This window comes from Streptomyces sp. ISL-94 (assembly GCF_018614075.1).
GTDB lineage: Bacteria > Actinomycetota > Actinomycetes > Streptomycetales > Streptomycetaceae > Streptomyces.
Window position 1 is genome coordinate 1 of the sequence record NZ_JAGGOZ010000053.1, and the last position, 56633, is coordinate 56633.

General features: G+C 70.3%; 51 protein-coding genes and 7 pseudogenes (1 of these 58 running past the window's edge). 31 read left to right on the plus strand and 27 right to left on the minus strand.

Going from position 1 to position 56633, the window contains the following annotated elements; translation table 11 throughout:
* Positions 1-15: 15 nt before the first annotated feature.
* Complete coding sequence (locus J7E94_RS17855) at positions 16-714, minus strand: restriction endonuclease (RefSeq protein ID WP_308345230.1); 699 nt, start codon at positions 712-714, stop codon at positions 16-18.
* A gap of 951 nt (positions 715-1665) precedes the next feature.
* Here J7E94_RS17855 and J7E94_RS17860 point away from each other — a divergent pair.
* Genes J7E94_RS17860 through J7E94_RS17880 form a run of 5 tightly spaced genes read left to right on the plus strand, consistent with a single transcriptional unit; the run spans position 1666 to position 5897 of the window.
* A complete protein-coding gene (locus tag J7E94_RS17860) occupies positions 1666-3141 on the plus strand; it encodes a sensor histidine kinase KdpD (protein ID WP_251056837.1) in 1476 nt (491 codons plus the stop codon).
* A 24-nt stretch (positions 3142-3165) separates the two neighbouring features.
* A complete protein-coding gene (locus J7E94_RS17865) occupies positions 3166-3552 on the plus strand; it encodes a roadblock/LC7 domain-containing protein (protein ID WP_374224460.1) in 387 nt (128 codons plus the stop codon).
* Entirely contained in the window at positions 3549-3908 is a 360-nt protein-coding gene (locus J7E94_RS17870; protein ID WP_215016513.1) for a DUF742 domain-containing protein, read from the plus strand. The genes J7E94_RS17865 and J7E94_RS17870 overlap by 4 nt, the downstream gene beginning before the upstream one ends.
* Positions 3889-4509 carry an ATP/GTP-binding protein gene (locus tag J7E94_RS17875; protein WP_215016515.1) on the plus strand — a complete coding sequence of 207 codons (621 nt, stop codon included), beginning with the start codon at positions 3889-3891 and terminating at the stop codon, positions 4507-4509. Before J7E94_RS17870 ends, J7E94_RS17875 begins: the two co-directional genes overlap by 20 nt.
* Positions 4506-5897, plus strand: coding sequence for a cytochrome P450 (locus tag J7E94_RS17880; RefSeq protein ID WP_308345233.1), 1392 nt, complete (start codon positions 4506-4508; stop codon positions 5895-5897). The genes J7E94_RS17875 and J7E94_RS17880 overlap by 4 nt, the downstream gene beginning before the upstream one ends.
* 54 nt (positions 5898-5951) lie before the next feature.
* Here the strand turns inward: J7E94_RS17880 and J7E94_RS17885 are convergent, their stop codons facing one another.
* The 5 genes from J7E94_RS17885 to J7E94_RS17905 all read right to left on the minus strand — a co-directional run bounded on the left by J7E94_RS17885 (position 5952) and on the right by J7E94_RS17905 (position 11096).
* A complete protein-coding gene (locus tag J7E94_RS17885) occupies positions 5952-7049 on the minus strand; it encodes a hypothetical protein (RefSeq protein ID WP_251056827.1) in 1098 nt (365 codons plus the stop codon).
* Positions 7046-7963 (minus strand): cyclopropane-fatty-acyl-phospholipid synthase family protein, encoded by a 918-nt coding sequence (locus tag J7E94_RS17890; protein WP_215016517.1) that lies wholly within the window; start codon positions 7961-7963, stop codon positions 7046-7048. Before J7E94_RS17890 ends, J7E94_RS17885 begins: the two co-directional genes overlap by 4 nt.
* Before the next feature lie 494 nt (positions 7964-8457).
* Positions 8458-9132: an MFS transporter gene (locus J7E94_RS17895; protein ID WP_215016619.1), complete on the minus strand. Its 675-nt coding sequence runs from the start codon at positions 9130-9132 to the stop codon at positions 8458-8460.
* An 89-nt stretch (positions 9133-9221) separates the two neighbouring features.
* Positions 9222-10718, minus strand: a complete 1497-nt coding sequence (locus tag J7E94_RS17900) for a UDP-N-acetylmuramoyl-L-alanyl-D-glutamate--2,6-diaminopimelate ligase (RefSeq protein WP_215016519.1) — start codon at positions 10716-10718, stop codon at positions 9222-9224.
* Positions 10719-10940: 222 nt separating this feature from the next.
* Entirely contained in the window at positions 10941-11096 is a 156-nt protein-coding gene (locus tag J7E94_RS17905) for a hypothetical protein (protein WP_215016521.1), read from the minus strand.
* Between the two features lie 542 nt (positions 11097-11638).
* Here J7E94_RS17905 and J7E94_RS17910 point away from each other — a divergent pair.
* The 4 genes from J7E94_RS17910 to J7E94_RS17925 all read left to right on the plus strand — a co-directional run bounded on the left by J7E94_RS17910 (position 11639) and on the right by J7E94_RS17925 (position 15462).
* On the plus strand, positions 11639-12232 hold the full coding sequence (locus tag J7E94_RS17910; protein ID WP_308345236.1) for an alpha/beta hydrolase: 594 nt from the start codon (positions 11639-11641) through the stop codon (positions 12230-12232).
* Positions 12233-12506: 274 nt separating this feature from the next.
* Positions 12507-12689 carry a hypothetical protein gene (locus J7E94_RS17915; protein WP_215016523.1) on the plus strand — a complete coding sequence of 61 codons (183 nt, stop codon included), beginning with the start codon at positions 12507-12509 and terminating at the stop codon, positions 12687-12689.
* Positions 12690-12895: 206 nt separating this feature from the next.
* On the plus strand, positions 12896-13321 hold the full coding sequence (locus J7E94_RS17920) for a hypothetical protein (protein WP_215016525.1): 426 nt from the start codon (positions 12896-12898) through the stop codon (positions 13319-13321).
* 5 nt (positions 13322-13326) lie between these two features.
* Positions 13327-15462: a SpoIIE family protein phosphatase gene (locus J7E94_RS17925; RefSeq protein WP_215016527.1), complete on the plus strand. Its 2136-nt coding sequence runs from the start codon at positions 13327-13329 to the stop codon at positions 15460-15462.
* A gap of 176 nt (positions 15463-15638) precedes the next feature.
* Here the strand turns inward: J7E94_RS17925 and J7E94_RS34640 are convergent.
* Together J7E94_RS34640 and J7E94_RS17930 are read right to left on the minus strand one after the other, a co-directional pair.
* A pseudogene (locus J7E94_RS34640) lies at positions 15639-15812 on the minus strand (short-chain dehydrogenase/reductase); the annotation flags it as partial.
* 65 nt (positions 15813-15877) lie between these two features.
* The gene (locus J7E94_RS17930) at positions 15878-17104 is read right to left on the minus strand and encodes a sugar MFS transporter (RefSeq protein WP_251056829.1); all 1227 of its coding nucleotides are present in this window, start codon (positions 17102-17104) and stop codon (positions 15878-15880) included.
* Positions 17105-17275: 171 nt separating this feature from the next.
* Between J7E94_RS17930 and J7E94_RS17935 the strand changes: the two genes are divergently transcribed.
* Positions 17276-18043 carry a DeoR/GlpR family DNA-binding transcription regulator gene (locus J7E94_RS17935; RefSeq protein ID WP_215016531.1) on the plus strand — a complete coding sequence of 256 codons (768 nt, stop codon included), beginning with the start codon at positions 17276-17278 and terminating at the stop codon, positions 18041-18043.
* A 196-nt stretch (positions 18044-18239) separates the two neighbouring features.
* Positions 18240-18401: a hypothetical protein gene (locus J7E94_RS17940; protein ID WP_215016533.1), complete on the plus strand. Its 162-nt coding sequence runs from the start codon at positions 18240-18242 to the stop codon at positions 18399-18401.
* Positions 18402-18453: 52 nt separating this feature from the next.
* On the opposite strand, the gene J7E94_RS17945 is transcribed toward J7E94_RS17940, so the two are convergent.
* The 3 genes and pseudogenes from J7E94_RS17945 to J7E94_RS35955 all read right to left on the minus strand — a co-directional run.
* Positions 18454-18603 carry a hypothetical protein gene (locus J7E94_RS17945; RefSeq protein ID WP_215016535.1) on the minus strand — a complete coding sequence of 50 codons (150 nt, stop codon included), beginning with the start codon at positions 18601-18603 and terminating at the stop codon, positions 18454-18456.
* 362 nt (positions 18604-18965) lie between these two features.
* Complete coding sequence (locus tag J7E94_RS17950) at positions 18966-19424, minus strand: TIGR03618 family F420-dependent PPOX class oxidoreductase (protein WP_215016537.1); 459 nt, start codon at positions 19422-19424, stop codon at positions 18966-18968.
* A 225-nt stretch (positions 19425-19649) separates the two neighbouring features.
* A pseudogene (locus tag J7E94_RS35955) lies at positions 19650-19946 on the minus strand (alpha/beta hydrolase); the annotation flags it as partial.
* Between the two features lie 126 nt (positions 19947-20072).
* On the opposite strand from J7E94_RS35955, the gene J7E94_RS35735 reads away from it, so the two are divergent.
* Entirely contained in the window at positions 20073-20378 is a 306-nt protein-coding gene (locus J7E94_RS35735; RefSeq protein WP_374224461.1) for an ArsR/SmtB family transcription factor, read from the plus strand.
* 221 nt (positions 20379-20599) lie between these two features.
* Positions 20600-20953, plus strand: coding sequence for a VOC family protein (locus J7E94_RS17960; protein ID WP_215016539.1), 354 nt, complete (start codon positions 20600-20602; stop codon positions 20951-20953).
* Here the strand turns inward: J7E94_RS17960 and narI are convergent.
* The 4 genes from narI to J7E94_RS17980 are packed head-to-tail and all read right to left on the minus strand — an operon-like array spanning position 20947 to position 27561.
* The gene (gene narI, locus J7E94_RS34655) at positions 20947-21621 is read right to left on the minus strand and encodes a respiratory nitrate reductase subunit gamma (protein ID WP_308345242.1); all 675 of its coding nucleotides are present in this window, start codon (positions 21619-21621) and stop codon (positions 20947-20949) included. The two genes, J7E94_RS17960 and narI, sit on opposite strands and share 7 nt — an antisense overlap.
* A complete protein-coding gene (gene narJ, locus J7E94_RS17970) occupies positions 21618-22259 on the minus strand; it encodes a nitrate reductase molybdenum cofactor assembly chaperone (RefSeq protein ID WP_215016541.1) in 642 nt (213 codons plus the stop codon). The genes narI and narJ overlap by 4 nt, the downstream gene beginning before the upstream one ends.
* The gene (gene narH, locus J7E94_RS17975; RefSeq protein ID WP_215016543.1) at positions 22256-23887 is read right to left on the minus strand and encodes a nitrate reductase subunit beta; all 1632 of its coding nucleotides are present in this window, start codon (positions 23885-23887) and stop codon (positions 22256-22258) included. Before narH ends, narJ begins: the two co-directional genes overlap by 4 nt.
* On the minus strand, positions 23887-27561 hold the full coding sequence (locus J7E94_RS17980; RefSeq protein WP_215016545.1) for a nitrate reductase subunit alpha: 3675 nt from the start codon (positions 27559-27561) through the stop codon (positions 23887-23889). The genes narH and J7E94_RS17980 overlap by 1 nt, the downstream gene beginning before the upstream one ends.
* A gap of 226 nt (positions 27562-27787) precedes the next feature.
* Here J7E94_RS17980 and J7E94_RS17985 point away from each other — a divergent pair.
* Both J7E94_RS17985 and J7E94_RS34660 read left to right on the plus strand, forming a co-directional pair.
* Positions 27788-28181 (plus strand): annotated as a pseudogene (locus tag J7E94_RS17985) (transposase); the annotation flags it as partial.
* A 239-nt stretch (positions 28182-28420) separates the two neighbouring features.
* Positions 28421-28768 (plus strand): DUF402 domain-containing protein, encoded by a 348-nt coding sequence (locus J7E94_RS34660; RefSeq protein WP_251056830.1) that lies wholly within the window; start codon positions 28421-28423, stop codon positions 28766-28768.
* A gap of 144 nt (positions 28769-28912) precedes the next feature.
* Here J7E94_RS34660 and J7E94_RS17995 read toward each other — a convergent pair whose 3' ends face one another.
* Positions 28913-29662: a ZIP family metal transporter gene (locus J7E94_RS17995; RefSeq protein WP_215016547.1), complete on the minus strand. Its 750-nt coding sequence runs from the start codon at positions 29660-29662 to the stop codon at positions 28913-28915.
* 389 nt (positions 29663-30051) lie between these two features.
* Between J7E94_RS17995 and J7E94_RS18000 the strand changes: the two genes are divergently transcribed.
* A complete protein-coding gene (locus J7E94_RS18000; RefSeq protein ID WP_215016549.1) occupies positions 30052-31548 on the plus strand; it encodes an IMP dehydrogenase in 1497 nt (498 codons plus the stop codon).
* Between the two features lie 133 nt (positions 31549-31681).
* On the opposite strand, the pseudogene J7E94_RS34665 reads toward J7E94_RS18000, so the two are convergent.
* Positions 31682-31891 (minus strand): annotated as a pseudogene (locus J7E94_RS34665) (EamA family transporter); the annotation flags it as partial.
* A 3-nt stretch (positions 31892-31894) separates the two neighbouring features.
* Between J7E94_RS34665 and J7E94_RS18005 the strand changes: the two are divergent.
* The 9 genes and pseudogenes from J7E94_RS18005 (at position 31895) to J7E94_RS18045 (ending at position 40952) form a co-directional block, all read left to right on the plus strand.
* Positions 31895-32759: pseudogene (locus J7E94_RS18005) on the plus strand (LysR family transcriptional regulator).
* Positions 32760-33130: 371 nt separating this feature from the next.
* Positions 33131-33874, plus strand: a complete 744-nt coding sequence (locus J7E94_RS18010) for a TnsA-like heteromeric transposase endonuclease subunit (protein WP_308345244.1) — start codon at positions 33131-33133, stop codon at positions 33872-33874.
* Entirely contained in the window at positions 33871-36168 is a 2298-nt protein-coding gene (locus J7E94_RS18015; RefSeq protein WP_215016553.1) for a DDE-type integrase/transposase/recombinase, read from the plus strand. The genes J7E94_RS18010 and J7E94_RS18015 overlap by 4 nt, the downstream gene beginning before the upstream one ends.
* The gene (locus tag J7E94_RS18020) at positions 36143-37417 is read left to right on the plus strand and encodes an AAA family ATPase (RefSeq protein WP_215016555.1); all 1275 of its coding nucleotides are present in this window, start codon (positions 36143-36145) and stop codon (positions 37415-37417) included. The genes J7E94_RS18015 and J7E94_RS18020 overlap by 26 nt, the downstream gene beginning before the upstream one ends.
* Entirely contained in the window at positions 37410-38069 is a 660-nt protein-coding gene (locus J7E94_RS18025) for a TniQ family protein (RefSeq protein ID WP_215016557.1), read from the plus strand. The genes J7E94_RS18020 and J7E94_RS18025 overlap by 8 nt, the downstream gene beginning before the upstream one ends.
* A 32-nt stretch (positions 38070-38101) precedes the next feature.
* Positions 38102-39208: a hypothetical protein gene (locus J7E94_RS18030; RefSeq protein ID WP_215016559.1), complete on the plus strand. Its 1107-nt coding sequence runs from the start codon at positions 38102-38104 to the stop codon at positions 39206-39208.
* A 752-nt stretch (positions 39209-39960) separates the two neighbouring features.
* Positions 39961-40368 (plus strand): four-helix bundle copper-binding protein, encoded by a 408-nt coding sequence (locus tag J7E94_RS18035; RefSeq protein ID WP_215016561.1) that lies wholly within the window; start codon positions 39961-39963, stop codon positions 40366-40368.
* Positions 40343-40687, plus strand: coding sequence for a hypothetical protein (locus J7E94_RS18040; protein WP_215016563.1), 345 nt, complete (start codon positions 40343-40345; stop codon positions 40685-40687). Before J7E94_RS18035 ends, J7E94_RS18040 begins: the two co-directional genes overlap by 26 nt.
* Positions 40688-40724: 37 nt before the next feature.
* Entirely contained in the window at positions 40725-40952 is a 228-nt protein-coding gene (locus J7E94_RS18045; RefSeq protein WP_215016565.1) for an alpha/beta hydrolase, read from the plus strand.
* A gap of 15 nt (positions 40953-40967) precedes the next feature.
* Here the strand turns inward: J7E94_RS18045 and J7E94_RS18050 are convergent, their stop codons facing one another.
* From J7E94_RS18050 to J7E94_RS18060, 3 genes are all read right to left on the minus strand, one after another.
* Positions 40968-41399, minus strand: coding sequence for a cupin domain-containing protein (locus tag J7E94_RS18050; RefSeq protein WP_215016567.1), 432 nt, complete (start codon positions 41397-41399; stop codon positions 40968-40970).
* A 320-nt stretch (positions 41400-41719) separates the two neighbouring features.
* Positions 41720-42262, minus strand: coding sequence for a DUF4232 domain-containing protein (locus tag J7E94_RS18055; protein WP_215016569.1), 543 nt, complete (start codon positions 42260-42262; stop codon positions 41720-41722).
* Positions 42263-42748: 486 nt separating this feature from the next.
* Positions 42749-43111, minus strand: a complete 363-nt coding sequence (locus J7E94_RS18060) for a DUF1330 domain-containing protein (RefSeq protein ID WP_215016571.1) — start codon at positions 43109-43111, stop codon at positions 42749-42751.
* A 365-nt stretch (positions 43112-43476) separates the two neighbouring features.
* On the opposite strand from J7E94_RS18060, the gene J7E94_RS18065 reads away from it, so the two are divergent.
* Entirely contained in the window at positions 43477-43692 is a 216-nt protein-coding gene (locus J7E94_RS18065; protein ID WP_215016573.1) for a hypothetical protein, read from the plus strand.
* Positions 43693-43947: 255 nt separating this feature from the next.
* On the opposite strand, the pseudogene J7E94_RS18070 reads toward J7E94_RS18065, so the two are convergent.
* The 3 genes and pseudogenes from J7E94_RS18070 to J7E94_RS18080 form a co-directional block, all read right to left on the minus strand.
* Positions 43948-45649 (minus strand): annotated as a pseudogene (locus J7E94_RS18070) (glycerol-3-phosphate dehydrogenase/oxidase).
* A gap of 117 nt (positions 45650-45766) precedes the next feature.
* A complete protein-coding gene (glpK, locus tag J7E94_RS18075; protein WP_215016574.1) occupies positions 45767-47284 on the minus strand; it encodes a glycerol kinase GlpK in 1518 nt (505 codons plus the stop codon).
* A 75-nt stretch (positions 47285-47359) separates the two neighbouring features.
* Positions 47360-48208: an MIP/aquaporin family protein gene (locus J7E94_RS18080; protein WP_215016576.1), complete on the minus strand. Its 849-nt coding sequence runs from the start codon at positions 48206-48208 to the stop codon at positions 47360-47362.
* Between the two features lie 246 nt (positions 48209-48454).
* Between J7E94_RS18080 and dhaK the strand changes: the two genes are divergently transcribed.
* The gene (gene dhaK / locus J7E94_RS18085; protein WP_215016578.1) at positions 48455-49459 is read left to right on the plus strand and encodes a dihydroxyacetone kinase subunit DhaK; all 1005 of its coding nucleotides are present in this window, start codon (positions 48455-48457) and stop codon (positions 49457-49459) included.
* 312 nt (positions 49460-49771) lie between these two features.
* On the plus strand, positions 49772-50236 hold the full coding sequence (locus tag J7E94_RS34670; protein WP_308345257.1) for a DUF2625 family protein: 465 nt from the start codon (positions 49772-49774) through the stop codon (positions 50234-50236).
* Positions 50237-50280: 44 nt separating this feature from the next.
* On the opposite strand, the pseudogene J7E94_RS34675 reads toward J7E94_RS34670, so the two are convergent.
* Positions 50281-50862 (minus strand): annotated as a pseudogene (locus tag J7E94_RS34675) (MFS transporter); the annotation flags it as partial.
* Between the two features lie 46 nt (positions 50863-50908).
* Positions 50909-51526, minus strand: coding sequence for an Hsp20/alpha crystallin family protein (locus J7E94_RS18095; RefSeq protein WP_215016582.1), 618 nt, complete (start codon positions 51524-51526; stop codon positions 50909-50911).
* A gap of 418 nt (positions 51527-51944) precedes the next feature.
* Between J7E94_RS18095 and J7E94_RS18100 the strand changes: the two genes are divergently transcribed.
* Positions 51945-52370 (plus strand): DoxX family protein, encoded by a 426-nt coding sequence (locus J7E94_RS18100; RefSeq protein WP_215016584.1) that lies wholly within the window; start codon positions 51945-51947, stop codon positions 52368-52370.
* An 883-nt stretch (positions 52371-53253) separates the two neighbouring features.
* Entirely contained in the window at positions 53254-53592 is a 339-nt protein-coding gene (locus tag J7E94_RS18105) for a MerR family transcriptional regulator (RefSeq protein WP_215016586.1), read from the plus strand.
* A gap of 173 nt (positions 53593-53765) precedes the next feature.
* Here J7E94_RS18105 and J7E94_RS18110 read toward each other — a convergent pair whose 3' ends face one another.
* Positions 53766-53975, minus strand: a complete 210-nt coding sequence (locus tag J7E94_RS18110; protein WP_215016588.1) for a hypothetical protein — start codon at positions 53973-53975, stop codon at positions 53766-53768.
* A gap of 508 nt (positions 53976-54483) precedes the next feature.
* Here J7E94_RS18110 and J7E94_RS18115 point away from each other — a divergent pair.
* Positions 54484-55914: a sulfatase-like hydrolase/transferase gene (locus tag J7E94_RS18115; RefSeq protein ID WP_308345252.1), complete on the plus strand. Its 1431-nt coding sequence runs from the start codon at positions 54484-54486 to the stop codon at positions 55912-55914.
* A gap of 426 nt (positions 55915-56340) precedes the next feature.
* Here J7E94_RS18115 and J7E94_RS18120 read toward each other — a convergent pair whose 3' ends face one another.
* On the minus strand, positions 56341-56633 hold the final stretch of the coding sequence (locus J7E94_RS18120; protein ID WP_215016592.1) for a LysR family transcriptional regulator. The gene runs 595 nt beyond the window's last position; the window shows 293 of its 888 coding nt (coding positions 596-888); the start codon falls outside the window, past its right edge — the gene reads right to left on this strand; it ends in the stop codon at positions 56341-56343.

A 56633-nucleotide genomic window follows, 5' to 3' on the forward strand; every position in this document is an offset into this window, starting at 1 on the left:
TTCAGGCGCAGCACACTAGGCGCCGGCGCCCGTCACCCCTTCCGCCCCTGCCTCCGCACGCGCCGGTGCGGCGGCCTCCCACGGAGGCGGCGTCCGCGACTCCGTCCACGCTGCGAGGGCGTCGCCGTCGACGCAGGCGATGCCGCAGGCGGCGGCGTACTCCGCGGCCGGAGCGGTGAAGGCGCTGGTGGTCACGACGACGGCCACATCGGCCTCGTGGACGGCGAAACAAGTGCCGCCGAAGCGTTGGAGGTCCTGCGAACCGACCCGGTTGCCCTCGCCGTAGTGCTTGCACTGGATGACCACGCGCAGGCCCTCCGCCGTCGTGGCGATCACATCGGCCCCCAAATCTCCCGCTCCGCCCACCACTTCCACCTGGGGGCAGCCGTCCCGGGCGCACAACGCCGCGACCGTGTGCTCGAAGCCGTCGGCGTCCACCGCCGTATGGTCCAGGGCGTCGGAGCTCACCTCGGGCAGGCCGGCCGCCACCGGCACGGCCTGCGGCCCGGCCGTCGGCGGAGAGCAGCGGGACGGCGCGCCAAGCCCCACCGGCCCGCCCGGCCCGCGCGAGCCCGGTCCACGCGCGGGGGAGCGGCGTGGGCCGGGTGCCACACTCCACCGCGCCAGCGCCACCCCGGCAGCGAGGACGGCGGTCGTGACGATCGGCATCACCGGTATGCCGCCGCCCGCGACCGCGGCCGTCCTGACGAACACGGCCAACCCACCCAGGCAGATCCCCACCAGCCCCACCGCCAACACGACGTCACGCCCCACCGACGCCGCGCCGTCGCCTCCCTCGCGCCGTCGCCGTCGCCCTCGCGACACCGTCATCCAGGCCCCCTCCTCACCCTTCACGAGGCTCGCCCCCTCGGCGCGGCGCCCCTCACCACCCGAAACGACTGATCACCGCCCAGGCGGTGGCGGACCCGGGACGTCTCCCCTCGTCTGAACTGGATCTCCGGATCCAAACGGGCCCGGCACACCGGAACTTCCCCGGCCGCGCCGAGTCCGGTCCCGGCCACGCCCGGCACATCATGGGGCCTGTCGTGGCAACCAGATCCTCATGATGCGAGAGGGCGTCCGGCCGCGCTCTCGCATCATGAGGATCTGGCCGTTGCGGCAGCGGCGGCTGGGCAGTCCAAGTTCCCCCGCCTGCAAGCCGATTACCTTCGAGGGTGTTCGGATGATCATTCTGCTGCCCGGGGAGAGCCGTGCTCTCGTCGGACCGTGGCCCCCTCTGCACGGGCCGGGGCGGCAACCGGCCGTGCGCCCGTGGGGCGAACGTATCCATCCGGACGCCGCCATGCGGCATAGCGCATTTGTGTCCGGGACGCCATTTCCGAACGAGAGAGATGCGGCCGGAACTGATCGGAACGTCAGTGCGATTCCCTCGCGGTGAACGGCCCCACAGATCGTCGACCTCCCCCTACACCGCCGCTCGCGGCGGACGGGCTCCCGGCGGTGCCGTTATGCGGCACTTTCAATGGCGCATAACGGTTCCCCCGGTCCGATGAACTCCAACGAAAGTACACATGCGGGCAGTTGGCCGTCGTTATGCTCCCGCCCACCGGTCAGAAGATCCCCCTTTTCGATAGTTCGAGGACGCCGATGGAGCAAAAAGACATTCCCCCCGAAACCGCCCGCCTGGAGGAGGGGACAAGCGTGATGCTGCCCGCGATCGCGGTCGTGTCCATCGCCTGCCTGCTCGGAGCGCTTGCTTCCTCCTCGGGACCGGTCGGCTCCGTCCTGATCGCCGTCGGCGCCGCGTGCACCGCCGCGGTGGTCGTCGAAGCGCGACGGCGGGGTCGCGCGCTCGCCGCCCGGCGTGCCGAGGTCGCGGCTCTCCAGCACGCCCTGTCCCGGCAGGAAGCCGAAGCGGTCCGCCTGTCCGCGGTGGTGTTGCCCGAGGCCATCGAGCGACTGCGCAAGGGCGAGGTGGCCGAGGAGGTGTTGACCTCCCTGGGAGGCCGTGGCGGACAGGGCAACCGCTGGGGTGACGACTCGGCTCTGACCCCGCGTTTCAGAGCCGCCCTGCAGGCCGTGCTGGCCCACGTCATCGACGCGGTCGACAACGAGGAGAGCCTTCGCGACTCGGCGCAGCGGGCCTTCGTGAACATCGCCCGCCGCGTGCAGGCGATCGTCCATCAACAAGCCCATGAGATGCGCGAGATGGAGGACCGGCACGGCCGCAACCCGGACGTGTTCGGCGACCTCCTGCGGCTGGACCACGGCACCGCCCTGATCGGCAGGCTCGCCGACTCCATCTCGGTCCTCGGCGGTGCGCGCCCCGGCCGCCAGTGGAGCAGGGCCGTCCCCCTGTACAGCGTGATGCGCGGCGCGATGTCGAGGATCATCGACTACCAGCGGGTGGAGCTTCACTCGGTCTCCGAGGTCGCCGTCGTCGGCCCGATCGTGGAGCCGCTGATCCACACGCTGGCGGAGCTGCTGGACAACGCCACCCGGTACTCGCCGCCGCACACCCGGGTGCATCTCACGGCCGCCGAGGTGCAGTCGGGCATCGCCGTCGAGATCGAGGACGGCGGCCTGAGCATGAGCGAGGAAGCCCGCGGACGTGCCGAGAAGATGTTCGCCCGGGCGCAGTCCGGCATCGACCTCAACGACCTGGGCGAGACGCCGAGGCTGGGCCTGGCGGTGGTCGGCCGGCTGGCGCAGGCTTACGGGTTCCAGGTGTCCCTGCGCTCTTCCGCGTACGGCGGCGTCCGGGCTGTGGTCATCGTGCCGCAGCACCTGATCACCACGGCGTCCTCGGCGACCGGTCTCGCCCACGGCATCGGTTCCTCCTCGGGGCCCAGGGCCGTGGTCGCCGCACGGCGCGAGCACCCCCTCGACCGCTCGTCGGCCCCCGTGTCCGCGCCCCGGCCGGTACCGGCCCCGGCGCACCGGCCGGAGCCCGTCACCAGCGGGCCGGTCACCGCACGTACCGCCACCGGCCTGCCGCAGCGACGCCGCAAGGACCGGGCCACCACCTCCGACGCCCGGCCTGCCGCGGGGCCGCAGTCGGCAGACGACTGCGGCCCCGGAATGTGGCTGGAGGCGTTCCACAGCGGACTGTCCGGCGCGCCCGGCCACGATGCGCAGGGCGCCCAGGACGCGTCGGGTACAGCGACCAAAGGGGCGTAAGCAATGATGACTCAGCGAAGCAGTATGGACTGGATGCTCAAGGACCTGGCCGCCGGAGTGCCGCAGACGCGGCACGTGATCGTACTGTCCGCGGACGGGCTCTGCGTGGCGCAGTACGGAGCCGAGACCGACACGGCCGACCGCCTGGCCGCCGCCTGTGCGGGCCTGCAGAGCCTCGCTGGAGCGGTGGCCGCGGAACTGCCCCACTCGGAGGGCAGAATGCGCCTGGTCGTGATCGAGATGGACGGCGGGTTCTTCTACCTGATGGCCGCCGGCGACGGCTCCTATCTCGCGGTCCTCGCCGACGAGGGCGTCGATGCGGGCCTGATGGGGGCGCAGATGCGCAACCTGGTGACCCGAATGGGGGAGCACCTGAGCAGCCCGCCCCGACATGACGGGCATCCCGCGTGAATGAGCCGCCCACAAGCTGGGAGGACAGCAGTCCAGAACGGCTCTACGTCATCACCGGCGGACGCAGCGGACCCTCCACCGCCGTCCACCTGGACCTTGTGACCCTGGTCGTGGCCAAGGCGCCCGCCCGGCCCGAGATGCAGCCCGAGCAGGCGGCCATCCTGCGGATGTGCCAGTCACCGCTGTCGGTGGCCGAGATCGCCGCGTACGTCGGCCTGCCCGTCAGCGTCGTCACCGTGCTGGTCGGAGACCTGATGGCCGGGCAGCGCGTGCAGGTCCGTCCGCCCGTTCCCGCCGCGCAGCTACCCGACCTTGCTCTGATCGAGGCAGTGATCGATGGACTTCAGAAGCTCTGAGGCGCCCGCCGGGCCCCGCGACGCGGACGTACTCCCGCAGACGGCCGCGGCCGCCGTGAAGGTCGTCATCGTCGGCGGTTTCGGCGTGGGCAAGACGACGATGGTCGGTGCGGTCAGCGAGATCAAGCCGCTGACGACCGAGGAGACGATGACCAGGGCCGGCGTCGGCGTCGACGACACCCGGGGCGTGGCCCGCAAGATCACCACCACGGTGGCCATGGACTTCGGCCGCATCAGCGTCAACGACGAACTGGTGCTGTACCTGTTCGGAACACCCGGCCAGGAGCGCTTCTGGTTCCTGTGGCGCGGCCTCTTCGAGGGCGCGCTCGGAGCGGTCGTACTCCTCGACACCCGTCGGCTGGAGATCAGCTTCGATGTCATCGGACGGCTGGAGGAGCGGGGCGTCCCCTTCGTCGTGGCCGTCAACTCCTTCCCCGACGCGCCCGAGCATCCGCTGGAGGACCTGCGCCAAGCCCTCGATCTGCCCCCCACCGTCCCGATCCTCGTCTGCGATGCCAGACGACGGGACTCGTCCCGCGACGTCCTGCTGACCCTCATGCGCTACCTGCACTCCCAGGCAGCCACCCAGGAGGCAATGTGAGTACCCCTCCCACCCCACCGCCCGAGTGCCCCGCCCACGCGGCGGCAACGGCGGGCGGCTTGTACCGTCTCCACGGAACGGAGGCCCAAGCCGACCCCCTTGCGCTGTACGAGAAGCTGCGGGCCGAGTACGGGCCGGTGGCCCCCGTGCTGGTGAGCGGGGACCTCCCCGCATGGCTGGTCCTCGGCCACCGGGAGAACCTGGACGTGGCGCGCACGCCGTCGCGCTTCGCCCGCGACCCCCGGGGCTGGCGCGACATGAGAGAAGGCCGCGTACCGGCGGACACCCCGCTGGGCCCCATGGTTTCGTGGGTGCCAGTGTGCAATTTCACCGACGGGCCCGTCCACGAGCGGCTGCGCGCAGCCGTAGTGGAGTCCCTGGAGCGCTTCGACAAGCGCGGCATCCGCCGCTACGTGACCCGCTTCGCCAACCAGCTCGTCGACCAGATCGCAGGCGAGGGGTACGCCGACCTGGTGTCCGCCTTCTCCGACCAGCTCCCCATGCTGGTCATGACGCAGCTCATCGGGGCACCCGACGAACACGGACCCCGGCTGGTCAACGCAGCACGCGACATGCTCCAGGGAACCGAGACGGCCCTCCAGAGCGACCGCTACGTCACCGCGACGCTGGAACAGCTGGTCGTGGAGCGCAAAACCAAGCCCGCCCGCGACCTTGCCTCCTGGCTGATCGAGCACCCTGCGAACCTGAGCGACACCGAAGTACTGATGCACCTGCGCGTCGTGCTGATCGCGGCCTACGAGACCACCGCCAACCTGATCGCCAACACGCTGCGGACCGTACTGACCGACCCGCGCTTCCGGGCCAGCCTCTCCGGAGGCCACATGACCCTGCCCGACGCCCTGGAGCAGGTCCTGTGGGACGATCCGCCGATCAACACGATCATCGGGCGCTGGGCCACCGGAGACACCCTCCTCGGCGGCCAGCAGGTGAAGGCCGGCGACATGATCCTGCTCGGTCTGGCCGCGGGCAACGCCGACCCGCAGATCCGGCCGGACCCCCACGCCTCCGTCCACGGCAACCGCTCCCACCTGGCCTTCAGCAGCGGGCCGCACGAGTGCCCGGGCCAGGACATCGGCCGGGCCATCGCGGACACCGGCATCGAGGTGCTGCTGGACCGGCTGCCCGATCTCCAGCTGGCCGTCGACGCGAGCGAGCTCCAGTGGCGTGGCACTCTCATGTCACGCCACCTCCTGTCCCTGCCGGTACGGTTCGCCCCGCGCTCCGTGGCGAACGCGCAACCCCAGTCCGAGCAGCCGACCGGGCACCCCGCGCACGCGCTGATCCCGCCGCAGCCGACGGCAGCGCCCGCGGTCGCCGGCCACCGCCGCCGCGTCAGCTGGTGGCGCCGGCTGCTCGGCCGCCGCTGAGCCGGCCCTTCGAGCCAGGGGCCCGGCCGCACCGGCCGGGCCCCAGGCCATCGCTCAACCGCGTACCCGCTGCCACCAGGATGCGAGAGCCGGAATCTCCGGCGGCTCGATGCCGGCGACGCTGGGGGCATCGGCGAACCGGACCTCGAACCGGGCCTCCGCGAGGGGTAGTTCGTACCGGTTGCGCGGACTCGCGTACCGGGGTGCCCGGGTCTGCCACGCGATCGAGCCGGCCACGTAGTGGCAGAGCGCCGCCAGGTGGCGGCGCAGTTCCTCGTCCGCGCCGTCCTCCACCTGCGCCCGCAGCCGGGTGAACAGAACCATCACCCGGTCACGCAGCGCCACGGCGAGCGGCACCGCCTCGGCGGGGGAACAGTTCTCGTGATGGGCGAGGACATTGATGAGGTTCACCTCGCGCGGCTCCAGGTGGTCGTCCTTGTCGTAGGAGAACAGGTCGTTGTCCGCGCTGACGATGAAACCCGCTGCATCCGTCAACGCTGTGAGGGTGGGGGAGTGGAGCACGTCCGGCGGCAGCCGGTCCGCGCGTGCGACATCAGACCAGGTCAGTGAGAACCGCGTACCGTTCGCCAGCGGCCCCATGGCGACGAAGTCGTTCAGCCCCGGCATGATCCCCGCTTCGGCCTGGGCAGCCCGCCAGGCCGCCCCGAGCAGCCAGTCCCGTGTCCCCTCGACGAACCTGCGGAGCTCGTGCGGGGTGAGCATGGCCTGGGTGCGGCGCACCAGGTCCACCAGAGCGCGGGTCATGGGCCCGTCGGGCAGTACGCCGGCCCCGGGGTCCTCGATGGTCCGCAGCAGTCGTACCCCGTGTTCGACGACGGCCCCCGTCCCCACCTCGTCGGAACCCGAATCCTGCCAGTCGTCCACGGCGTTGGCCCAGTAGTTCCACTCGGTGAACAACAGGAGGGCATCCACATCTCCGTCGGGGATGATGCGGCAGGAGAAGTCGGCGCTGTGGGTGGCGAGACCCCACGCGCGCTCGACCGGATCGGGGTACAGGCCGAAGGCGTCCAGCCACTCGACGGCCCGGGCCTCCACCTGCTTCGCCTCGGGATGGACGAGGTCGCGCTCCAGGGGGCAGTAGAAGGACGGCAGGCGCGCACCAAGGAGCGAGGGGCGTGGCGACGCGGTCATCGGCCGCCACCGATCCGGAAGCGCAGCAGCCGCGTCTCCACCGCGTGGTCACGCCAGAGCCGGAAGAACCTGCTGTGCGCGATCGTCGACTGCTCGAGCCGCTCGCGGGTCCAGGCGCCGGGTTTGACACCGGCGCCCGCTCGGAGCCGGTCGAGTTCGGCGGTGTTCCATGCCATGGACTGCACCCAGAACTCGGTCACCGAGTCCGTCACGTCCTCGTCCTGCACCAGCTCGAAGCCGGCCGCCTCCGCCGCGGCCAAGTATTCCCCGCGCCGTCCCAACCGGGTTCTGTAGTAGTCGTCCATGAACTCACGCCATTCGGAGCGGCCCACGAAATGCTCCTGGATCCCGAACCATCCGCCGGGCTCCAGCGCCTTGGCGACGACCTCGAAGAGACGGGTCCGGTCGGTGTAGCCGCTGCTCTCGTTGGCGTAGACGGCGTCGTACGCACGGGTCTCGTCCAGGTCGTGCACATCCGCGAGCAAGGGCTTCACCCGGCCCCTGACTCCTGCGTGTCCGGCGAAGTGCCGCACGATCGGGACGTGTTCCTCTGCCACGGTGAGGCTGGTGACCGACGCCCCGAGTTGCTGTGCCCAGTACAGCGACGTGCCGCCCAGACCACAGCCGATGTCCAGCAGCCGCCGGGGAGGCGCCTCGTACGCGCCCCACGAACGGGCCGCGTGCTCGACTATCCGCTCCTGCGCGTCGAACAGGCGCCGTTTCAGGATGCTTTGGGAGACGGTGGTGTCGGGGGGGCCGTCGGAGTACAGCCCCACGTGGAAGTGCACGCGGGGTCCCGGGCCGTACTTCTGGAGGATCTCCTGGGTCTTGCGGCTGTAGTAGAGCCGGACCGGATCGTCCGCGGCTCGGCCCTGGCCGCTGCCTAAGGACGATACGAAGGGTGTAGTGCGCATGGGGCGTCCGCCCTTTCGTGGGTAGGGCTGGCCTCCGGGACACACTGGCGCCGCTCTCACCGCGTCCCGACCGGTCCACTGTTGAAGCATGGATCATCGTGGCACTTCGCGGGTCCTACGTCAGCCCACTGGAGCAGTACGGAGCAGCATCGGTTCACATACCCCCCGAGCTGTTGTGGGCGGCTGCGGCTGAAGCCGGTGGTGCCCGAGTTCCACGTCCCGCCTCTCGAGCCGGGCAACGCGATCAGCAGGTTCCGGATGAACACCTCGGCAGGGTCCGGGCAGCGTCGTTGCCGACCCGGGCTGGTGGACGGCTCGCAGGTATGCGGGTCGGAGTGCATTGGAGCGCCTTGGTGGTTGTCGCCCACTGCATCCGGCTGTGGCCCGGAAGCCGCGGTGGAGTCATCGCGACGGGATGCAGGCGTCCGGCGGATCCGCCGCTTCGGCAGCGCGAACCAGATGGGCCTCAGGGTGCGTTCGCGGGCGTCTGGCCTTCAGTGGGAAGTGCCGGTGGCTTCGCCGTGGCCCTGGGGGGGCGGACCAGGAAGAGCAACGCGACTGCGGCCAAGGCGAGGGCGACAAGCATGATGGAGGCCATCGGCAGGGAGCTGTTCTCGCCGGAGAGGCCGACCAGCGGGGAGGCGATCGCGCCGCCGTCCCATGGCGCGGAACGTACCGGACGGCCCGCCCTTGTGGCGGCGCTCCGGCGGAAGGGACTCGGGCACTTTGGCGAGTACGCCCAGCAGCAGGACGCCGATAAGGCAGAGCACCGCGAAGACGGCCCGCCAGGTGGAGGCGGCCAGGATCGCGCCGCCGAGGACGGGTGCGGCGACGGGGGCCACGCCGACGATCTGGGCGAGCACCGCGAAGTAGCGGGGAATGTCCGGCCCGTGGAACAGGTCGGTTATCACGGCGCGGGCGAGGACCACGCCGACGGCCCCGGCCACGCCCTGCAGGAAGCGCGCGGCGATCAGCACGTTGACGTGGGGCGCCATGGCGCAGGCCAGCGTGAAGAAGATGTACCCGGCGGATCCGCCGATCAGCAGTCGGCGCCGGCCGAGCCTGCCACATCGGGCCCGTCCGCGCAGGGCTGTTGGCGCACCCCGTGACGACGGGCCGACGAGCGCGGGTCCCCGCGTCCGGGGCCCCGCTTCCCCCTCACGGGGCAGTGAGGAAACCCGCCGGCACGGCGGCCTCCACCCTCTCGGATCCGTGTCCTGCGCCCATCAGGGAGGCCCGGAGGGCAGAGATTCCGAGTTTACGGGAGCTGGCGGGAGGCCAGGTCGCGGACGGTTGCCATGTCGCTGAAGGGGAGCAGGTCCTCGCCCACGATCTGGTGCGGTTCGCTGCCCTTTCCGGCGATCAGGACGATGTCTTCGGGCTGAGCCGCGGACAGTGCGAGGGCGATGGCCCGGCGGCGGTCGGCGGAGCGTTCGTACGGTGTGCCGGTGGCCTCGATGCCGGGGACGATCTGGTCCAGGATCGCCTCGGGATTTTCGGTGCGCGGGTTGTCCGAGGTCAGGACGCACAGGTCGGAGTGGGTGCCGGCGATGCGGCCCATTTCGGCGCGCTTGGTGGTGTCGCGGTCCCCGCCGCAGCCGAAGACGGTGATGACCCGGCCCCGGGCGAAGCCGCGGATGGCCGTGAGGACCTTGTCGAGGGAGTCGGGCGAGTGCGCGTAGTCCACGATCACGGACGTGCCGGCGGGGGTCACGAAGCGCTCGAACCGGCCCGGTACGGGCGGCATCTGGGCGAGCGCGGCGACCAGTCCGTCCAGGTCGTGCCCCAGTACGCGGCAGGCCGCGACGGCCGCCAGCGCGTTGGACACGGAGAAGCGGCCCGGGACGGGGATCGCCGCCGGGTACGCCAGGCCGGCGTGGTGCAGCGTGAACCGTGTGCCCGAGGCGTCCGCGATCAGGTCCGTGGCCCGGAAGTCCGCCTCCTCGTCGAGGCCGTAGGTTGTCACCGCGCCCGGCATCATCGCGCGGATGCCGGCTCCCACGGCGTCGTCCACGTTGACCACCGCGTGCCGGCACAGTCCCTGGAACAGCCGGAGTTTGGCGTCCGTGTAGTGGGCCATCGTGCCGTGGTCGTCCAGGTGGTCCTGGGTGAGGTTGGTGAAGACGCCGACGTCGACGAAGGTGCTGTCCATGCGGTACGTCTGCAGGGCCATCGAGGTGGCCTCCAGCACCACGCTGCCGGTGCCCTGGTCCCGCATGCGGCCCAGGAGGTACTGCAGGTCGGGCGATTCCGGTGTGGTCAGCACCGAGGGCGGCATCGGGATCACCTCGTCGCCGATCCGGCTGCCCGCCGTACCGATCACGCCCACCGAGGCGCCCTCGGAGATTCTCAGCAGCGACTCGACCATGTAGGAGATGGAGGTTTTCCCGTTGGTCCCGGTGACGGCAACCAGGTCCATGTGCCGGCCCGGCTCGCCGAAATAGCGGGAGGAGACGACCGCGGCCGCCTTGCGGGTATCGGGCACCCGTACGACGCACACCGCGGGCAGCAGCTCCCGTCCGGGGGGCGCGGCGGCGGCTCCCGCCGCGTCGACGAGCACGGCGACCGCCCCGCGCGCGAGCGCCGCACCGATGGAGGCGGGGCCGCCGCCGCGGTGGCCGGGCACGGCGATGAAGAGCGAGCCCGGCACCACCCGGTCGACGTCGAAGGTGGTGCCTGCGGTGATCCCCGTCGATTCGGTGTCGCCTTGGATGACGTGGTGCTCATGGCCGGTCAACAACCCGCTCAACTTCACGGTGGTCCCTTCGGAGACGGCTACGGCCCGGCGTGCGGCCCTCGCCTGGCGGCAGCGCCGACGGAGCGTCGGGACTGCGGTGGTGGGGTGGGAAGGGCGATGCGTCGCCCGCGAGGCGGCGGGGGCCGGTCGGGGCGCGGTGATCAGGCCGGGCTGCCGGGGCGGGGCCCGTCGCGAAGGTGGTGCGGCGGGAGGGAGTGGCCCGGGCGCGGTGGGGAAGCGCTAGCCGTGGCCGTGCACGACGCCGCGGCCGACCGTGGGGGCCTGGCCGTCGGCGGCGGTCCGGGGGCTCACGCCCGTCCGGCCCGCGGAGGCCGCGCGCGCGTCAGGGGCGGCCTGCGGCAGGCACTCTCCCGTGACGCGTCGTGTGCGGTTCATGGACCGAGTGTACGTGCGCTCGCGTGCCCTGTACGCCGGGTCGGCCCGTCGGTCGCGGAGGACCACCGCTGCGGGCGGCGTCCGGTCACAGCACCAGGGTCTTACTGTCCGATGCCGAATGAAGCTCGCCCGTCCTCTGCTGTCTGGTTCGTTGCCTGCCCACACGCGACCGGACGACCGGGTGATCTTAGGGGATCGTGGGATGTACCGGGCGGGGGTGGTGGGCGGTCTGGCAGCATTCGTCTGGCCTGCAACGCCTTCGGTCGTCCACCCGGGCTGCTACGCCGTTGGGGCGAAGCCTCAGTCGACGGGATTCCGGGCTCGGCCGGGAGGGGGAGAACCACCGCTGTGACAGGTCATGCAGCAGGACGCGTAGTTCCGTACGAGGTACAGGGCAGCGGGCCCGAAAGGGTCCTCGCACTGCACCACTGGCTCAGTGACAGGTCGAGTTTCGACCAACTACGGCGACACCTGAACGGGGACGTGTTCAGTTACGCGTTCATGGACTGCCGTGGGTACGGCGCGGCAATGGAGACCCCCGGATGTACACCATGGAGGAAGTCGCGGCGGACGCCCTCGCCGTGGCCGACGACCTCGGCTGGGACACCTTTTCGGTCATCGGCCACTCCATGGGCGGCAAGGCGGCCCAGCTGATGCTGCTGGACGCCCCCTCGCGGGTCCGCTCGATCATCGGCATCTCGCCGGTGCCCGCGTCCGGGTTCCCGCTCGAAGGGGAGATGTGGGAGCTGTTCGTCGGGGCCGTGGAGGAGTCCGGCAACCGCAGGACGATCTTCGACGTCACCACCGGCAGTCGGCACGACGATGCGTGGCTGGACGCCAGAGTGAGCGGCTCGGAGCGCTCTTCGCCGGCGGCCCTGCGCTCGTACCTCGATTCCTGGACGCGCGGCTCCGACATCCACGATCGGGTTGAGGGAAACCCGACCCCCGTGCTTGTCGTGGCCGGTGCGAACGACCCGGCGATGGGTCCCGACACCATGCGGTCCACCTGGCTGCAGTGGTATCCGAACGCCCAGCTCGAGGTCTTCGACGACGCGGGCCACTTCGCCCCGGACGAGAGCCCGGAGGCCCTGGCGACGGTGGTCGAGAGGTTCCTCGGCGGCTTGGGTCTTCCGTAAAATGATCTTGAGTGGTGAATCATGGTTCGGCAAGGCCAAGGAGGGCTCCCCGCCCAAGCGCCCGCACGGCGCTGACCGTTTGGGGCTGGGCCTCCGACATCCTGGATGAGTGGTTCACCGAGGTACGGCCGCCATTCGGGACAGAAGGAAACCCGGCCGCCCGGCCCTCCGAGCGCGGACTGTGGATCGGCTGCCAGCGCCTCAACTCCCGGTTCATCACCTATACCGCCAGGCCCGGGCCCAGGCCTTGGACGAAGGGCTGGACTTCCACTCCTTGCGCAGGTCTTACGTCACCCACCTGATCGAGGCCGGCTGGGACCCCGCGCTTCGTCCGGGAGCAGGTCGGTCACGACCACGCAAGCACGAGCACTACGGCCGCGGCACCCCCACCGTCACGCTCGCCGCACACCTCGCCTACGGCACCATCGGCGGAGGGTTCCTCGCATGGCCCGAGTGAGGGAGCCCTTGGCCGGCGCTGCTCCAGAGAGCCGGCCCCGAAACGCGGAGATCCGCAGCGAGCAGCCATGACCAATGCCGGCGCCAAGGGCTGTAGCGATGTTCCCCACGGCAGGGGTAGATCGCTCTGGCGGCTCCTACCGTGCGGGTGCGGGTGCGGGTGCGGAGCAGGGTGCCGTCACAGTATGGCGGGCGTATTGTCCGTGTATGGGTGACGTGCGGTGTGACTCGTGCGGTGCGCGGCTGCCCGGTCCGGCGATGGCCCGCAGGCGCCGGTACTGCCGGCCGGCGCACCGGCAGGCGGCCTGGCGGGCCCGGTGTCGTTGGCGGGAGGCGGCGCCCGCGCGCGCAGGGATGACCGAGGCCGGCGAGGTTCTGCTGCTGCACGTCAAAAGCGTCGCGCGGCTTTCCCTGGAGCCGCCTTCGCCGCGTTCGCCCGCGGGCTGGAACTGCGCTGCCGTGGCGCGGGTTCCCGACCTGGCCGGGCAGCTCGTCCAGGCAGCGGTGCTGGCGGACCGGCGGGCAGGGGCGAGCTGGGCGCAGATCGGTGCGGGGCTGGGCATCAGCGCCGAGGCGGCCCGCAGCCGCTTCGGGCGCACCCGCAGCGCCAGTCCTGCCGACGGCGGCGGGTGACAGGCATGCAGCGCCCTGCTGCCCCGGGAAGCGTTGCCGGCCCCGGGGAGGGGTTGCCGGACGCAGTCCTGGCCGACGTGGTGCGGAACACCGGTGCATCGGTGGGCCTGGTGTATCTGCTGCCGCCGGGGGAGCGGGTGCTGCGGCTGGTCCTGGCTTCCGGGGTGTCCCGGCAGATCGTCGCTCCCTGGGCCCGCGTTCCCGTGGACGCCGCGATTCCGGTGGCGGATGCCATGCGCCGGCGGCGCCTGGTCTGGCTGGGCAGCCAGGAGGAGATCGCCCGCCGCTATCCGCGGCTCGGCCTCGTCCTGCCGTACGACTTCATGCTCGCCGCAGCCCCGATCGCCGGCGCTGACACGGTGTGGGGCGGCATCGTGCTGCTGTGGCCCGTCTGGCACCCGGCGCAGCTCACTGCGGCCGAGCAGGAGACGATCGCCGCCTGCTGTCGGCGCACTGCAGCGCTCCTGCAACACGCTGCCGACAGCGGCCGTCCGCTGGGGCCCGCCGACGAACCCCGCCTGCTGCCTGCGCTGTACCCCCACGAGGCCGACCCGGCCCAGGCCATGGCCGCTCTGGGTTTCGCCGAGCGGCTGCCCGTGGGCTGCTGCGCGCTCGACCTGGACGGCCGGCTCACCTTCATCAACCCCGCAGGCGCCGAACTGGTCGGTGCCAGTGCCGCGTCCCTGCTGGGCAAACGCCCATGGGAGGTACTTTTGTGGCTGTACGACCCGGTGTTTGAAGACCGCTACCGGGAGGCGGTGGTCTCCCGGCAGCCCACCTCCTTCACCGCCAGGCGCCCACCCGACACCCGGCTGTCCTTCCAGCTCTACCCGGACGACAGCGGCATCAGCGTCCACATCACCCCCGCCGCCGGGGATCCGACCGCCACGGAGACGGGGGCAGCGGCCCCGTCCCCAGCCGGGCTCGTCGGCGCGACGGCGCTCTACCACCTGATGCACCTTGCCACCGCCCTCGCCGAGGCAGCCGGGGTGCAGGACGTGGTCGAGCTGGCTGCCGACCAGATCGTGCCGGGCTTCGGCCCGAAGGCCCTGGCCCTGTTGACCGTGGAAGACGGACGGCTGCGGGTCACCGGCTACCGCGGCTACAGCCCGGAACTGATGGCCCGCTTCGATGCGGTCCCGCTGAGCTCCGACACCCCCGCCGCCCATGTCATCACCACAGGTGTGGCCAGTTTCTTCGCCACCTTCGCCGACCTTGCCCTGGCCTACCCTCCGGCCGTGCGGCAGGACGAGATGGCCGCCTGGGCCTTCCTCCCCCTGATCGTCTCCGGCCGCCCGGTCGGCTCCCTGGTACTCGCCTACGACCAGCCCCACCCGTTCCCGCCCGCCGAACGGGCCATGCTCACATCGCTGGCCGGTTTGACCGCCCAAGCTCTGGACCGCGCCCGGCTCTACGACGCCAAGCACACCCTCGCCCACACCCTGCAGACCGCCCTGCTGCCCCACCTCCTGCCGCGGATCCCCGGTCTTCAAGTCGCCGCCCGCTACCGGCCGGCCGGCCACGGCATGGACATCGGCGGCGACTTCTACGACCTCATCCGCTGCACACCCACGACGGCCGTCGCCGCGATCGGCGACGTGCAAGGCCACAACACCACCGCTGCCGCCCTCATGGGACAGGTCCGCACCGCCGTCCACGCCCACGCCACCGCCGGCGCAACCCCCGGCGACATCCTCACCGGCACCAACCGCCTCCTGACCGACCTCGACCCCGGCCTGTTCGCCAGCTGCCTCATCGCCCACATCGACCTCACGACACAGCGGGCGCTTCTCGCCACGGCCGGCCATCCCCCTGCCCTGCTCCGCCACCCGGACGGGCGGACCGACATCCTGCGCCTGTCCCCGGGGCTGCTCCTGGGCATCGACCCGGACGCCGACTACTCCACCGCCGAGATTCCGATCCCACCCGGCGCCGCCCTCGCCCTGTACACCGACGGACTCGTCGAAAGCCCCGGCACCGACATCGACGACGCCACCGCCGCGCTCGCCGGCCACCTGGCAGCGGCGGAACCGGAGGACCTCGACGCCCTCGCCGATATCCTCCTCCACCACGCCGAACAGTCCGCGCCCCGCCATGACGACATCGCCCTGCTCCTCATCCGCCCGCACGACGGACCATGAACGCAGCATCGCCTCGCATGCGAGCCACCGGGTGCCCTGGAAGCTCGCGGTCGCCTTGGCCGTCGTCCTGCGGGGCCGTACGGCCGGCTTCCCGCCTGGCTCGCCGTGACGTCGGGGGCGCTCGGCGCGGGGGAAGGCGGACCAGGACCGGTCGACCCGACTGTCGCAAAGGCACCTCAGCCTGCCAGCTTGTTGAACGTGCGGATCCGCTGCTCGAAGAGCCGCGCCGGCACGATGCGGCGCAGCATGCTGAGACGCCTCGCGAAGGGGCCGGCGGTGTAGCGCAGCTTCGGCTTGGGGGTGGTGGCTGCCGCGACGATCGCCTGGGCGACGGTGGCGGGGGCGTCGCCGCCCTTACCGCCCGGCCGCGAGGCCGGCGGCGATCATGTCCTCATGTTCCTCGTCCTTCTCAGGTTCAGGGGGCGGCGACGGCGTCCGTACGCCCGGTCTCACGGCGGCGGTCCACCCCACCAACATCGGGAGCGTTGCGCCGCAGCCACAGGCTCAGGACGCCGCACACTACGGCGAGCACGAACAGCACCAAGGGCACCGTCTTCACGTCCATCGTGTCGATGACACCGCCCAGCAGCGGGGGGAAGGCTACGCCGCCGATCATTGAGGCGGCGATCACGTAGGCACCGGCCGCGCCCACGCCGGGGACGGCGCGGTTCAGCCAGGGCAGGCAGGTCGGGAAGATCGGCGCGATCATCAGACCGACGCCGAAATACGCGTACGGGGCAAGGACCGGCACCGTCGCCAGGAGCAGGAAGCCGGCCATGCCCGCGCAGCAGACGATCAGGATCGAGGGCGCAGACCAGCGCAGGCTCAGGGGCGCGACGACGAACCGGCCCACGGTCATGGCCGCCCAGTAGGCGGACGTCGCGGTGGCGGCGGTGGCGGCGCCGTATCCGACGACTTCGAGGTGAGTGGGCTCCCAGCCGCCCACGCCGGTCTCGATGGCGACGTGCAACACGTAGATGCCGATGAACGCCGCGATGATCGGGATCACCCGCGCTCCGCCCGTCGAGGCACCCTCGGCCGCAGCCGGCCGGGGCTCGCGGGCGGCCACCCCGCCCAGGGTCAGCAGGATCAGGAGGCTGATCACGCCGATGCCGAGGAAGATCTCCGGGTAGTGGTCGGCGCCGAGCCAGCCGATCAGGCCCGGGCCGGCGATGGCGCCGAGGCCGAAGTGTCCGTTGAGCAGGTTGAGCATGGCGGTGCTGCGGTGGCCGAAGCCGACGGCGAAAAGCTGGTTCAGGCCGTAGTCGATGCCGCCGAAGCCGAGGCCGATGACGAACGTGCCGACGAGGGCCAGGACCCAGTTCGGCGAGAAGGCGAAGGCGGCTGCGCCGGCGGCCATGAGCACGTAGGAGCCGCCGAGCAGCACCCGGTTGTTCAGACGGCCCCGCTGGAGGTGGTAGACCAGCACACCCGCCAGTGCGCCGACGAAGTGGGCGCTGAGACTGAGCCCGGCCACGGCGGGGCCGATGCCGTACTCCTCCCGCAGGGCTGGGATCGCGGGTCCGTAGAGCGCCTGCAGGGCGCCGATCACCACGAACGCCACGCACGAGGCGATGATCGCAACGGTGGTGAGGAGGGGCCTGCCCGCTTCCGGCAGGTCGGGCTCACTGGTGGCGGACATCGCTCTCCTCGTGGTTCGCGGTCGAATGAACATGATCAGCGTTCGTAACAGGCGTGAAAGCCGTGCCACTTCCGCCAGATTACTCAGCGAAGATGTTCGTTTCAACAGTTTCGATGCGCGTACCGCACATGGCAGCCGCTGGCGTGCTCCGTCTGTGCTAAAAGCAGACACATGAACGTGATGGAGAGGCACAAGTTCGTCGTGGGGCTGCTCATGCAGCACAACCGCGCGACCGTGGCCGAACTGGCCCAGGCCACCGGGGCGTCCGAGATGACCATCCGGCGGGACCTGGAGGTACTGGAGTCCCGGGGGGCCCTGCGCCGGGTGCGCGGCGGCGCCGTGAGCAGCCTGCCCGGCGGCGTCGAGCCGCCCTACGCGATCCGGGCCATGTCCGGGACGCAGGCCAAGGAACGGCTGGCCCGCGCCGTGGTCGATCTGCTCACCGACGGCGAGACCGTCGCCCTGGACACCGGCACCACCGCCGTGGCCGTCGCCAAGGCCATGGTCGGCCGCCAGTTCACGGTGGCCCCTCTCTCCCTGCATGCCGCCTTCGCCCTCTCCGGGCATTCCGGCATCCAGCTGGTGATGCCCGGTGGGCAGGTACGCCCCGAGGAGCTGTCGTTTTACGGTCATGCCCCCGTGCAGACCTTCAAGGACCTGTGTTTCGACACGTTCATCCTGGGCTGCTGCGGCGTCGACCCGGTCCAGGGCGCCACCGCCTACAACCTCGAAGACGTACAGGTGAAGCGGGCCGCGGTGGCCGCGGCGCAGCGCGTGATCCTCGTGGCCACCGCCGACAAGATCGGCCGCACTGCGCTGGGCCGCATCTGCTCGATGGAGGAGATCGCCCTGGTCGTCACCGATGCCCCCGCCGGTTCTCCCGCGGTCGAAGTACTGAGGGAGCAGGGGATCGAGGTGGTCCATCCGGCGAACGGCTGAACCGCACGGCCGTGTCGGTTCGGGCCGCTCGTCTGTGCTTCACGTCGGTGTGCCCTTCCTGCATGCATGGCGCGCATCCGGGATCGGCGCACCCGTGTGGTCAACTTCGTTGCAGCCGCTCGTCTTTGGCCGCACGTCGAAACTCAGCACTGTGCTTCGCATGTCGGACGTCCATCGTGCAGCTGGCCACGGGCACATGCTTGGCCGTCCCGGCGCCCCGCCGCTGGTGGATGTCGCGCTGAGCAAGCATCCGCAGGTCTGGGCGGGTGCGGGCATGCCATGCACCGTCTTCCGCACGACTTTCGCGGAGCTGGTGAAGCTGACCGGCGGCGAGGCCGCGGTGGCCGCCACCGACTGAACCCGGCGGGCGGTCCAGGTGTGCCCACCTCGCCCGAGCGCCATCACCGCCCTTACCAGAGTGCCGCCCGCGCGTGACCGCTTCGACGGTCGGCCACCTCGTCCGGGCCGGTCTGCTGATCCGCCTCTGCGGAGAGGTCCACTCGGAGCAGGTGGACGCTCTCGACCGCCGTGGGGACCTGCCCGCCCTGCTCAACCGTCACGTCCCCCTTGGCGTGGCCGGGCCGCCCTGGCCAGGTTGCGCGGCCGGCACCCGGACTTCCCGTGCCTGCCCCCGGGGCAGGCACGCAGGCGCGGGCCGTTGCAGCGGTTGTTGCCCAGCCTGTTGCCGGTTCCGGATCGGTGGCCGGCCCGTGACACTGAAGGGCCCGGAGCAGGTGGTCCGGGCTTTCGGCATGCCCCGCGAGGCGATGTGCAACACGCTGGGTGTTGCGTCAGCGTGTTGCAGCGCCTGTCGCACCCGGTGCGCTGCACCCCCGCCACGCTGGCTCGCCCGCCCAGACGGAACTTGAAGTCGACGCCGCGTTGCCGATCAAGCGAACCCGCTTCTACCAGCACGGTCACATCAACCATTCACGTCCAAGGCCGTCCCGTACAGGCGCTCCACCCTCAACCGAATGACGATCCTGCGCTCGGCCACCAGCTGCTTGAGGAACGCCTCTTCGTCCTGCGGCTTCGCAGCCGTCGGGATCATCCCGAGCAGTTCGCGCCCGACCGCGTCGCCGGGCACCGTCGTGATCCCGGAAACCTCCGCCGCACCCTCGGCGACGGCGAACGACCAGACGTCGCCACCCTGCACATGCAGCGCCGCACGCGGGTTGCGCTGCAGGTGCTTCACCTTGATGCGGTCGGCCGTGGTGGACAGCCGGACAATGCGGGCCCCGGCGTCCCAGCTGTAGAGCATCGTGGTCAGATGGGGATGGCCGCTTTGCTTGACAGTGGCAAGCGTCCCGAACTGCTGACTGGCCAGCAGGTCGGAGAGGGCTTCGTCGGACAGGGAGCGTGGCGCTGGTCCTTGAGTCATGTTCTGATCAACTCCCCTATCCTCCCCGGCATTCCAGGCCTGGCGTTCGCCCCAGTGACCCTGGACTCAGGGGCGCAGCGATACGGTCCGGCCAACCGCGCGCAGTCGGCCGTCGGTATCCAGGCGGCCGAGGAGGAGGAGCCGCGGGCGGACCCGAGTGCCCGTGATCGCGCCGATGACGGCCTCGGTGGTGTCCCTGCGTCTGATCCTGGTCCACTCCCGGTAGCCGGGGCGGTAGCGCTGAGGGCATGCCTCCAGGTTGACGGCGGCGGCGATCCGCCGGTCCCCGTGGAGGGTTTGCGCGGCCGCGGTGCCGCCGGCGGAGTGCCCGTACACCCCGACCCGGTCCAGTTCCAGCGCGTCGAGGACGAAGCGGAGGTCGGCGACCCGTGTGTCGATCACGGTGCGGAACGTGGTCGCCTCGGGTGGGCCGATCAGCGCTGTGCGCCGGACCCGTTCCCGGCCCGGCCGGGCGCTGGGGAACTCCACCTCGCTCGCGTCCCCGGGGTGGCCGACGGTGAGGTGGAGTGGTCGCTGCCGGGCGCCCCGGGCGTGTGGGAGATCCGGCTCGGCGGGCGCGGGCTGATCCTGCGGCCGACCTTCCACTGGCGGCGCGGCCCGCTCTTTCAGGACCGGCCGGACCGTCCGGTGGCGCTGGCCTACCCGGCGGGCCGCGGACTGCCCCTCGTCCCGGACGAGGGCGGCGCACCGGACGATCCCCTCGCGGGGGTCCTCGGCCGCACCCGGCTCGCGCTGCTGCGTTCCTTGGACCAAGCGCGCACGACCACGGGGCTGGCGCGGCGTATCGGCATCAGCAACGCGACGGCCTCCGCCCATGCTTCGGCCCTCCGCGCCGCCGGTCTGATCACCACCACCCGCACGGGCCGCTCGGTGCGCCACACCCGAACTGCCCTGGCGGAGCTGCTGTTCACCAGTGTCACGGCCGACGGCTGAGGATGAGTGGCGAGTCGCCTCGATCGCCGCGTACAGCTCGGCCCTCGACATCTACGAAATGACCGGGACCGTCCACCCGGAAGCACCCCGACGCTGTCCGCCTCCGCGAGGGCTCGGTCGCAGCCGGGCATGACGGAGAGCATGTCCTCTCCGAACCAAGCCCCGAGCGTCACGAGTTGGCCGCCCTGGCGGGACGTGCGGCGCAGGTCTAAGCTCGGCGGATGACCTTGGAATGGGAACAGGTAATTGTTCACTCGGTAGATCCGGTGGCCTTGGGGCAGTGGTGGGCTACGGCTCTTGGCTGGGTGGTGGTCCACTCCTCTGATGAGGAGTTCGAGATCCGCCCGGAGCCGGATCGCCTGCCGGGGTTGGACTTCGTCCGGCTTGATGAGAGCAAGAAGGTCAAGAGCCGACTGCACCTCGACTTCAGGCCTGATGACCAGGACGCCGAGGTGGCTCGTCTGGTGGCTCATGGCGCACAGCGTGTTGATATTGGCCAGGGTGATCAATCGTGGGTGGTATTGGCAGACCCCGAGGGTAACGAGTTCTGCGTTCTTGGCCAGCGGCGTCAGTAAGAACTCCGGCCGGAGGAGGCTGATGCCGGCGATGACGTCCTGGACATCGCGGGGCTCGAGCCGGCCGACGAGGTCCTGCCGGCCGGGGGACTCCACTGGAACATACCCACGGTGTCGCTTGGCGGATGAGGCCGAAGGCGGCCGGGTCGCCGAGCGGGACGCGGTCCGGGTTGTCGAGGTCGATCCGCCGACCGGTGGTGCGGCGGATTTCCTCGACGGCGTTCGCCCTCGCGGACTGCATCCGCACGACGAGCACGGTCCAGCTTGCGGAGGCCGAAGAGAGCGCGGTCGCTGCGGCTGGTGGCGGCCCGTACCGCGGGGACCTTCAGGCGCCGGTACAGCAGCAGCGCCAGTCCGGTCAGGGTGGCCAGCCCGGCGGCTCCCCCGACGAACAACGCGTTGGCGTGGTAGAGCGGTTCCTCGATGTGCACGCGTTCGGTGAGGGACTCCGGGACGATCAGTCCCACGACGTGTCCGGCGGCGACGAACAGCAGCCCGTAGTGGAAGAGCGGGCCGCCGACGCTGAGCAGCCGGTGCTCGTGCATCTGGCTGGAGCGGGTGGTGAAGCCGAAGCGGTCGTAGTGGTAGCGCCAGGCGGTGCCGGCGACGAGTACGACGGCGACGATGTAGGGCAGTACGCCCCACAGGGCGATGTGCAGGTGGTTCACCGTCGGTTCTCCTCGGCTGCGGCTGCGGCTGCGGCTGCCTGCGGGCGCAGGGTGGGGAAGGGCAGCAGGCCCACGGTCTCGGTGGGCGGGCCGCTGCGCACCAGGTGCAGGGCTGCCGCGCGGTCGGCCGGGGAAGGGCCCGGCAGCGTCAGGCAGACGGCTTCGAGGACGTCGGCGTAGGGGCTCTCGTGGTCGGTCAGGGCCATGCGCAGCAGTTCGAGAGCGGCGCGGTGTTCCTGGAGGGCGGTGCGCCCCGGCCCGGGGCTGCGGGCGGCGAACTCCAGGGTCAGGGGCAGGAAGTCGGGCAGCTCGTCGGCGGGCGGCTGCCAGCCGTGCTCGCGGTACAGCCGCCGCCAGCGTACGAGGGCCTCGCCGCGGCGGCGGGTGTCGCCGTCCGTGTAGTACGTGAGGTGCAGGGTGCGGCGGCGGCTGCGGTCGAAGGTGGCGACGTAGCGTGCGGACAGCTCGAGCTGCGGTACGCCGGCGACGGCCGCGCAGAAGCGGAGCAGGAGCGCGGGCTCCTTCCCGGGCAGGCCGTCGAGGGCGCCGCGGACGAGGTCCAGGCGCGGGTGCCAGTCCTCGTCGGGGTGGGACAGCAGCAGTGAGGCGGCCTGGTGGAGGGCGGCGGTGCGGCTCATGACCCCTCCGGGCGGGGGAAGAGGCCGGAGGGGGTGCCCTGGCCGTTCCAGTTGAGGAGGTTGACCCGGCCCTGCAGCGGCCCGGTGGGTCCGGTGGCCGCGGATTCGGGCCCGGCGAGGGGCGCGTGGAAGGTCTCGGCCGTGTACATGCCGGGGCCGCCGTCTCCGTCGAGGCTGCAGCCGGCTCCGGGGTCGGCGTGGTCGGAGCGTCCGGCGGTGTAACCGGTGGGGATGACGTAGCGGTCCTCGTACTTGGCGATGGCCAGCAGCCGGTACATGGCCTCGATGCCGTCGCCGTCCATGCCGACCGACCGGGCGATGGCCGGGTCCTGCTCCTCGCCGAGGTTGACGCGGCGCATGTGCGCGCGCATCGCGGCCAGGCGGCACAGTGCAGCTTCCACGGGGGCGGGATCGCCCGCCGTGAACAGTTCGGCGAGGTAGCCGACGGGGATCCGCATCGAGTCGATCGCGGCGAAGAGCTTCGCCGGGTCCTCGCCGTCGTGTCCGGTGGTGGTCAGCGACTCCACGATCGGCGACAGCGGGGGGATGTACCAGACCATCGGCATGGTGCGGTACTCCGGGTGCAGCGGCAGCGCCACCTTGTACTCGCTGATCAGCGCGCGGACCGGGGAGCGCTGGGCGGCGGTGATCCAGTCGTGCGGGATGCCGGCCTGTTCCGCCGCCCGTTGCACGGCGGGGTCGTCGGGGTCGAGGAAGCAGCCGAGCTGGGCTTCGTAGAGGTCCTTCTCGTCCGGTGTCGCGGCGGCGGCGCCGACCGCGTCGGCGTCGTAGAGGACGACTCCGAGGTAGCGCAGGCGTCCGACGCAGGTCTCCGAGCAGACGGTGGGCTGGCCGGCCTCGATGCGGGGATAACACAGCGTGCACTTCTCGGCCTTGCCGGTGCGGTGGTTGAAGTACACCTTCTTGTACGGGCATCCGGTCACGCACATGCGCCAACCGCGGCAGCGGTCCTGGTCGACGAGGACGATCCCGTCCTCGATCCGCTTGTACAGCGCCCCCGAGGGGCACACGGCCACACACGACGGGTTCAGGCAGTGCTCGCAGATCCTCGGCAGGTGGAACATGAACGACTGCTCGTACTCGAGGCGGACCTGCTCGTTCATCTTCTTGAGCACGGGGTCGCCGGCCAGGTGCTCGGGGCCGCCGCCGAGGTCGTCGTCCCAGTTGGGGCCCCATGTCACCTGGGTGGGCCGTCCGTCGATCAGGGAGCGGGGGGCGGCGGTGGGCACGTCGTCGCCCAGCGGCGCGCTGATCAGGTTCTCGTAGTCGTACGTCCACGGCTCGTAGTAGTCCGCGAGGGAGGGCAGGCGGGGGTTGGCGAAGATGCCGGCGAGGCGGCGGGCACGGCCGCCGCTGCGGGGCACGAGGCGGCCCCGCTTGAGCTGCCAGCCGCCCTGCCACTTGTCCTGGTCCTCGTAGGAGCGCGGATACCCCTGCCCGGGGCGCGTCTCGACGTTGTTGAACCAGGCGTACTCGCTGCCGGAGCGGTTGGTCCAGGTCTGCTTGCAGGTGACCGAGCAGGTGTGGCAGCCGATGCACTTGTCCAGGTTCATGACCATCGCGATCTGGGCCATGACGCGTCCGATGGTCGCTTCGCTCCGGGGCATCAGTACGTGACCTCCTGGGTGCGGCGGCGGATCACGGTCACCGCGTCGCGCTGGTTGCCGGTGGGGCCGTAGTAGTTGGGGGCGAAGGAGAGCTGGGCGTGGCCGCCGATCAGGTGGGTGGGCTTGATCAGCAGGCGGGTGAGGGCGTTGTGGACGCCGCCGCGACGGCCTGTGGTCTCCGACAGGGGCACGTTCACCATGCGCTCCTGGACGTGGTACATGAACACCGTGCCGGTCGGCATGCGGTGGGAGACGACGGCGCGGGCGACCACCACGCCGTGGGCGTTGACCGCCTCGATCCAGTCGTTGTCCGCGACGCCGATGGCCGCGGCGTCCTCGGTGCCGAGCCAGATGACCGGGCCGCCGCGGGCCAGGGTCTGCATCAGGAGGTTCTCCTGGTACTCGGAGTGGATGGACCACTTCGAGTGCGGGGTGAGGTAGCGGACCGTCACCGACCGCCGGCCGTCGTCCTCCTCCTGGCGGGGCCTGTCGCCCAGGGCGGCGAGGTCCAGTGGGGGCCGGTAGACGGGGAGTTGTTCGCCGTACTCGGCGATCCACTCGTGGTCGAGGTAGAAGTGCTGGCGGCCGGTGAGCGTATGCCACGGCTTGCGGTGCTCGGTGTTGATGGTGAAGGGCGCGTAGCGGCGCTCGGGGCCCTCCTTGCCGGACCATTCGAAGCTGGCGCCGACCTGCACCGGGCGGGCCTGGGTGTCGGAGAAGACGATGCGCCGCTCCGCCACCGACGCGGCGAGTTCCTCCAGGCCGCTGGCCGGTCCGCAGCGCAGGCCGAGCTGGCGGAAGCCTTCGGCGGCGACCCGGCCGTTGGTGGTGCCCGACAGGGCCAGGATCGCCTCGCACAGCTTGACGTCGGTGTCGAGCAGCGGGCGGCCCTGGGCGGCTCCCTTGCGGGCCGTGCCGCAGCGTCCGGCGAGCCAGCGCGATTCGGCGGAGGTGTGCACGGTGAGGCCGCGTACCAGCATGCCGTGTTCGTCGGCCATGGGCCCGAAGGCCGCGAGCAGGTCGGCGAGGGCGGTGTAGTCCCGCTTGACCAGCGTGTACTCGGGCCGGGTGGGTCCCTCGGGGGGAGCTTCGCCGGGGGTGTCGTGCTGGAGGGGGGTGGCGACGAGGTCCCAGGCCTCCTCCAGGCGGCCCGCCGCGAGTTCGGAGACCTTGGCGGCGAGGTTGTGGAAGATCTCGAAGTCGGTGCGGGCCTGCCAGGGCGGGTCGATCGCCGGGGAGAAGGCGTGGACGTAGGGGTGCATGTCCGTACTGGACAGGTCGTGCTTCTCGTACCAGGTCGCCGCCGGCAGGACGAGGTCGGCGAACAGGGTGGTGGAGGTCATCCGGAAGTCGAGGGCGAGCAGCAGGTCGAGCTTGCCGCGCGGCGCCTCCTCGCGCCAGGCCACCTCGCGCGGGCGGTGCTCCTCGGGGGCTTCGGGGGCGGAGGCGTTGTCGTCGGCGCCCAGCAGGTGCCGCAGGAAGTACTCGTTGCCCTTGGCGGAGGAGCCGATGAGGTTGGCCCGCCAGACGGTCAGTACGCGCGGCCAGTTCGCGGGGTCGTCGGGGTCCTCGCAGGCGAAGCCGAGCCGGCCGGCGTCACGCTGCTGCTCCACCCACTGTGCCGGTTCCGCGCCGGATTCCCGTACGCGCCGGCCGAGGTCCAGGGGGTTGGCCGAGAAGGTGGGGAAGGACGGCATCCAGCCGTTGCGCGCCGAGCGGGCCACCAGGTCGGCCGTGTGGGCGCCGGCGAAGGTGCCGCGCGCGGTGGGTGCGGTGAGGGTGCCGGCGGCGAAGCCCTCGTAGCGCCACTGGTCGGTGTGCAGGTACCAGTACGGTGTGCCGGCCATCTGCCGGGAGGGGCGTACCCAGTCGGAGGCGGTGGCGAGCTGCTGCCAGCCGGCGAACGGGCGGACCTTCTCCTGGCCGACGTAGTGGGCCCAGCCGCCGCCGTTGACCCCCTGGCAGCCCGTGAGCAGCAGGAGGGAGAGGAAGGAGCGGTAGATGGTGTCGGAGTGGAACCAGTGGTTGGTGCCGGCACCCATGACGATCATGCAGCGGCCCCGGGTCTGCTCGGCGGTCCGCGCGAATTCCCGGGCCGCCCGCAGCACGGCGCCGGCCGACACCGAGGTGATGGCCTCCTGCCAGGCCGGGGTGCAGGGGACGGAGGCGTCCTCGTACGCGGCCGGCCACTGTCCCTCGAGCCCGGGGCGGCCCACTCCGTACTGGGCGAGCATCAGGTCGAACACCGTCGTCACCAGGCGGTCGCCGAGGCGCTGGACGGGAACGCCGCGCAGCAGGGTGGCTCCGGCCTCGTCGAACCTGGGGAGGAGCACCTGCGCGCTGGGCCCGTCCGCGCCTTCGTACAGGCTCAGGCGCGGCTCGACGTCGCCGAGGTCCAGGTTCCAGCGGCCCTCGCCGAACTTGGACCAGCGGTCGCCGAGCGTTCCGTTCGGCACCACCGGCGCTCCGGTGAGGTCGTCCAGCAGGACGGGCATCCAGCGGCGTGTCGCCTCGTCCTGCACGTCCCGGCTCAGGCGCAGGTCGGCGGCGGTCACGAAACGGCCCGGCACGTGCCGTCCCGGCTCGCGCTCCTCCAGCTCGACGAGGAACGGCAGGTCGGTGAACCGCCGTACGTAGTCGGCGAAGTACGGGACCTGCCGGTCGACGAAGCACTCCTTGAGGATGACGTGGCCCATGGCCATGGCCATGGCTCCGTCGGTGCCCGGATGCGGGTGGAGCCACTCGTCGGCGAACTTGGTGGCGTCCGCGTAGTCCGGGGAGACGACCACGACCTTCTGGCCGCGGTAGCGGGCCTCCGTCATCCAGTGGGCGTCGGGGGTGCGGGTGACGGGGACGTTGGAGCCCCACAGCATCAGGTAGGCGGCGTCCCACCAGTCGCCGGATTCGGGGACGTCGGTCTGGTCGCCGAAGACCTGCGGGGAGGCGATGGGCAGGTCCGCGTACCAGTCGTAGAAGGTGAGCATCGGCGCGCCGAGGAGGGCGTGGAAGCGGGCTCCGACCGCGTGGGAGGCCATGGACATCGCGGGGATGGGCGAGAAGCCGGCGATGCGGTCGGGGCCGTGCGCCCGGAGGGTGTGGACGTGGGCGGCGGCCGCGATCTCCAGGGCCTCCTGCCAGCCGATGCGGACCAGGCCGCCCTTGCCGCGGGCCTTCTGGTAGCGGCGCCGCTTGTCCGGGTCGGTCGTGATCTCCGCCCAGGCGGCGACCGGGTCCCCGCCCAGGCGCTGCTTCGCCTCGCGGTACATCTCCACGAGCACCCCGCGGGCGTGCGGGTAGCGGACGCGGGTGGGCGAGTAGGTGTACCAGGAGAAGGAGGCGCCGCGCGGACAGCCGCGCGGCTCGTACTCCGGCCGGTCCGGGCCGGTCGAGGGGTAGTCGGTGGCCTGTGTCTCCCAGGTGATCAGGCCGTCCTTGACGTACACCTGCCAGGAGCAGGAGCCGGTGCAGTTGACCCCGTGGGTGGAGCGCACCACCTTGTCGTGCGCCCAGCGTTCGCGGTACGGGGTGTCGTTGACGCTCTGATCGGTGCGGAACACGGCCCGGCCGTCCGCCGTCTGGGGTGCCTTGCTGAGCAGGCGCCCGGCTTGCAGCAGCCGGTCCGTGATCGCGTCGGCCGCGTGTTCCGTCGTTGCCCTGGCCCTGCCGCGCTTCACCTGGTGGCCCCTTTCGGGAGACAGCGGAGCCGGCACGCTGGGGGAACCGGCTGACCCCTGAATGGGTCGGAACCCAGGCTTCCGCGCGGCGCCCGCGCGGGCGACGATCACCCTCCGGGGTTGAATGTATCCAGAAGGTATCTTGGCCGGTTCTTGAGACGGCGGCGCCATCAGGCCACGCCGCCTTGCTGGTACCGCAACGGTCTTTGCGGTGACGGCTGGGTGGGTGGGGCGTCGGTGTGGTTGTGGGTGGGGAACTTGCCGGGGCCCGGTCGTGGCGGGGGAACCGAAGGCTGTGCGCGAGCGGTTCGTGCACGGCTTCTCCAGGTCGGAGCCGCGTGAGTCGGTACTCGCGTGAGGGCGGGGACCGGTGGCTCCGCTCGAGCGGAAGAACGGCTGGACGCCGGCGGAGGAGGCCGGGCATACGGGCCGGGACCGGATCCACCGGCTGCTGAACCGAAACCGACTGGGGCTCCGACGAGGTCCTCGACGATGTGCGGGACTACGTGGTCGAGCACCTCGCCGACCCCGAAGCGGTCCTGATCGTGGACGACACCGGCTTCCTGAAGAAGGAGGACCGTTCGGCCGGGGTCCAGCGACAGTACTCCGGCACCGCCGGTGGACGGAGCACTGCCCCCGGCCGCGGCCGCACCCTCAAGCGCTGTGCGTCATCGCGGACACCCCGCGGGCCCTGGTGACGGCCTGCGCGCCAGGCACGGAGGTCCGCTGGCCAAGGCCCACGCCGAGGGCGGCCGAACGGTACGCACGGCGGCGTTCGACGCGATGGCGGCGGGGGAGTGGGAGCTCGCACCGGCGCGGTGGCAGGTGACGAGCTGCTGCTGTGGATGCCGCCGGCGGCATGGTTCAGCGTGCACGCTTTCTACGTCCCCGACGGCGCCACCGGCTACGGAACTGGTACGTCAACTTCGAGCATCCCGCGACCCGCACCGAGGCCGGGTTCGACACCTTCGACCTGACCGTCGACCTCGTCATCGACCCCGGCCTGGACCGGTTCGCGTGGAAGGACGAGGACGAGTACGCCCACCTACGACGGCTCGGCATCGTCACCGATGCCGAGCACCGGGAGGTGGAGCTCGCCCGCGGCCAGGTGCTCGCGATGCTCGCCGACCGGAACGGAGTGTTCGCGGACGCCGAGGCGTGGGCGGCCTGGCGCTGGCCCCTGGAGCGCTGCCTCAGCGGGCCCTGACGAAGCGGTTTGCCGCTCCGGTCGGGCCCCGTGCCGCCCCGATGTTGCCGCTCACCCCCGCTGTCGGCCCGATCCCGGTTCGCGGAGGGGTTCCGTTCCGGCTACGTCCGCGTCCAGAGGCCCGGGTCACCTCAGTGTCTCCGGTCAGCCGTGGGACAGCATGAAGGCGGTCAGGAAGCCGAGCACTGTGGTGAAGCCCGTGAGGAGGTATGCCTGCTCGAAGGCTTCCGGGATCATCGTGTCAGCGATCATGGCGAGGATCGCTCCTGCCGCCAGTGCGGTGATCGCTGCCATCGTCGTGCCCGAGGCGTCTCCGAGGAGTGTGTATCCGGCCAGTGCCGCGAGTGCGCTGATCACTGCGATGGCGGACCACAGGATGAAGACGTATGTCCGGCTGCGGCCGGCCCGCTGCATGCCCGAGGCGCTGGCCAGTCCCTCGGGGAGGTTGCTGATGAAGACGGCGGCCACGGTGGCCGTGCCCACATGCCCGCCACCGAGGAGGCTGGTGCCGATGACGACCGATTCCGGGATGCCGTCCAGGAGCGCGCCGACTGCGATCGCGTTGCCGGAGCCCGGCTGTTCCTGCTCGGAAGGCTGCTGTGCGCCGGAACGCTTGCGATGGCGGGCACCGTGCCGAGCCAGCAGGACATTCGCCGCGGAGTACAAAGCCGCCCCGGCCACCGCCCCGGCCACCGTCGGGACCGTACCGCCCAGCTCGTGAGCCTCGGCCATCAGATCGAAGGAGACTGCAGAGATAAGCACTCCACTGCCGAATGCCATGATCAGGGCTACCCACCGCGGCGGAACGGAAAGGAACGATCCGGCCGCAGCTCCCACCAGGAGCGCTGCTCCTGCACATAGCCCCCACCCACCTGCCGCCAACGCGCCGGCCATGGCCATCCCTCCTGCTCGCCGTCCCTGTCGGTAGTGTCGCCTGCCCTGCAGCGGCTCACACATCCGCCGCGCGACGCCGCCGTTGAGTGGGTCGCCTACGCCAGGCGCGCCTCGACCGAGTACCTCGCGGCACGGGCCGAGGACCAGAAGGAGACACCCGCGACCGGCGATCGCCGGTGAAGAGGACAAGATTCGTGCAGCGGCGGGGCAATCGATAGGGTGCCAGGTCACGACCGCACCCGGTTCGAACCACGGGCAAGTCAGGGCTCTGCCGCAGTTCGTGACACCTCCACAGCTGCCATGCCGGCACTTTCCTGCCCGGGTCTCGGGCACGGGGCGATCTTCACGGCCGGGCAGTCGGGCCCCGGTCGACGGGTCAGGAGGAACGAGTGGCACAGATCATCGCCGAGGTCTCAAGAACGTTCAACGAGTTTCTGCTCTTGCCGAACCGGACCCGGACCGACTGCTCGCCCGCGACGGTCGACCTGCGCACGCCCCTGGTGCGGCACGTCGTGGGCGAGCAGTCGGCGATCGAACTCGGCTCCCCGTTCACGTCCGCGATCATGCAGGCTGTCAGCACACCGGAACTCGCGATTGCGCTCGCGCGCAACGGCGGCCTCAGCTTCCTGCACCACAACCAGTCGGTCCAGGACCAGGCCGCAGCCGTCCGCCAGGTGAAGAACTTCAAGGCCGGGTTCGTCACCAGCGACACCAACGTCCGCCCCGACGACAGCCTGAGCCACCTGGTCGCCGTCATGCAACGCACCGGTCACAGCACCGCCGCGGTCACCCACGACGGCAGCGCCACCGGCCGGCTGCTCGGCCTGGTGACCTCCCGCGACTTCCACCCCCAGCGACACAACCTCGACGGACCGGTGGGCGGTCGGATGACCGCCATCGCCGACCTGCCGCACGCCGGGGCCGACACCACGCTCTCCGAGGCCAACGCGCGGCTGTGGGACGAGCGGCTGGACTGCCTCCCCGTCCTGGACGCCGAGGGCCACCTGCAGTATCTGGTGTTCCGGTCCGACTACGCGGACAACAAGCGCTTCCCGGACCAGGCCGTGGACACCGCCAAGCGCCTGCGCGTGGGCGCGGGCGTCAATACCCACGACTACCAAGAGCGCGTCCCCGCCCTGCTGGAGGCAGGCGCGGACGCCCTGTGCTTCGACTCCTCCGACGGCTACAGCGACTGGCAGGCGCAAGCCCTGACCTGGGTGAAGAAGCACTACCCGGAGATCCCGATCGGCGGCGGGAACGTGGTCGACGGGGAAGCTTTCACCTTCCTCGCCGAGGCCGGTGCGGACTTCGTCAAGGTCGGCGTGGGCGGCGGCTCCATCTGCATCACCCGCGATCAGAAGGGCATCGGCCGCGGCCAGGCAAGCGCGGTGCTGGACGTCGCCGCGGCCAGGGACGCCTTCCGCGAGCGCACCGGCGAGTACGTGCCGATCTGCTCCGACGGCGGCCTGGTGCACGACTACCACGTGGCCCTGGCGCTGGCGATGGGAGCCGACTTCGTCATGATGGGGCGTTACTTCGCCCGCTTCGACCAAGCGGCCGGCGCGAAGCTCCCCACCCGGGACGGCTTCGTGAAGGAGTACTGGGGCGAGGGCTCGAACCGTGCCCGCAACTGGCAGCGGTACGGACAGGGCGGCCAGGGCCTGATCTTCGAGGAAGGCGTCGACGGCTACGTCCCCTACGCCGGCGACCTCAGTGAAGGGCTCGCCCTGACCATCGCCAAGCTCAAGACCACAATGGTGTCCTGCGGCTCCGCCACTCTTCCGGAGTTCCAGTCCACGGCCCGGCTGACCCTGGTTTCCGATCAGAGCTTCCAGGAGAGCCACGCCAACGTCACCCTGCGGGACACACCGGCGACCGTCGCCTGAGAAGCCGCCAAGAGCCACGAACTACTGGCGGGAGGGGGATTAGTGCACAGTCGGAATAGCCCCCTCCCGCCAGGAATCCACGAGATCGAACGCGGGGCGCTCACCCAGTACTACGGTGCCCCTGCGCTCACCTTGCCAGCGCGCAGGCAAGGGCGGCAGGGGTGGGGGGATGCTGCCAGAGCACCAGGGCGCCGACGGGGAGGTAGAGCGCGCCGGAGACGGCCGAAGCGGCAGCCGAGCCCTCCAGACCGGGCAGGCCCCGGCCGACGGCGCGGTTGAGCAGGATGTAGCAGCCCCAGCACACCGCGGCCAGGAGCGCCAGGCCCATGCCCAGGTAGTCGGTGAGCTGAAGCACCTGCGCTGCTTGGTCGCGATCGTCGACACGGGCAGCTTCACGGACGCGGCCTTTGAATTGGGCGTCTCCCAGGCCGCCGTCTCCCGGAACCTGCTCGCTCTGGAAAAGATCCTCGGGGTGCGGCTACTGCACCGCACCAGCCGGACGGTCGTTCCCACCACCGCGGGCGTGCGGGCCCTCGCCCGCGCACGCCCGCTGCTCTCCGCCGCCGCCGAACTCGTCACCGAGGCCTCCACCGGCCACAGCCGCCTGCACATCGGCCACGCCTGGTCCGCCTTCGGCCGTCACACCACCGAATTCCAGCGCCGCTGGCACCACAGCCACCCCGAGACCGAACTCCGGCTCATCCGCCACAACTCCTCCACCGGCGGGCTTGCCGAGGGGCTCTGCGACCTCGCAGTCATCCGCGCCCCCCATCGACCTCAAGCCCTGGTCACACGCCCTCGTCGGTCACGAGCACCGCTACGTGGCCCTCGCCTCCGACGACCCATGGGCCCGCCGCCGAAGCATCCGCCTGGAAGAAATCGCCACCCGCACCCTCGCCATCGACCGCCGCACCGGCACCACCACCCTGGACCTGTGGCCAGAAGACGAACGGCCCGCCGTCGAGTACATCCACGACATCGACGACTGGCTCGCCGCCATCGCCACCGGTCGCTGCGTCGGCGTCACCCCCCAGGCCACCGCCGCTCAGTACCGCCGCGACGGCATCACCTACCGCCCCCTGCGCGACGCCGATCCCGTCCCCGTCCACCTCATCTGGCGCCGCCAGGACCCCCACCCCGCCACCCACGCCGCCCTCGCCCTCGCCATCGACCTCTACCGCGAGACCGGCATGCCGCGCGCACTCGCATAAATGACCATCTATGAGAGTTCTGCGAGATCCGTCCCGACACCGCAGCCCTGTAGGTGACAGCTCCGTGCACATGCACATTCGCTGTGCCGGGACGCGGTAGTTGGAACCATCGGGTTGTGGCGACCTGGTGGTTCATCCCGCGCGGGACACACATGTTGGAAGCAAATAGTCACGCTTCTTGCAACCTTCGGCGAATTGCCATCCTTGTTGGAACCAGTTCCGGGCAACCAGCGCCCCGAGGGCCGATGGGGCATTTCTCTGGAGGCATGAGGTCGAGCGAAAGCCCGCGTACAGCGGGGCGTACGGCAGCAGGGGTACCGGCTGGGCCGGTGTGGTCGCACAGTGCGGCCTGGGGTGAACTCCTTGTCGCGGTGTCCGTCGAGGCGGGGAAGGCCGGCCTCGACTTGGATGAAGACTGGCCCAGCCGGTGGACGGTGATGTGGAAGACGGGCAGTGAGCAGGTGTCCTGTTCGGTCCGGGAGCTCATCCGGGCACCGCTGGTGGATGGTGACCCGATCCGTCATTTCTCGTGGCGGCGGGAGCAAGGCCACCGCCCGGGGTTGCAGTTCATGGTCAGTACCGGCCGTCACCACGGCGCGGAGAGTCTGGAGGAGGCCCGGCTGTTGCTGGCCCTGGACTTCGCCGGGGACCTGGTCGACGTCGTCTCGCAGCCGCTGAGGCTGCGGTTCGGCACGGTGGACAAGCGCCGGAACCACACGCCGGATTTCCTCGCGGTGACGCGGTCGGGAATCTGGCTGATCGACGTACGCCCGGAGCCTTTGATCAAGGAGGAGGACCGGGAGTCCTTCGCCGCGGCGGCCGAGGTCGCGCTCGCCTGCGGCTGGCATTACGTGGTGGCGGCCCGCTGGCGCGATCATGTCTTGGCGGCCCTCGACGCTCTCTCTTCGAGGCGGCGGCCGTTGTCCGACCCGCTGGGCCTGCGGCCGGGGCTTGTGGAGTCCGCGCGGCAGGGCCTGACGTTCGGCGAGCTCGCCGCCACGGCTGCCTACGAACCCCTGGCACGGGCCCAGTTGCTGCACCTGCTCTGGCACCGCAGGCTCGGGGTGAACCTCGCCGAGCCTCTGGGCGACTGTTCACCGGTGGTGGTGGCATGAGGCCGGCACGAGCGGTGCTGGATCTGTCGCCCGGGGCCGGGGTGGTGCTGGACGGCACACAGTGGACGGTCGAGCGGCGGGAGCCGCACCTGGGGCGGGTTCAGCTGGTTGCCTCCGATGGGGTCCGTCAGCAGGTGAGCTTCCGGTTCCTGGCCAACCATCCGGATTGCCGGCCGTCTTCGCGAACGGCGTCGGCTGGTGCTGACCGGGGGCGCCAGTCCAAGGCGGTCGAGGACTTGAAAAAGGGCCGGCTGGAGCTCGTCGAGCTGAGGATGGCCCATCTTCTGGAGGTGGCGACAGGGTTCCGCAGCGGTGATCGGCTGAGGCCGGGGCCTGGTGAGCCGAAACCCGAGTACGACCCGGACGCTACGACGCTGACGGGCCGCCGCCGGGCGAAGGTGGCCGAACTGCGGGCGATGGACCGGCAGCAGGCGAAGCTGCTGGGACTGGACGCGGTCAGCCTGCACACGCTGATCCGGTGGGAGACCGGGCGGCGGCGGTTCGGATTGATCGGCTGCGCGGATGACCGCTGGCTGCGGGAGAGCGGCGGCCACCCGGCGGTGACGGAGGAGGTGCGGGAGGCGATTCTCGCGGTCCGTGAGGAGACCCTGCGCGGGGCGAAGGTGTCGATGCGCACGAAGGACCGCATGATCCGGCAGTACGTCCGCGAGACGTTCGACTCGAAAGAGCCGGACACCGGCGAGGCGCCTGAGCACGCGACGAAGGTGCCGAGTTATCGGACGCTCTGCCGGGTCTGGAAGGAGTGGTTCGGTCCGGGCGGTGCACGTCAGCGCTATGCACGGTCGGCCGACCTGCCGGTGAAGAACGGGCACGTGGTGGTCCACCGACCGGGCCAAGTCGTCGCGCTGGACACCACGGTCCTGCCGGTCATGGTCCGCGACGGCGTCTTCGGCGACCCGATCAAGCCGCATCTGACGATCGCCCTCGATACCTACACGCATTCGCTGGTCGCGTTCCGGCTCACGCTGGTTTCCGACACGGCGGTGGACGTCGCGATGCTGCTGCGGGACGTGATGATGCCGCTGCCGATGCGGGCGGACTGGGGCGATGAGCTGGAATGGCCTTACCCGGGCCTGCCTGCGGCCGTCGTCTCGGAGTTCGCCGGGCACAAGGTCGCCGGCCTGCCGTTCTTCACCCCGGAGACGGTGACCACCGACCACGGAGCCGTCTACCGGAACCACCACCTGGTCGAAGTGCAGCGCGTTCTGGGCTGCAACATCCTTCCCTCCCGCGTTCTTCGACCGCAGGACAAGGCTGCCTGTGAGCGGGCGTTCGGCACCTGCAGGCAGCTGCTGTTCGAGCTGCTGACGGGCTACACCGGGGTCGACATCGCCGACCGCGGGGCCGATCCGGCGGCCGATGCCTTGCTGACCGTGGACGAGATGGAACACCTGATCGCTACCTGGATCGTCAAGATCTGGCAGACGCGCCAACTGGGCGAGTACGCCCCCAGTTGGGACCCCGACGGGGTCCACAGTCCGAACTCTCTGTTCGCGGCTTCGTTCGCGCAGGCCGGCCTCGCGATGGAGATCCCTTCCCCGGAACTGTTCTACGAACTGCTGCCATCCCACTACGTGCGCATCGACGCCCGGCGCGGAGTGAAGATCCGCGGACTTTGGTACGACGACGAGAAGATCCTGCGCGACTACCGGGGCCAGCGCTCGACACGCGGCGGCAAACACAAGGGCCAGTGGCTGATCCGGCGCGACCCCCGCGACCGGCGGACAGTCTTCTTCCAGGACCCGATCACTCATGCCTGGCACCCTCTGGCCTGGACGGGTCAGCCTGCAGTAGGTCAGATGCCGGCCTTCGGCGACGCCCGCGTCCGCGACCTGCTGAAGAAGGCCGCATCCTGCGGGATGAAGCCGAAATCCGACACAGAACTGCTGCCGGTGCTATTGGAGTTGATCGGATCCGCTATCCCGGTCAGCCAGTGGCCCACCCAGATGAACAAGTCGCAGCGAACCGAGCACGCCCGCGAGGTCGCCCAGGCCAAAGCGGCCGAAGCCGACCGTCCCGCAACGACGCCCGCCGAGTCCGAGGACGCACAGGGACAGGAGGCGGTAGTGACCGTGCTGCAGTGGCCGCAGCGCGCCCGCCAGGCCCAGGACAGCCTCGACGCCGAGCGCCGCCGACGGCGGGAGGCCACCGTGTCCGCCGCCCCCAAACCCCCGCCCACCCTGGGGGCCGGCTTCCGCACCCGCAGCGTGTTCGCCCTGCCCGAGGACGACGACCAGGAGGACGCCGATGGCGGACCGCCCAACGCAGGATGAGAGCCCGCTCGCCCAGTTCCTGCGGCTGGGGCCGAGGCCGGACCGAACCCGCCACGAGGGCTGGCAGCAGTGGCGCCTGACGCGCGACGCGTTCATCCCGGCGCCGCGGTTGTCGTTGCGCGAGTACGACGCGCTCAGCCCCCGGCGCAAGGGGCTGCACGACATGCACCGCACCGCGAGCCACGTCAACATGCGGCTCCAGGAGACGCCGATGAGCACGAAGGTCGCCGACCTGATGCTCGGCCGGCTGCAGAACAACGCCGTCAGATTCGCGCCGGGCACCCTGGACGGCCTGATGCTCAACGGAGGTGGCTTCCAGGGGAAGACCGAGACGGCCTGCCGCGCGGCTGCGGCCTTCGAGGACATGTGGCGGGAGGTCTATCGCCAACTTCTGCCGGGCAGCATGCCGGGGACCCGTGACCTGTTCGTTCCCGTCGCCTACTGCCGCCTACCGGTCCGGGCGACACCGAAAGCCTTGTGCAAGAACATCTTGGACGTCTACGGCAACCCGCACCCCGGCACGCTGGACGACTTGGTACGCGCCGTCAGGGACTCGATCCGGGACCACAACACCACGGCGCTGCTGATCGACGATGTGACCCGGCTCCGACTTCACCGGCAGGACGACCAGGACACTCTGGACCTGATCCGCGAATTGATGGACCTCAACGTCACCCTCGTGCTGATCGGCGTCGACATCCCGAAGTCCGGTCTCCTGCGCGGAGCCTATGTCGATGCCCGCACCAATCAGTACGTCCTGCCCGACATCCGACGCGGCAAGAGCCACAACGAGGCCGCGGACACGCAGACCGACCGCCGCTTCGACCTGGTCGACCTGGATCCCTTCGACTACACCACCCCGATCGGGATCGCCGCCTTCCTCGACCACCTGACAGGCATCGAGGACCAGCTCCGGCTCTTCCGTGCCACCGCGGGCATGCTCACCAGCGGCTCCATGCCGGAATACCTGTTCCGGCGCTCACGGGGAATCGTCGGCCTGCTGCGACGCCTGATCGAGGCCGGCTGCACCGGGGCCATCGCCAGCGGTGAGGAACGACTGTCCCTGGAACTGCTCAGAAGCACGCCGATCCGGCTCGGAAACCTCGATGACCTCGACGCGGAAACCGGCGAAGTCCCCGACATCCCCCAGGACGTCCCGCCACCGGCGACCCCAGCAAAGAAGTCCGCCCGCAGGTCCCGCAACACGGTCTTCGACGACCGCGGAGAACGGCCGGCCGCCGATGGCTGACACGGCGGATGAGCCCGCGCGGCCGTTGGGCATGAGCCTGGAACCGCTGGCAGGCGAGTCCCTGAACGGCTACCTCCTGCGGCTTGCCTACCGGCTCCACCTGGAGCCGAACCGGCTTACCCGACTGCTCGGATGCGGCAGCGGTCCGGAGGCCAAGGTCAGCCGACGGCTCCATCTGGATCTCCGCACGAACGCCTTCGCCCGCGCTACCCGCCTGACCGAGGCCGAGGGCGAGCAACTGACACTCCGGCCCTGGGCCGACCGCTACCCGCCCATCTCCCGATCCCCGGCCGCGGTGAAGGTCTTCGACAGCTGGCTGTTCAACGACAGCCCCCGCTACTGCCCGCGATGCCTGGCCGGCGACGGCAGCACCGTCCAGCAGAAGTACGGCGGTCCCTGGAAGAAGATCTGGCAGCTACCCATTGCCTTCCTCTGCCCGGACCACCGGGCCTTCCTTCACCATGGCTGCCCGAGGAACCACAAGATCAGCCGAGTCACCCCCCTGTTCGCAGGCACCAAGCATGCGGCCTGCACCCCGCCGAATGCCGCTTGCCGGAACCCGGAATCAAGCACGCGCCGGGGTTCACCCACACGCCCTGCAAAGTTCGCCTCGACCGAATTTCCAGCTCCGGGCCTGAACCCAGCCCCGTAATCACCAAGATGCAGGCGCGTCTCCTGGACCTCTTGGACGTCAACACGACAGCCGAGGAGGCCACACAGCGATTCGCGGACCTGCGAGTCGTCACCGCTCTGCTCTGCGCGTCCTGGCCCATGGGACAGGACCTGCTGACACCAGCTCTGGCCACCGCGGTGGCCCGCCATGTTCACGAAGCAAACCGCAGCGGCAGCCTCTACTCGTCCCCTCACAGCCCAGTGGCAACAGCGGGGCTCCTCCTCGCCGCTGAGGCCGTTCTGGGCACAGACGATCTCGAACTCACCCTCGCCGGCCACCATCGGGCCAGTTGGACCGGCCTGCCCAGCCTCGCCCCCTGGAGTCACATCCTCAACCGGCACAGGAGTTTGTGCTCGGAGAGGCTACTGCTCGCCGCCGAACCGTCCATTCGGGCCTTCCGCCGCAACGGAGGCGCCTCCGGCCTGCGAGCGCCGACCCGCACGGCTGGCTACCAGCCGGAACACATCGCCGCCGCACTGGAGCATGACCAATTCGAACGCCACCTCGCCGTCTTCGGCTGGGGCACCCATACCCGAGCCGCACGCCGACTGGCTGCCGTCAAACTCGTCCAGTGGAGGATCGGTGGCGCCCAGGCCGAGGCGGCCTCCTACCTGGGAATCACCCAGGCGGGCAATTTCACGATCAGTCGGGCGCTCAACCGACAACTCGCCAGCCACCCTCCCGACCGGTTCACAACCGCTCTTCGGGCTCTTGCACGAGAACTTGACGATGCCCCGAGCCCCGTCGACTACCGGCGACGCCGCATCGCACTGAACAACTGGAGCTTGGAGCCTGGCGAATGGCAGAAGATCCTTCGTGCGCTACCTCGACCTCGTTTCGAGCGAAATCCTCGCCTGGACGACTACGCCCGCCAGGGAGCCTCAGCTTTCGTCTGGGCTCACATCACTCAAGGAGAGCCCAGATTTGCTCCCCGTCCCATCGTGCTCTCGCACGGTCAAACGGAGTCCGATCGTCATCCATGGCCCACGAAATGCAACAACATGTGGTTCCACATTGGTGCCGCGAGCACCTCGCACTACGCGGCGCTACGGACGCTCCTCATCGAGGTCGGCGACGACCTGGCGCGCAAGATCGACGCCTCGCGATCGACACGGTAGTGCCAACAATCTTGGCCAGGTTCCAACTACCGCGTCACGGCTCATTCGCCCCATTGAAGCGAACGCAGCCAAGGGCGAGCCGGACCACCAGCACTTCAACGTCAGGTTCCTGTTCCGCATCACCGCCTGAGTCGGCCGGCTGCAAACGTGCTGGTTGCTCACCTCCTTGGCGGCATCCGGCTGCGACGGACGGAGACAGTTGACGGTTAGGAACCACCCGTCAGTCGGGAGGCTCCGACACCGGCTCCTCCGGATTGCCATCAGAGGTCTCGCCCGGAGGCGGCTCGGGTTGCGGATCGCGCGGGACCGGTTCGGGCTCCGCGTGAGGATCCTTGGGCTGCGGTTCGGCAGGCTCGGTCATGGTGTGCTCATCTCGTATCGCACGGACGGCCGGAACGGAGGCGGCCGACGGCCGATGCACCCCGTTCGGGCTGGGGTGCAGCCGATGCCGGTCCCCACCACGGTGATGCGCCTGCCCAGCAGGATGACCCGGCATGCCCGTCCACGGCTTCCTGATCGCGTTCCTGATCACGAAGCCGGTCCACAAGTGGATGATCGGGCGCGGCAAGGGCCACGCCGTCGTGCACGCCTCCCACTGCAGAGCGGCTCCGCGGCCTTGGTGCCCAAGCAGGAACAGGGCGCCCTGTTCCTGCTTGCGGTCGGCTCAGCACGGTCACACGCTGAAAGTCCGGGGTCAGTCAGGCGTGGCCGGCCCGGTTCGCCGGCCCCGGCAGAACTGGAGGCGAAGAGTGATGGCCACCGTCAAGGACATGCTCGCCACCTACCCGGCCGACCTGGGCGACGTCGATCGTGACAAGCTCACCCGCTGCATCGAGGAATGCATCGCCTGTGCCCAGGCATGTACGGCGTGCGCGGACGCCTGCCTGTCGGAGGGGATGGTCGGCGACCTGACCAAGTGCATCCGCACCGACATGGACTGCGCCGACATCTGCACCGCCACCGCGGCGGTCCTCTCCCGCCACACCGGCTACGACGCCAACATCACCCGCGCCATCGTCCAGGCCTGCGCGACGGCCTGCAAGGCATGTGCCGACGAATGCGACTCCCACGCCGACATGCACGAGCACTGCCGGATGTGCGCCGAAGCCTGCCGCTCCTGCGAGCAGGCCTGCAATGAACTCCTCGCCACCCTGGGCTGAACCACGGCTCCTGCCGCTGCCTCAGTCCGCCTCCACACCTGCGGCGCGAGCTGCGCGCCGGCGGCGGCGCTGGTCGTCCCTGGCCGCCCGTTACCTCGGCTACGTCGGCTACTTCGTCGGCGCGGGCCTGATCAGCGGCGCCGTCGTCCACCACCCCCTCGACCCCGCCCATTACACCCGCATCGCCCTCTACGTCAACGAGTTCATCCTCACCCGCGAACGACCCGCCCGGCCCCGCGCGCTCACGGTCATCGGGACGACAAGCTCAACTACCACGGCCTGTCGTACGGGTCCCTGCTGGGCCAGTTCTACGCCCTGAGAGCGGGGGCAGCGGGAAGAGCAGCGGTGGGGACACGTTGGCGGGCGGTACGGCGGTGCGCTGCCTGCACCTGCGGCCTGAGCAGCGGACCCGCCGGTCCGTGGACGAGATCACCGCCGAGGTCGACAAGGCCGCACCCGTCTTCGGCGCACAGTTGCTGCTCGCCCGTTACCTGTGCACCGACTGGCCCGCCACACCGACCCCTCTCGCGGGACGGGTCCTCACCGCGAAAGGCACACCTGAAATCCTGCGGGCGCTCGCGTGAGCGCTCGCACAGGTGTCACAGCAGCTCGATGTCCTCGAAGTCGAAGCCTGGAGCCACGACGCACGACACCAAGACCGGCTCGTCGCCGGCCGGTTCCGCGGTCTGCCATACGCCGGCCGGCACGAGGAGCTGCGGCTGCTGCCCGTACTCGACATGGGGTCCCACCGCCGCGACGGTCCCCTCGTCGGGGGCGGCCCCGCTGCCGCCGAGCCGCAGAGAAAGTGGTCCGCCTCTGTGCCACAGCCACAGTTCGTCCGAACGCACCCGGTGCCAGTGGGAGACCTCACCGGGGTGAAGGAGGAAGTAGATGCCGGTCGCGAAGGGGCGTGGCCCCCCGTACCCGTCGGGAACCGCAACAGTCCCGGTTCGCCAAGTCTTACGGAACCACCCGCCCTCGGCATGCGGCTCCAGTCCAAGGCGTCTCACCAGTTCGGAAATATCACTCATGCCCGCACATTCTGTTGTATACGGGATCTTTGGGCCGGCTTGACGGCGCGGAGGACGTGCCGCGGGCACCTGTAAGTCCCGCACACGCCCCCCGACCGGTCACCCCTCCCCCCTACCACTCAAAACGACTCAAGTGATCGCCACGGTATGACCACCCAAGCCGCTGAGTGGCCCGTGGGCTCGCTGCGCCGTCCGTTGGGGAGGTGGTGTGCCGGTTTACCGCTGAGTGGACGCGACCAAGCTCCGTTGGGCCTGGCGGTGGATGTGGCGGAGCGGGACCGGTTGCTTGACAGCGAAGCTTGGGCTGTGGCCTGGGGTGGTCATGGAAGGACGGGGCTGACGTAGTTGAGCGGGTGCGTGGCCGCTTCCTGCCTTTGGACCGGCCCCCACATCCAACGCAGCTCCTTGGCTTTGGTGTTGCCAGGCGGCGTGACGGACGCGACCCCGGGGTCGATGATGTTGTCGTCGCTCCTCCCGGAGAGGAACGTCATGGTGAACCGCGCGGTGGCTCCCGCGTTGAGCGTGACGGTCTTCGGCTTCTCCGACTCCTGTTCGAAGAACGTCTCGGTTTCCACGCCCTGGGTTTCCGTGCCCATCTTCAGGGTCACCTTCGGGTAGCCCTGCAGGGTGCAGGCGCTGGAGCCGGTGTTCTTCATCGCCACGAAGGCGTTCACCTGCTCTTCGGTGTTCCTGCCGCCGGGCTTCGCCGTCCCGCCGGACGTCCAGTCGAGACTCAGGTCCGCGGTACGGCAAGGAGCCGGCTGTACGGCCGAGGGTTGAGTGGCGGCCAAGGCCGGGGCTGCGGTGACTGTGAGGATGCCGGCGCAGACAAGGGCCGCCGAGCGTACGTGGGTGTGCACCATGTTCGGCCTCCTGGGATAGGTGAACTTCTCTCGGTGTGGCTGGATGCCGGGACAGCGGCAGCGGCCTGTGCCGTCGCCCTGCGAGGTCCCTGGGACCAACGCCCGTCCGTAGCAGGTCCGGCCCCTCGTTTCGAGTAAAGACCTTCCAGCCGCGACGGAGGGAGCGGGAGTAGGCCGGATGGGTGAACTCGACCCCTGACGGCGTCCATCCGGAGGTGGGAGACCGGCAAATCAGCACCGCCCGTTTTCCGCAGGTCACCCCCTGCGGGCAAGCCGGTCACGCGTGCCGACAGCTCTTTCCCACGCAGTAGCCGTGGGAAAGAGCTTCGCCACTGGACTGGAGAAGGACCGCGACGCCGCCGTCCAGGGCCTCACCAGTCACTGGAACGCCGACCCTGTCGAAGGCCGCGTCAACCCGCGCCAAACTCCCGCTCCTCCGCAAAACGAGCGCGAAGTGGCTCGGCGCTTGAGAAGGCGGCTGCAGGACTACGTGGTCGACTGGCCCGCTCGGCCGGCTTCCGTTTGCAGCTTGCGGGCTCGCTCGGCCGGGTCGTAGTTCGGCCCGACGCCCTCAATCAGCAGCAAGTCGCCCTCGACGTGATCGGTACGCAAACGCAGGATGGCCCGGTAGGCCGGAGAGTCGTACCAGGCACGGGCTTCGGCCAGGCTGGGGAACTCAATCAGCACCATGCTGCCAGGCCACGTACCCTCTACGACTTCGGCCGGCGGACCGTGGATGACGAAGCGGCCTGCGAAGGGGTCGAGGGTTGCCTGGATGCACTCCAGGTACTCGATGACGTCGGGGTGATTCCGGCGGCTGCGGAGATGAGCGAAGCCGTAAGCGGGCACCACGGGGCTCCTTCGTTCCGGGGGTGAGTGATGACCGCGAACGTAGCCGAGGGAGGTTGGGCGGTGCGATTACCCCGGAGGTAATTGCCGCCACATCAAGGACACCCCCCAAGGCCGCCGCCCGCCCCACCGTTCCGCCTCTCCCAAAATGTGTGCCAGAAGCTCCTTCTCGCCTACGAAGCCAGCCTGAGGGCGGGGCGGCCCCGGTTGCGCACCCGAGCGCGCGGACAGAGAAATGCAGATGCCGGCTCCCGGGCTGCGCAGGCAGGATCTCGGCATGTCGACCGACGTGAGTGGAATGATCGAGTGCCGGCCGGGGGCGCGGCTGTGAGTCCCTGCCCGGTATCACAGAGGCGCTGGGGAAGATGGACGGATGGCTCCTGTGCGCCGGTGCGCACTGGCTCGTCAGCCGGCACGAAGGCGTGAGCACCGTCGGCAAGGTCGGCGCCGATCCGTCCCGGGTGCTCGCCGACCGCGCCACGTGGAACGACCCGGCTCCGGACGGGCCCGGCACGTGCTGCTCGCCGCTGCCCGCCGGTGCCCTGGCCATCGGCAGCCACAGGACCTCTTCGGGCGGATGAGCATCAGACTGCCCGGCCTCCACCCGCTGTCGGGAGGGCCCAGAACCCGGGCAACCGGGCCCCTGAGGTCGTAGGTCGTAGCGGACCTTCCCGGCCGGTGCCCCGGGGCATGGCCGGGGGCCACGTGCCGGGGCCGCCGTGCCGCCCGCGACGAGCACCGTGACGAAGAATGGCCATCCCGCTCTTCACAGGGCCTCACCGTAGGACGCGTCGCGGGGTCGGCACGTGCTCGCCCAGGCCCTGGACAGGGGTGCCTCAGCGCACCGGGATGATGTCGGGGGCGCCGAGCCGCACGGCGTCGGCGGTCTGGTCGTCCGGCTGCTGTTGGGCCTCGCGTTCAGCGGCCACCCGCTTCAGGTAGTGGTTGACCTCGCGGTCCTGGTGCGCCTGGTCCCATCCCAGCTGGGGCGCCATCAGTTCCGCGACGGTCCGCGCCGCGTCCACGCCACGGTCCCAGGACTCGATGGAGATCCGGGTACGTCGGGCGAGTACGTCCTCCAGGTGGCGGGCTCCCTCATGGGTCACCGCGTAGACGGCCTCGACCCGCAGGTAGTCGTCGGAGCTCGGCAGCGGCGCGCCGAGCGAGGGGTCGGCCGCGACCAGGGCGAGGAGTTCGTGTACCAGGGAGCCGTAGCGGTTCAGGAGGTGCTCGATGCGGGCGACGTGCAGCCCGGAGCGCTCGGCGAGGCCGTGCCGGGAGTTCCACAGGGCCGGGTAGCCGTCGGCGCCGATCAGCGGAACGCGTTGCGTGACACAGTCGGGCACCTTCTCGTCCAGGCCGCGGGCCGCCTCGTCGACCGCGTCCTTGGCCATGACCCGGTACGTCGTGTACTTGCCGCCGGCCACCACGACGAGCCCGGGGACCGGGTGTGCGACCAGGTGCTCCCGTGACAGTTTGCTGGTCTCCGCGGCCTCACCGGACAGGAGGGGGCGCAGACCGGCGTAGACGCCCTCGACGTCCTCCGGAACCAGGGGAGTGGACAAGGACGCCGTTGACGTGTTCCAGCAGGTAGGTGACGTCCATGGAGCTGAGGGCGGGATGGGCCTTGTCGAGTGTCCAGTCGGTGTCGGTGGTCCCGATGATCCAGTGTCGTCCCCAGGGGATGACGAACAGCACGCTCTTCTCGGTGCGGAGGATCAGCCCGGTGCGGGAGTTGATCCGGTCCCGGGGGACGAGCAGGTGTACGCCCTTGGAGGCGCGGACGTGGAACTGGCCGCGCGTGCCGGCCATGGCCTGGGTGTCGTCGGTCCACACGCCGGTCGCGTTGATGACCTGCTTGGCCCGCACCTCCGTCTCGTCGCCGGTCTCCAGATCGGTGACGACGGCCCCCACCACCCGCTCGCCCTGCCGCAGGAAGCGGCTGACGCGGGTGCGGTTGGCGGCCAGCGCTCCGTAGGCGACCGCCGTGCGGGTGAGGAACAGGGTGTGCCGGGCGTCGTCCACCTGGGCGTCCCAGTACTGGATGGCGCCGACCAGGGCGTCGGAGCGCAGCGCGGGCGCCTCGCGCAGGGCTCGGCGCTTGAGCAGGTGGCGGTGGTGGGGCAGGCCGCTGGAGGTGCCGGAAGCCGCGGCCATGGTGTCGCACAGCAGCACGCCGGCGCCGACGTACGGCCGCTCCCAGATCCGGTGTTGCAGGGGGTAGAGGAACGGCACCGGACGCACCAGATGGGGCGCCAGGAGCTGGAGCAGCAGGCCGCGTTCCTTGAGGGCTTCGGCGACGAGCCGGAAGTCCAGCATCTCCAGGTCGCGCAGGCCGCCGTGGATGAGCTTGCTGGAGCGGCTGGACGTCCCCGAGGCCCAGTCCCGGGCTTCGACGAGGCCGACGCTCAGGCCCCGGGTGGCGGCGTCCAGAGCCGCCCCGGAGCCGACGACGCCGCCACCGACGACGAGGACGTCGAGTTCACCCTCTCCCAGCCGGACGAGGGCCTCCGCGCGTGCCCCGGGCGAGAGGGCCACCGGATGCGCCGTGGTCTCCTCCTCGTGCTGCCGGTGCGGGCACGGGCCGCGCACGCGACGGGTGGCGGCCCGCTCGGTCACCCTCGGGCCCTCGGCCCTCGGGCCCTCGGCCGGAAGCTATTCGACCGTGGCCCAGTCGAGCGTGCGCTCCACCGCCTTCTTCCAGCCCGCGTACCCTTCCGCGCGCTGCTCCTCGGACCACTGGGGCTCCCAGCGCTTGGACTCCTGCCAGTGGGTGCGCAGCTCGTCCGTGTCCCGCCAGAAGCCGGTGGCCAGGCCGGCTGCGTAGGCGGCGCCGAGCGCGGTCGTCTCGGCGACGACCGGCCGGCTGACCGGTACGCCCAGGACGTCGGCCTGGATCTGCATGCACAGGTCGTTGGCCGTCACGCCGCCGTCGACCTTGAGCACGTCGAGGTGGACGCCGGAGTCCTGCTCCATGGCCTCCACCACGTCGCGGCTCTGGTAGCAGATGGCTTCCAGGGTGGCGCGCGCCAGGTGGCCGTTGTCGTTGAACCGGGCGAGGCCGACGATCGCGCCGCGGGCGTCGGAGCGCCAGTACGGAGCGAACAGGCCGGAGAAGGCGGGGACGAAGTAGATGCCGCCGTTGTCCTCGACGGTACGGGCCAGGCGTTCGCTCTCGCCGGCGTCACTGATGATCTTCAGCTGGTCGCGCAGCCATTGCACCGCGGAGCCGGTGACGGCGATGGAACCCTCCAGTGCGTAGATCGCCGGGCTGTCGCCGAATTGGTACGCCACGGTGGTGAGGAGGCCGTGCTGGGACCGGACCAGGTCGGTTCCGGTGTTGAGCACCAGGAAGTTGCCGGTGCCGTAGGTGTTCTTGGCTTCACCCGGCGCGTAGCAGACCTGCCCGACGGTGGCTGCCTGCTGGTCGCCGAGCACACCGGTGATGGGGATGGCGGCCCGCAGCGGCCGGGACGTGCGGGTCTGTCCGAACGCCTCCGCGTGGGAGGACGGGCTGATGGTGGGCAGCATCGCCCGGGGAACGCCGAAGAAGCCCAGCAGCTCGTCGTCCCAGTCGAGGGTCTCCAGGTCCATCAGCATGGTGCGGCTGGCATTGGTCACGTCGGTGGCGTGGATACCGCCGTCGGGGCCGCCGGTGAGGTTCCACAGCACCCAGCAGTCGGTGTTGCCGAAGAGGGCATGGCCCTGCTCGGCCGCCTCGCGGACTCCGTCGACGTTCTCCAGGATCCACTGGATCTTGCCGCCGGAGAAGTACGTGGCCGGCGGCAGCCCTGCCTTGCGGCGGATGACGTCGCCCTGGCCCGAGCGTTCCAGCGCTGCCGCGATGGAGTCGGTACGGGTGTCCTGCCAGACGATGGCGTTGTAGTACGGGCGGCCGTTGCGCGGGTCCCAGACGACGGTCGTCTCCCGCTGGTTGGTGATGCCGATGGCCGCCAGGTCCTCCGGCGAGAGATTTCCGTGCCGGAGCGCGTTCTGGATCACGGAGTTGGTGCGCTCCCAGATCTCCACCGGGTCGTGTTCGACCCACCCCGAGCGCGGGAGGATCTGCTCGTGCTCCAGCTGGTGCCTCGCCACCTCGTTGCCTGCATGGTCGAAGATCATGAAACGGGTGCTGGTGGTCCCCTGGTCCACCGCGCCGACGAAGTCCGCCATGGGATGCCGCCTCTCCTTGACCGGCTCCCGGGGTGGCCGGAACACGGCCACCCCGGGAGCCGGTCAGCTCTCGTGTCAGCTCTCGTCCGGGCCCGGGACCTGTCCGGGGGGCTCCGGCTCACCGGTCGGCAGGAACCGGCCGATGAAGAACTTGTACAGGCCCGCTCCCAGCAGACCTCCGATCAGCGGACCGACGATCGGCACCCAGAAGTAGAAGTGCCCGTACTGATCTCGCCACGCTCCGCCGTACCCGGTGAGGAAGCTGGCCAGCCGGGGACCGAAGTCGCGTGCCGGATTGATCGCGTAACCCGCGTTGGTGCCCCACGCCATGCCGATGGCCACGACGATCAGGCCGACGATGAACGGCGCCAGGTTGGCGCCGGGGGGCGTGTTGAGCAGGTCGGTGACCGCAAGGATCAGCAGCAGCAGGATCGCGGTGCCGATGATCTGGTCGCGGAGCGCGCCCCATTCGGTGACCGGCAGGTTCGTGTTGCCGTTGGCGGGCAGCGTGGAGAAGACGCCCTGTGTCTTGATCGTGTGGGTGGGGTCCGCCTTCGCCAGCGCCTCGGTGTAGTTCCACCGGACGATCAGGGCCGCCACGAAGGCGCCGGCCGTCTGGGCCAGCGCGTAGGGAGCCACTTTGCTCCACGGGAAGCCCTTGAACGCCGCCAGCGCGACGGTCACCGCGGGGTTGAGGTGAGCACCGCTCAGCCTCGCCGCGACATAGACGCCGAGAGTGACGCCGAGGCCCCAGGCCCAGGCGATGCTGTCGTGGTTTCCCAGGCCGCCCGCCGGGTCCGTGAGGGCCCCGCCGGCGACTACCTGAGCCACCACACCGCACCCGAACAGGATGAGGATCATGGTGCCGGCGAATTCTGCTGAAAGCTCGCCGACCAGCCCTGATCTCTTGAGCCGCTCAGCCATGGGTGCCCGCTTCCCGCCGGCCCAGGGACCGGCCGTCGACTGCCCCGAGTCCTCCAGGAATCATCGTAAGACCGACCAGTGCAACGCGCTGCGAGGCGGCTCGGGTGCCGATGGACACGGCGTGACGGCACACTCTTCATATGGCGTGCGAGCGATCGCGGTGCGCCCGCCTGTCACCGGCGCCGCCTGAGCATCGTGAGGACACTGGTCAGAGGCTCACCCGCTGGTTCCACCCGGGAGGTAGGCATGAGGATGCTGATCAACAGTCCGGAGACCGTGGTCGCCGATGCCCTGCGGGGCCTGGCGGCCGCCCATCCCGAGCTCGACGTCGACGTGGAGCGGCGGGTGGTCGTACGGCGGGACGCGCGCGAGGGTGGGCGGGTCGGACTGGTGTCCGGCGGCGGCTCCGGGCACGAACCGCTGCACGCGGGCTTCGTCGGCCACGGCATGCTCTCGGCGGCCTGCCCCGGGGAGGTGTTCACCTCGCCGGTGCCCGACCAGATGCTGCGGGCGGCCGGCGCCGTGAACTCCGGGCAGGGCGTGCTGTTCGTCGTCAAGAACTACACCGGGGACGTACTGAACTTCGAGATGGCCGCCGAACTCGCCCAGGAGGACAACGTCCGGGTCGAGAGCGTGCTGGTGAACGACGACGTCGCGGTCACCGACAGCCTCTACACGGCCGGACGGCGGGGCACCGGAGCCACCCTCTTCGTCGAGAAGATCGCCGGGGCCGCCGCCGAGGAAGGCGCGCCGCTGGAGCAGGTCGCGGCGACCGCCCGCCGCGTCAATGCGTCCTCGCGCAGCTTCGGCGTGGCGCTGAGCGCCTGCACCACGCCCGCCAAGGGCAGCCCCACCTTCGACCTGCCCGACGGGGACCTGGAACTGGGGATCGGGATCCACGGCGAACCCGGCCGGGAGCGGCGCGCCATGATGCCCGCCCGGGAGATCGCGGAGATCGCGGTGGGCGCCGTACTGGCGGACCTGGCCGAGGTGGGGCCGGCCGACGGGCCGGTGCTGGCCCTGGTCAACGGGATGGGCGCCACACCACTGCTGGAGCTCTACGGATTCCATTCCGAGGTCGCACGGGTACTGGACGCACGCGGCGTGCCGGTCGCCCGGACGCTCGTGGGGAACTACGTCACCTCACTCGACATGGCGGGCTGCTCGGTGACCCTGTGCCGGGCCGACGAAGAACTCCTGCGGCTGTGGGACGCACCCGTGCAGACCGCCGCGCTGCGCTGGGGCCGCTGACCAGGAATGCCCGGCGGCCCGGCGGCCGCCGGGTTCGCTGACCCGCGCCGAAGTCATCACCGCCCTGCGCGCCCACGCCCGTGCCGTCACGACCATGACCTGGCCCGACCACACCTGAAAACGGCCCAAGACGACAAGGGGCGGGCCGTCGTCAGGTGTGGGGCAGCGCGCACTTCAGCCTCGCGTGCAGATCCTTCGCGAGCTGCGTGTCCGAGGGTGGTTTGTCGGCGTGGAGGCGGCGCAGTGCGGTGAAAAGAACCGGCCTGGCGGCAGCTCAGGGAAACTTTCCGTGCGGGGTGGGTGTCTGGCGGGGTGCCAGCGCCCGATAGCGACCTGGCCAGGGCATCGCTTCTTCAGCTGCAGGCGACGACCAGGTCGTATCTCGGTGTGGTGGTGCTGCACTGTGGCGGTCTGCTGCTGCACGACGGATGGGTGCGGGTTTTCGGCAGAATGCGTCGAGCCCGGCGGACCGTCGCGGTAGCGGTAGCGGCATCAGGCGTCCTGCGCAGGCCGGCCGGGGTGCTCACGGGCGCTTCAGGAGGGGCCCGCGGGGCTGGTAGCCAGTGGGCGGCCGCCAGAGCGGTGACCAGGGTGACGGTGCCTGCGACCGCAGCGCTGTGGGTGAGTCCGGAGACGAAGGATTCCTTGGCCGTGGCGAGGAGGTGTGCGGCCTGGGCGTCCGGCAGCCGGGGGGCGAGGGCACGGACGGCGAGGATGCTGTCACCGGCGTCGGGTGTGGCGAGGCCTGCGGTAGGGCGGTTCATGCGGTGGCCGTAGACGCTGCTGAGGATGGACCCTTGGACCGCGACTCCGAGGGAGGAACCGACCTGGCGGGTGGCGTCGTTGACCGCCGAACCAACGCCCGCGCGCTCGCCGGGTACGGCGCCCATCACGGCCTCGGTGCCCGCGGCCGCCGTCGCTCCGGCTCCCAGGCCGGCGACGATCTGGAAGAGCACCAGCTGCCCGTATCCGTCGGTGGTGGTGGTCGTGGTCAGGATCCCGAAGGCCGCCGTGACGAGGACCAGCCCGGCGACCACCGGCAGCCGCTCACCCCACCGCGCGGCCAGCGGCAGAGCGGCCACCGCGCCGACAGACAGGGCGAAGGGCAGCGGAAGTGTCCTGATCCCCGCCTGCCAGGGCGTGTACCCCAGCACGCCTTGCAGGTGGAGGGTGATGACGAACAGGGCGCCGAACAAGGCGAAGGACATCAGGGCGAGGGGGCAGGCCCCCATGCCGATCCGCGGATCGCGCAGCGAACGAGGGAGGCGGTGTGCCGAATGTTGACCCCCGCCAGCCCTGTGCCGCAGGAGCTCAGGCAACACCGCAAGCCCGGCGGGAGGGGCGGGGGAACCGGGTGCGGTCTCGCCGGTCACGCGGAACGCGAGAGCTGCCCGCGCGCCCATCCCGGATCGCGCCGGCCGCCTGCAGCGCGGGGATCGGATTTCCGGTTCAGGCTGTTCCGGTGGGCGCGGTGCCGCCGGTGGTCTCTGTGCTGCTCTGTGCTCCGGTGGTCGCGGCGGTGCTGCCGGCCACGAAGGTGTTGTGCGCTTCGACGGGGGTGAGTCCGCTTTCGCCCGCGAGTTCGCTCGAGCTCTTTCCCTCGAGGGAGTGGTGTCCCTTTCCGATTTCGATCTTGCGGCGTTGCTGCTGTGTCGTCTTCGGAATGGTCACGGTCAGGACGCCGTTGTCGAGGTCGGCGTTGCAGTGTTCGGCGTCAGCTCCTGCGGGCAGGCTGGTGCGGTACATGAAGCTGCCGTGCCTGCGGGTGAGGACGTTGCCCTGGTGTTCCTCGGACAGCTCGCCGCTGATGACCAGCTCGTCGCCCTCGACCTCGATGTCGATGTTCTCGGCCGGGTAGCCGGGCAGCTCCACCTTCACGGTGTAGGAGTCGTCGCTCTCCTCTTCCTCGGCCATCGGCAGCCAGGCTGTGCCGCCCGCGGCGGGTGCGGCGGCCTGTTCCAGGTACCGGCCCATCTGGTCCCACATCTTCTCGAAGTCCGCAAAGGGGTCCAGCCCCCTGAGCACCGCACCTGGACTGCTTGCGCGGCGTCGGATCGGCAGTGCCATCACAGTCACCTTCCCTCGTGATTCCGGGCAGCGAAAGTGCCTTCCGGTACACGGCGACTAACCCCGCCACCAGCGGCTTAAACCGACATTCTCGTTGGGCTGGGCGTAGCGGTCGGTAGCTCGGGTACGCGCCAGTCAGGCAGCCACCGACGGTGTTCACCCAGGCCGGAGCGCATGTGGCTCAGAGGTAGACGAGTGACACCGCGGCCTCTGGCTGTCGGGCCGCGGCGGCGAAGGCGCCGGGACCACGCCGTGAAGGAATCGACGCGGTCCCGGACCGCGCGCTTGCCGGAGGGAACTGCGAAAACCACAGTCTCCGGCCCGCGTGCAGGGACGACGGGTTTCGCCGGCATCCCCTCCGCCGGCAGCACCGGCACGGCCCGGCGTCGTACCGGCCGCATCGTTTCCGGAGGCCGCGATGGACGTCTTGGTGCTCATCAGACGCATTCTCTTCGCGCTGGTGTTCCTGCGCTCGGCTCTCAACCACCTGACGCACACCAAGGCCATGGCCGGCTACGCCACGAGCCGCGGCATTCCGTCCGCCGCCGCGGCCGGCGCTGCGGTGGGCAGTGGCCTGCTGATCCTGGTGGGCGGGGTGATGGTGGCCCTCGGGCTCTGGGCGGATCTGGGTGCGCTGCTCCTGGCCGTGTTCCTCTTCCCGACCGCGGTGATCATGCACGCGTTCTGGAGGGAGAGCGACGCCCAGGCCCGCCAGATGGAGATGACGCATTTCATGAAGGACATCGGTCTGGGCGGCGCCGCCCTGGTTCTGCTCGCCTTCTTCTCGTACGCCGGCCACCACCTCGTTCTCACGATCACGGGACCGCTGTTCCACATCACCTGAGCCCGCACCCGGAATATCGCCGCGTCAGAGCGTTCCGACTGGTCGGCGGGCGCCGCGCCTTCCCTGCGGCAGCTGGGCCCCGCCCGGAGCCGGTGGGCGTCTGGCGGGACGTGGCTGCGTCGGCCGGAGCGGTGACCCAGCCGCAGGGGGGCCACCGCCTGTCCGTGTTCCGTTCGAGGGCGACTGCCTCACTGTCGAACACACGAAAATCTGCATTGGCTGGAGTAGACATTGGGTGGTGGTGTGGTTATGGTTTCTCTCGTAGTCGAGATCGAGAAGGGCCCGGCAGAGACGTACTGCCGGGCAGCAGTACCCGTAAGTGCAGTCCGCAGTACCCAGAAGTGAAGTTGAGTGAGTGGTACCTCGGTGAAGGCGTCGGCTGTGGGCGCGCGCACCGGGAGGTTCGGCAGTGGGGTTCTAAGCCAGAGCAGACGCAGGATGGGCGACGGGGCTGGCTGCCGAAGAGTGGCGCTCTCACAGGCCACCAGCAGTACGCAACACCAGCAGTACAGGCAGTTCGCAGCGCAGCAGTAAGAGCAGTACCCGCGTTACAGCAGTATCCGCGTTGCCGGTAGTTCGCAGTATCAGCAGTACGCAGTTCCCGTTTGGCAAGTGATTGGTCCAGAGGGAAGAACGGAGGAGCCAGGCACCATCAGGATCGCCCGGACGGAGGCACTGAGTCCGGGTACCGCAGGACATCGATAGTGAGGTGGTCTCCGGTCACGCATCCGCGATCCCCGCACCCCCGACGGCGTATCGGTCGGGTCTGCGGACACAGAAGGCCGGCGCAGCACTGGGGCCGGCAGATGGTGTAGCAGTTCCTTCGGGGCCCGGGTGCCGGCATGGCACCCGGGCCCCTCCACGTGTTCAACAGAGAGGTGCGATGACAGCAGACGACTCCTACGGCCGTCTCGATGACGACGACTACCCCGCCTACACCATGGGCCGGGCCGCCGAAATGCTCGGCACCACCCAGAGCTTCCTGCGCGCCATCGGCGAACACCGCCTCATCACCCCCCTGCGCTCCGCGGGCGGCCACCGACGCTACTCCCGCTACCAACTGCGCATCGCCGCCCGTGCCCGCGAACTCGTCGACCAGGGCACCCCCATCGAGGCGGCCTGCCGCATCGTCATCCTTGAGGATCAGCTCGAGGAAGCGCAGCGCCTCAACGCCGAATACCGGCGCGCCGCAGGATCTTCGACTCCACCGGCCGCAGCCTGAAATCCCCGATCCGCGGAATGACCCGCAGCACGACACCGTGCCGCGGGCTCGACCCACGAGCCGCTCCGCATCCACCTCGCACAGCACCCCGGTACGGCCGCGATGGCGAAGCACCCTTGCTTCCGCGGTCAGCCGTTCGGCCTCGGCACAGGCGGCGGATCGGGCCCGGCAGATCACCCCGACGCAGGGATGCCGGCCAGCCGGCGGGAGACGGTCTCGATACTGCGGTCGCGCGTCGAGATAGTTCCGCTGGAGGGGCAGTCGGCCCGGTCGGTCGTGGTGGCGGCCTGGACGGCCACGAGATCACCGCGGATGTTCACGGTGTCGAGTGCGACGTCGTCGGCCTGGTGGAACCAGAGGTCTTGGAGAAGCGCGTCTGTCACCGACCACTCATGATCGCGGCTTCGGTGACGCTCTGTGGCTCTGGCATGGAAAGTGATCCAGAGCCACTTTTCACCCGTCACCGACAGACGAGTACGCCGACACCAGGCGATGAATCGATTTCGCGAGGGCGGTCAGCGTCGAATGTTGACGTCCGCGATGACGCGCCGAGCACGGGCCGATGCCCCAGGCGCCACCTGCTACCAGCGCTGCCCTCACTGGGTGCCCGCTCCCACTGGCAAGAACGCTGGTCTTCCACCCCGGAGAGGGCCGGGTCGGCAACGGGAAGAGTGATCTCGGCGGGGGCTGTGGGCCGAAAGCCGGGCATCTCCAGGGCGGCGTGCTGTGGCCAGTTCTTCGGCAAGGCCGCTGTCTACTGCCGCCGAATTCCTGACTCAAGTCACGAGGTCTTCGATGGCCTGGGATCCTTACGAGGCACAAAGCGCTGTTCCCTACGCTCGTCGGGGAGCGCGGGTACTGGACCGGCTTCTGCAGAGGGAGTGTCAGCCTGTGAACCGTTCTCCTCACGTCATCGTCGTGCTCACCGATCAGCAGCGATGGGACACTACCGGCGTGCACGGCAACCCGGCTGACGTCACTCCCGAGTTCGATGCCATTGCCCTCGAGGGAACACACTTCGTCCAGGCCATCACTCCACAACCGGTGTGCGCCCCCGCGCGGGCCGCCCTGCAAACGGGGTGCTGGCCGACCACCACCGGTGTCTTCCGCAACGGCGTACCCCTGCCGGGCGGCCAGCCCACCCTTGCCTCGGTGTTCGCCGACGCCGGGTACGTCACCGGATACATCGGAAAGTGGCATCTGGGCGGTGCTGATGCGGCGCAGGCCGGCCCTGTTCCGGCCACACGCCGGGGCGGGTACCAGCATTGGCTCGCCAGCGACCTGCTGGAGTTCACCTCGAACGCGTATCGCACCATCCTGTGGGACGAAGCCGGCAAGCCGGTGCGACTCGTCGGCTACCGCTCGGACGCGCTGATGGACGCCGCTGTCCGGTTCGTGGCAGACCACCACGGCCGTCCATTCCTGCTGTTCATCTCCTTGCTGGAACCCCACCACCAGAACGCCACGGACGATTACCCAGCTCCTGCTGGCTACCGGGAGCGCTACGAAGGCCGCTGGATGCCCGCGGACCTCGCGGCACTCTCCGCGCACGCACCACAGGGCGGCGCGCACCGCCATCTCGGCGGCTACCTCGGCCAGATCAAACGCGTTGACGAAGGTGTCGGGCGCCTGAGGGACGCCTTGCGAAGCCTGGACCTCGCCGACCAGACCGTGCTCGCCTGGACCGCCGACCACGGTTCTCATTTCCGTACTCGCAATGAGGAGTACAAACGCTCCGCACACGACGCGTCCGTGCGTGTCCCGCTGGCACTGACCGGGCCTGGATTCACCGGCGGCGGCCGCGTCACCCGGCCGGTCAGCACGGTGGACCTGGCCCCGACTCTCATCCACGCCGCCGGCCTGCCTGTCCCCGAGACGATGCAAGGCGCTTCACTGTTGCCATTGGTCCGCGGAGGCAAGGACTCCCACCGGCCGCAGGAGGTCTACATCCAGATCAGCGAGTCCCACCTCGGCCGGGCCGTGCGCACCGACCGCTGGAAGTACGCGGTGGCAGCCCCAGAGGCCGACCCGTGGCGGGAGGCGCAGTCCCCGTACTACCAAGAGACGGAACTGTACGACCTGCACAGCGACCCCTATGAACTGGAAAATCTGATAGGGCTCATCTCTCACCGAAAAATAACCGATGGCTTGCGCAGTGCACTCATCGCGTGGATAGCTCGTGCCGGTGAGGGAAACGCCACCATCACCCCGGCTCCCGAACGCACCCTGGAGGGACGCGCCCCGCAAGCCCAGGTAGCCTCACTGCCATGGGATGAGCTGCCCTTCGCCCACCGGGCTGCAGACCCGGACCCCAGCTGCTGACGGACCGAGAGGCCCGATGCGGGCGCTGAACCGGTGTGGGCCGGTCAGGACCGCATGGACGTCGGCATGCCGGGTTACCAGCCATCCGGGCACGCCGTTGGCGAAGCGGGTCCACAGCACCGGCCCGTCGCGTGGAGGGCGGGCCGATGAAGGAGGACGGCCGGTTTCGATCCCGCCAGGGCCACGGCCACGGTCATTTCGGACCTCGGCACGGTCACCGGGCCCGGGACCACGGGCGCTCGCGGTCGTCTCCGAGCCCGGCGGTACGAACGCCCGCCGGATGCTCCTGTCCGGCGCCGCGGATTGCAGTTCGCGATGATCAGCGCCGCCCCCGCGACAGCCGGGCAGCGGGCGGCCGTGCAGCAGGAACGCGGCCGATGGGCGGCAGCCGCGCGCCTCAGACGAATGCCGGTGAGCACCCGGAAGTCAGGGTGCGGAGCGCTCGTGGAAGTGGCGCAACGCGAAGTCGGCGAAGGCGAGCGCGGCTGCGGACTCGTAGGCGTCCCTGTGCCGCACCAGTCTCAGTTCCCGGTGGCAGTCCGGCGCCGCCAGCCGCGCCCAGGCCACGATCTCCCGCGTCCCGGACTCCCGGGCCATGGCGGGGACCAGCGCCACCCCCAGGCCGGCGGCGACCAGGTCGAGGACCGCACCGGGCTCGTCGCCCTCGCAGACGACCAGCGGCCGTACCCCGGCCGCGGCGAAGATCCGGTCGGCGAGCA

Coding starts and splice junctions, on each gene's coding strand:
- J7E94_RS18055 (WP_215016569.1), bottom strand. CDS start 42,262: ATGGTGCACACCCACGTACGCTCGGCGGCCCTTGTCTGCGCCGGCATC.
- J7E94_RS18065 (WP_215016573.1), top strand. CDS start 43,477: ATGGACGGATGGCTCCTGTGCGCCGGTGCGCACTGGCTCGTCAGCCGG.
- J7E94_RS17905 (WP_215016521.1), bottom strand. CDS start 11,096: ATGAACCGCACACGACGCGTCACGGGAGAGTGCCTGCCGCAGGCCGCC.
- J7E94_RS18105 (WP_215016586.1), top strand. CDS start 53,254: ATGACAGCAGACGACTCCTACGGCCGTCTCGATGACGACGACTACCCC.
- J7E94_RS34660 (WP_251056830.1), top strand. CDS start 28,421: ATGGTTCAGCGTGCACGCTTTCTACGTCCCCGACGGCGCCACCGGCTA.
- J7E94_RS17885 (WP_251056827.1), bottom strand. CDS start 7,049: ATGACCGCGTCGCCACGCCCCTCGCTCCTTGGTGCGCGCCTGCCGTCC.
- J7E94_RS17950 (WP_215016537.1), bottom strand. CDS start 19,424: ATGACTCAAGGACCAGCGCCACGCTCCCTGTCCGACGAAGCCCTCTCC.
- J7E94_RS18080 (WP_215016576.1), bottom strand. CDS start 48,208: ATGGCTGAGCGGCTCAAGAGATCAGGGCTGGTCGGCGAGCTTTCAGCA.
- narJ (WP_215016541.1), bottom strand. CDS start 22,259: ATGAGCCGCACCGCCGCCCTCCACCAGGCCGCCTCACTGCTGCTGTCC.
- J7E94_RS18025 (WP_215016557.1), top strand. CDS start 37,410: ATGGCTGACACGGCGGATGAGCCCGCGCGGCCGTTGGGCATGAGCCTG.
- narH (WP_215016543.1), bottom strand. CDS start 23,887: ATGCCCCGGAGCGAAGCGACCATCGGACGCGTCATGGCCCAGATCGCG.
- J7E94_RS17940 (WP_215016533.1), top strand. CDS start 18,240: ATGCTTGGCCGTCCCGGCGCCCCGCCGCTGGTGGATGTCGCGCTGAGC.
- J7E94_RS17995 (WP_215016547.1), bottom strand. CDS start 29,662: ATGGCCGGCGCGTTGGCGGCAGGTGGGTGGGGGCTATGTGCAGGAGCA.
- J7E94_RS18050 (WP_215016567.1), bottom strand. CDS start 41,399: ATGAGTGATATTTCCGAACTGGTGAGACGCCTTGGACTGGAGCCGCAT.
- J7E94_RS18020 (WP_215016555.1), top strand. CDS start 36,143: ATGGCGGACCGCCCAACGCAGGATGAGAGCCCGCTCGCCCAGTTCCTG.
- J7E94_RS17920 (WP_215016525.1), top strand. CDS start 12,896: ATGGGTGACGTGCGGTGTGACTCGTGCGGTGCGCGGCTGCCCGGTCCG.
- J7E94_RS17925 (WP_215016527.1), top strand. CDS start 13,327: ATGCAGCGCCCTGCTGCCCCGGGAAGCGTTGCCGGCCCCGGGGAGGGG.
- J7E94_RS17890 (WP_215016517.1), bottom strand. CDS start 7,963: ATGCGCACTACACCCTTCGTATCGTCCTTAGGCAGCGGCCAGGGCCGA.
- J7E94_RS17960 (WP_215016539.1), top strand. CDS start 20,600: ATGACCTTGGAATGGGAACAGGTAATTGTTCACTCGGTAGATCCGGTG.
- J7E94_RS17860 (WP_251056837.1), top strand. CDS start 1,666: ATGCTGCCCGCGATCGCGGTCGTGTCCATCGCCTGCCTGCTCGGAGCG.
- J7E94_RS18095 (WP_215016582.1), bottom strand. CDS start 51,526: ATGGCACTGCCGATCCGACGCCGCGCAAGCAGTCCAGGTGCGGTGCTC.
- J7E94_RS17935 (WP_215016531.1), top strand. CDS start 17,276: ATGAACGTGATGGAGAGGCACAAGTTCGTCGTGGGGCTGCTCATGCAG.
- dhaK (WP_215016578.1), top strand. CDS start 48,455: ATGAGGATGCTGATCAACAGTCCGGAGACCGTGGTCGCCGATGCCCTG.
- glpK (WP_215016574.1), bottom strand. CDS start 47,284: ATGGCGGACTTCGTCGGCGCGGTGGACCAGGGGACCACCAGCACCCGT.
- J7E94_RS17910 (WP_308345236.1), top strand. CDS start 11,639: ATGTACACCATGGAGGAAGTCGCGGCGGACGCCCTCGCCGTGGCCGAC.
- J7E94_RS17865 (WP_374224460.1), top strand. CDS start 3,166: ATGGACTGGATGCTCAAGGACCTGGCCGCCGGAGTGCCGCAGACGCGG.
- J7E94_RS17875 (WP_215016515.1), top strand. CDS start 3,889: ATGGACTTCAGAAGCTCTGAGGCGCCCGCCGGGCCCCGCGACGCGGAC.
- J7E94_RS17930 (WP_251056829.1), bottom strand. CDS start 17,104: ATGTCCGCCACCAGTGAGCCCGACCTGCCGGAAGCGGGCAGGCCCCTC.
- J7E94_RS18035 (WP_215016561.1), top strand. CDS start 39,961: ATGGCCACCGTCAAGGACATGCTCGCCACCTACCCGGCCGACCTGGGC.
- J7E94_RS18040 (WP_215016563.1), top strand. CDS start 40,343: ATGAACTCCTCGCCACCCTGGGCTGAACCACGGCTCCTGCCGCTGCCT.
- J7E94_RS18015 (WP_215016553.1), top strand. CDS start 33,871: ATGAGGCCGGCACGAGCGGTGCTGGATCTGTCGCCCGGGGCCGGGGTG.
- J7E94_RS18100 (WP_215016584.1), top strand. CDS start 51,945: ATGGACGTCTTGGTGCTCATCAGACGCATTCTCTTCGCGCTGGTGTTC.